The sequence below is a fragment of the Cupriavidus oxalaticus genome (genome assembly GCF_016894385.1).
GTDB classification, from domain to species: Bacteria; Pseudomonadota; Gammaproteobacteria; order Burkholderiales; family Burkholderiaceae; genus Cupriavidus; species Cupriavidus oxalaticus.
Map to the genome: position 1 here is coordinate 843,773 of NZ_CP069812.1, position 55,448 is coordinate 899,220.

Sequence of the window (55,448 nt, forward strand, 5' to 3'; positions counted from 1 at the left end):
GGCATCGCCGCTCCAGCGACCCACCGACTGCCACGGCTGCAACCATGGGGCTGGTGGTGACCTTCGGCACCATCGTATTCGGCCTGACCATCGATGTATTCACGTTGATCATGAATGCAGCGTTCTATGCGCTCACCACGGCAACACTGCTGGGTATCATCGCCAACCGGCGCGCGGCACTGGCCGCGGCCAACGCATGCCAGCTCGGGCGCGGCACATTCCAGCCAGCCCACTTTCCCTTGAAAGGTAACACCCCAACATGACCGACACCCGCGCGACCATCAGCGTGATCATCGTGGCGATGAACGAGGCGCATGATATTGGCGACTGTCTTGCCTCAGTGCGCGACTGGGCAACCGAGATGATCGTGTTCGATTCCGGCAGCACCGACGGCACGCAGGACATCTGCCGCAGCTACGGCGCACGGGTGTTCGAGACCGACTGGCCAGGCGATGGCCCGCAGAAGAACCGCGCGCTCGACCAGGCAACCGGGGAGTGGGTGCTGTGTCTCGATGCCGACGAGCGTGTGGGCGACGAACTGCGCGCGGAGATTTTTGCAGTGCTCGAGGGCCGTGCTCCGGATCCCTCGCACGTGGCCTATTCCATGCCCCGGCGCTCCAGCTTCTGCGGCCGTTTCATGAAGCACTCCGGATGGTGGCCGGACCGCATCACGCGCCTGTTCCGCCGTGGCAAGGGCCGTTTCACCGATGTGCGCACGCATACCCATATCGAGCTGCAGGGCACCACGGGGCGCCTCAGGCACCCCATCATCCATATCAGTATCCCGACGCTGCACGAGGCGCTGGACAAGAACAATGTCTATTCCAGCGAAGGCGCCAAGACCATGTACGAGCAGGGCAAGCGCTCTTCGCTCGCGAAGGCGATCGGCAAGGGCCTGTGGGCCTTCCTGCGCACTTATATCTTCCGCTTGGGCGTGCTCGACGGCCAGGAGGGCTTCATGCTGGCCGTGGCCAACGCCGAAAGCACCTACTATCGCTATCTCAAGCTGATGCTGATGTGCAAGGCCGCGGACAAGGCGGCCCGGCAGGTTTACACCGCCTAGAACAGCCGTCGCAGGCCGTCCAGGTGGGCGGCCAGGCCCGGATCGTAGGCGATGTGGCGGCACGGCTGCGCCACACGGGCGGCACCGCTGGCGGCCCAGCCGGCCGCGGCGGCCAGCGTGGCCCGGATGCTGGCCGGCTCGGTCCGCGAAAAGCGCCGCGAGGCCTGGTCGTCCAGGACTTCCAGGCAGGCGATATTGTCGGCCAGCAGTGCCGGCGTGCCGCACAGTACGGATTCGATCGCGACCAGGCCGAATGGCTCGTAGCTTGACGCCAGCACGGTGAAATCCGCAGCGCGATACAGGTCCGCCATGTTCTTGCAATAGCCCAGTTCGCGCACAGCCGGCAACGATCCATGTACCGCACGCCCCGCCACCGCGATGACGCCGTTGATGCCACTGCCGGCGAGTGCCTCGGCGAGCGGCCGCAAGCCTTTGCGCTCGTGGTCCGACGAAGGGAATAGGAATACCAGTTCGTCGCCGAACCCGAACTGCTGGCGCAATGCCGCCCGCGTGGCGTCGTCTACAGGGCTGAATCGCTCCGGGTCCACGGGAGGATAGAGCAGGGCAATCCTGGATTCCGGCAGCCCGTACAACGACTGCAGTTCCCCGGCCATCAGCTTCGAGTGGGCCACTACATAACGCGCGGCCTCGTAATGCCGGGTTTCCAGGGAAATCTGCGCCCGGTCCCTGGCCGTCGGGTTGCGTCCTGCAGTGCGCAGGAAGCCGCGATGGGTGCCACCGCACACGGCGATGTCGGCGCCGACGATCCGGTTGCAGCCGATCAGCACGTCGCAATGCCGATGGGCATTGCGCATGCCCCAGGAGAATGCCGCGTCCCGGAAGCGGCCCGGCAGCCACCGGACGTGCACCGTATGGCGGTCGACGGCGCCGAATTCCGGCACGTCGGTATCGAAGCGCCGCGCAAAGACCGCGGGGCGGTCGCCGGCAGCCAGCAGGCCGCGCACCAGGTCCAGCGCGTAACGCTCAAAACCGCCGCCGCGGCCAAGGCGGTTGCAGGAAATTCCGATCTTCATTCAGGCTGATTCCGTTGACAGTCGGTCTGTTGCGGCTGCGTGCCCGGGAGGTGTGCCGGGAGGGCAATCCACTATAATCGCGTCTTTGCCATTTCCAGCCGGCAAAAGGTGCCGGGGGATGCCCCGGAGCGGGCATGCGTGCGGCCATGGCGCCGCATCAGGCGCTGCCGCGCACGGCCTCGCGTTGCCGGGCGGCGCGAGTGCGCCATTGTACCTGCAGCCTTTGCATGCCCGCCGGCGTGTGGCGCTGAATCCTTCAAGGAGTCTTCTTGTCCAGTCTTCCGACTCAAGGTACGCCCTCGATGGCCACGCGGCTGTGGTCATACCTGCGCCCTGAGCTCCGTATCTTTGTGGCGGCGATCATCGCGATGGCTGTGGTCGCGGCCAGTGAAGGCGTGATTCCAAAGGTCGTCAATGATCTCCTCGACAAGGGTTTCGGCGGCGGCTACGCCGGCACCTTGTGGCATGTCCCGGCCATCCTCACTGGGGTGGCGCTTATCCGCGGCGTTGCGCAGTTTGCTTCCGGCTACCTGCTGAACCTGATCTCCAACCGCGTGCTGCTGAAGATGCGGATGCAGATGTTCGAGCGCATGCTGCATGCCCCGGCCGCGTTCTACCACCGCAATACCGCGGCATCGCTGATCAACGCCGTGATCTTCGAGGTCAACCAGGTGCTGCAGATCCTGACCAGCGTGTTCATTACCCTGGTGCGCGATTCGCTGACCGTGCTCGCGCTGCTGATCTACCTGTTCTATACGAACTGGCGGCTGACGCTGATCGTGGCGGTGATCCTGCCGGTCATCGGCTACCTGATGTCAAAGATCAACCGGCGCCTGCGCAAGCTGAACCGGGACCACCAGACCTATACCAACAACGCCGCCTACGTGGTGGAGGAAGCGGCTGGCGGCTACAAGGTGGTCAAGCTGCATGGCGGCGAGTCGTACGAGCTGTCGCGCTTCCGCACCGTGGCTGAGCGGCTGAAGAACTACTCGATGCGCATGGCGGTGGCCGGCGGCCTGAACCAGCCGGTCACGGCGTTCCTGGCGGCGCTGGCTTTGTCCGTGATCATCACCATTGCCATGGTGCAGGCACAGGGCAACCAGACAACGGTGGGCGGCTTCACCGGCTTCGTGATGGCAATGCTGCTGCTGATCTCGCCGCTGAAGCACCTGACCGATATCAACCAGCCCCTGACCCGTGGCATCACGGCCGCCGAGATGATCTTCCGGCTGATCGACGAACCGGTCGAACCGCAGGATGGCGGCAAGGCCATCGGCAGGGCCCGCGGCGAGCTTGCCTTCGAGGGCGTCGGCTTCCGGTACGGCGACACACCGCGCGCGGCGCTGGAAGGCGTAGACCTGCGTGTCAGGCCGGGCGAGGTGGTGGCGCTGGTCGGGCCGTCCGGCAGCGGCAAGACTACGCTGGTCAACCTGGTGCCGCGCTTCTTCGACCCGACGCAAGGGCGCATCCTGCTCGACGGCCTGCCGCTGCCGGAGCTGGCGCTGAAGGATTTGCGCGACCAGATCGCGTTCGTCAGCCAGGACGTCGTGTTGTTCAATGACACCGTCGCGAACAATGTGGCTTATGGGGCGCAACCCGGCGAAGCGGTAGATATGGCACGCGTCGAGCAGGCGCTGGCGGCTGCCTACCTGACGGAAACCGTCAAGGGTCTGCCCGAAGGCGTGGACACCAATATCGGCGACAACGGCATGAAGCTGTCCGGCGGGCAGCGTCAACGGCTGGCGATCGCGCGCGCACTGTACAAGAACGCGCCGATCCTGATCCTGGACGAGGCGACTTCCGCGCTGGATTCGGAATCCGAGCGCCAGGTGCAGGCGGCACTCGAGCAGTTGATGAAGGGGCGTACCACCCTGGTCATTGCCCATCGGCTTTCCACGATCGAGAATGCCGACCGGATTGTCGTGCTGGACCACGGCCGCGTGGCGGAGCAGGGCACGCACGAGGAACTGCTGGCAGCCAACGGCCTCTATGCGGGGCTGCACCGGATCCAGTTCGCGACCCAATAACAAGAAAGCCGGCGCATGCCGGCTTTTTGTTGGTTTGCGCTCAGTGGAGCGAAGCAACCGGCGGTTGCACGCCCATCACTTCGTCGATCGCCGCCAGCACTGCGGCGCGCGTCGGAATATCGCCGTGGCCGCCAAGCGAAACGGCACGCCCTGGCGCACTGACCCCGTACAGGTGACGGGAAGTGGTGGTGAACAGGATCACGGTCGGGCGGCGCAGCGCGTCGGCAATATGCACGAAGCCTGTGTCCATGCCAACCACCAGCGAGGCCTTGCCCGTCATCTGGGCCACGCCCGTGATGCTCAGGCGCGGCATGACCTCGGCGCCGGGCACGCCGGCGGCAATGGTTTCCGCTTCCTTGCGCTCGGCCTCGTTACCCCATGGCACCAGCACGCGCAGGCCTCGCGCGGCAATCGCATTGCCCACGCTGATCCAGTCCGCCACGGGCCATTTCTTTTCCTCGCTCGAGGTGGCGTGGAACAGCATGGCATAGGGCCCCTTGTCTGCCAGTGCCGGCGTGTCCGGCGGCATCACCAGCCCGTAGTCCATTTCGTCGCTCAGTTCAAAGCCGAAAGCGCGGCTGACGGCGCGGCGCATCCGCTGGCGGGAGGAATCGGCCTCGATGTATGGGGCGAAGATGTGGTTGTAGGCGAAGCGTGCACCACTTTCCCCCAGTTCCTCCACCGGGTAGCCGTAACGATGGCGTGTACGGGCCAGGAAGGACACGATGGCGCTCTTGTAGACGCCATGGACATCCAGCACCGCATCGTATTTCTCGCGCCGCAGTTCTCGCAGCGCGCGGAAAATCTCGCGCAGGCCGGCCCAGCTGCGCTTCTTCTTGAAGCCGCGCAGCGGGGCGGAGATGACGCGCTCGATGTTGGGATTCCAGCGCGGCACATCGGCGCAGTAGGCGTCCGCGATCCAGTCGATCTTCACGCCGGGAAAGGCCCGCTGCAGGTCGGCGACCAAGGGCTGGGTGAACACCATGTCGCCCAGCGAGGTCAGCTTGACGATGAGAATACGTTTCATCGGGAGGTGATATGGCTTACGCGGATTGCGGGCGCTCGCCGTGTTCGGGAAGGGACGTAGTATGCCTTATCCAGCTGACATCCGGTTCTGCGATGCATGAGCAACATGGTGCCGGACCCGGTGCCGGCGATCCGGTAGACTTGGTCTCAATGCCCGGACAGATGAACAAGGATCGGCGAAGCCGACGAGAACGTATCGCTACCAGGAGACGCCCATGCCCGATACCGCTTTCCCAATCAGCCGCTACCCCGTCCCCGCCCTGAAAGATCTCCCCGACGACATCCATACCCGTATCCTGGAAGTCCAGGACAAGGCCGGCTTTGTCCCCAATGTCTTCCTGGCGCTGGCACACCGCCCCGACGAGTTCCGCGCCTTCTTTGCCTATCACGATGCCCTGATGCTGAAGGACGGCGGGCTGACCAAGGGCGAGCGCGAGATGATCGTGGTGGCGACTTCCGGCGCCAACCAGTGCCTGTATTGCGTGGTGGCGCATGGCGCGATCCTGCGGATCTACGAGAAGAAGCCGCTGCTGGCGGACCAGGTCGCGGTGAACTACCTGAAGGCCGATATACCGCCGCGCCAGCGGGCCATGCTCGACTTCGCGATGAAGGTATGCGAGGCGTCGCACGAAATCGGCGACGCCGATTTTGCCGCGCTGCGCGAGCATGGATTCTCCGACGAAGACGCGTGGGACATCGCCGCGATCACGGCTTTCTTCGGGCTGTCGAACCGGATGGCCAACACCATCAGCATGCGCCCGAACGACGAGTTCTACCTGATGGGCCGCGTGCCCAAGGCGAAGTAGGCGGCGCGCCGGGGAGGCTCAGCGTACCTCGGCGCAGTTCCCGCTCTTGGGGTCGAACAGCACTGGCCAGGCCTGTTCGTAAATGCCCGGCGTACAGTATTTTTCGCAGCGGTTATGCGCCAGTGTCACGCGGCGCGGGTCCTGCCACACGAGCAGCTTGCACTGGCTGCCGTCGATGGCCTGGAGTTCGATGTGCGGCGTCGTGCGTGTCTGTCGGAACTGGACCAGGTTGAACTCGCAGCTGCCGCGCCGCGACACCCACAGTTTCCATTTCAATGCCTCCACCTTGTTGGCGGTGACATCCATCAGCGCGTCCTCGCGGAAGCCGTCTTCCTCGGTGCGCTTGCATGCGCCGGCAATGGTAATGGTCCTGGATGCGATCGGCGCCGCGCGTGCCTTCGGGGGCGGCGCTTCGGCAACCGGCGCGGCGGGGGGCGGCGGGGGCGGCCGGTGTTGCGCGATCGGCAGCGGCACGCAGGCGGTGCCGAGCAGGACGGCCAGCAGACAGGCCCCATGTTTCGTGGCGTTCATGCCGGACTCCTTCTCGCAACCCTCGACCTTCGCTTAGTTATAGCGGATCGAAGGCGAAATAGGAGTAGGACCATCCCGCAGCCCGGCGTCAGGCCAGGACTACATCAGAATAATGTCGTACTGCTCCTGGTGGAAGGTCGACTCCACCTGCAGGGAGATCGGCTTGCCGATGAAATCGCCCAGCATCGCCAGGTGCTGGCTTTCTTCTTCCAGGAACAGGTCGATGACTTCCTGCGACGCCAGGATGCGGAATTCGCGCGGATTGAACTGGCGTGATTCGCGCATGATCTCGCGCAGGATGTCGTAGCACGCCGTGCGCGGCGTCTTGACCTGGCCCTTGCCCTGGCACACCGGGCATTGTTCGCACAGCACGTGCGCCAGTGATTCGCGCGTGCGCTTGCGCGTCATCTCCACCAGCCCGAGCTGCGAAAAGTTGTTGACCGTGATGCGGGTGCGGTCGCGCGACAGCGCGCGCTTGAGTTCGGACAGCACCGCTTCGCGGTGCTCGGCATTCTCCATATCGATGAAATCGATGATGATGATGCCGCCGAGGTTGCGCAGCCGCAGTTGCCGCGCGATGGTGTGGGCCGCCTCCAGGTTGGTCTTGAAGATGGTGTCGTCGAAGTTGCGCGCGCCGACATAACCGCCGGTGTTGACGTCGATCGTCGTCATCGCCTCGGTCTGGTCGATCATCAGGTAGCCGCCTGATTTCAGGTCGACCCGGCGCGACAGCGCCTTCTCGATCTCGGCATCGATATTGAACAGGTCGAAGATCGGCCGCTCGCCGGTGTAGTGCGACAGCCGCGACAGCACCGCTGGCGTGTACTCCTTGGCGAACTCCACCAGCATCTGGTAGTTCTCGCGCGAATCGATCTGGATCACGCCGGTGGCGTCGTTGATGAAGTCGCGCAGCACGCGCTGGGCCAGGTTCAGGTCCTGGTAGAGCAGCGCCGGCGCCGGCAGCGTGGTGGCGTTCTGGCGGATCGCGCTCCAGATCTTGCGCAGGTAGGCGATGTCGTTGCCGAGTTCCTCGTCGGTCGCTTCTTCGGCGATGGTGCGCACGATAAAGCCGCCGCGCTCGTCGGCCGGCACCAGGCCCTGCACCCGGCTGCGCAGCGCTTCGCGGTCCACTTCGCCTTCGATGCGCTGCGAGATGCCGATATGCGGGTCCTGCGGCAGGTACACCAGCGTGCGCCCGGCGATGCTCACCTGCGTGGACAAGCGCGCGCCCTTGGTGCCGATCGGGTCCTTGATTACCTGCACCATCAGCGCCTGGCCTTCGAACAGGGTCTTCTCGATCGCCAGCTGCGGGGTGCCGTTGCGGTCGTTGTCGCGCGGGTGCCAGATATCGGCCACGTGCAGGAATGCGGCGCGCTCCAGGCCGATGTCGATGAAGGCCGACTGCATGCCGGGCAGCACGCGCACCACCTTGCCCAGGTAAATATTACCGACGAGGCCGCGCGTGAGCGTGCGTTCGACGTGCAGTTCCTGGACGGCAGCCTGCTGCACGATGGCAACGCGCGTCTCCTGGGGCGTGATGTTGACGAGGATGTCTTCAGTCATAGCGGTGAAACGCGGTCGCCGGTGGTCCGGCGGTATTGGGGTTGCCCGGCACGGCCGGGTCTTGTGCTGGGCGGCGGCGCGGCCGGGGCTCAGAACTGCAGGCGGGCCTGGCGAAGTAACGCCGCCGTCTCAAACAAGGGCAAGCCCATGATACCTGAATAGCTGCCCGCGATCCGCTCGACAAACTCGGCCGCGCGGCCCTGGATCCCGTACGCGCCGGCCTTGCCGAGCGGCTCGCCGCTGACGACGTAGCGGTCGATCTCGTCCGGCCGCATCGGGCGGAAGGTCACTTCGGAGACCGACAGCGCGTGGTGCATGCCCAGGGTGGAGACCACCGTGACCGCCGTGAGCACGCGGTGCGTGGTGCCGGCCAGCTCGGCCAGCATGGCCTGCGCATCGGCGGCATCGTCGGGTTTGCCGAGGATGCGGCCGCCCAGGCAGACGGTGGTGTCGGAGGTCAGCACCGGCGCGTCGGGCAGGGCCCGGCGCTCGCGGCGGCGCAGCGCGGCTTCGGCCTTCAGCGCGCACACGCGCTGCACGTAGTCGTCGGGCGTTTCGCCGGGCAGGACGGTTTCCAGCGCTTCGGTGTCCTCGTCGTCATCGGCAAGCAGCAGCTCGTAGCGTACGCCCAGCTGGGTCAGCAGTTCGCGGCGGCGCGGGCTTTGGGAGGCGAGGTAGAGGTAGTGGTGCATTGCGGCAGGCGGGAGTCTGGACCTGCCGGCGGCGGGCCGGCAGTGGCGTGAATTGTAACGCCCGCAGCGGCGCGGTTCCGGTTCCGTGTCAGGCGCGGTGGTAGGGGTGGTTCTGCGTGACCGACCAGGCCCGGTACAGCTGCTCGGCCAGCAGCACGCGCACCATGCCGTGCGGCAGCGTCAGGCTGGACAGGCGGATCAGCGTACTGGCGCGTGCCTTCAGTGCCGGGTCGAGCCCGTCGGCGCCGCCGATCAGGAAGGCGACATCGCCGCCCTCGCGCTGCCAGCCGGTCAGCTGCGCAGCCAGTTGCACGGTGGTGAAGTCGCGGCCGCGTTCGTCCAGCGCGACGATGCGGCACTGCTTCGACAGCGAGCCCAGCACGGCGTCGATGCGCGCGGCTTCGCGCTGCATCACGGTGGTGGCGTTGTTGCTGGACGAGCGGGCTTCCGGCTTGACCTCGCGCAGCTCGATGCGCAGCTCAGGCGGCATGCGCTTGGCATACTCGTTGAAGCCGGTTTCGATCCAGGCGGGCATCTTGTGGCCGACGGCCACGATTACCAGTTGCATGGGGGGCGGATTGTCGGCAGTGCGGGGGCAGTGCTGGCGACGCGGCCGTCAGGCGGCCGCGCGCCGCGCCATCAGGCCGGGCGGGTGGTGCGCTTGCGCGCGGCCGGCTTGGCCGCCGCGGTCTTGGTGGCGGTCTTGCCTGCCGTCTTGCCAGCGGTCTTGGTGGCGGTCTTGGTCGCCGTCCGGGGTGCAGTCTTGCGTGCCGTGGTGCCGGCGGCGGTCTTGCGCGGCGCGGCGGCGCGGGTGCCGGCGGTCTTGGTGGCTGCCGTCTTGGTCCCGGTCTTGGCGGCAGTCTTGCGCGCCGGCTTGCGCACGGTGGCGATGGCGTCCGGGTCGGTATCCTCGTGGCCCATCGGCGGCGACGGCTCCTTCATGCCTTCGGGCAGGCGGGCCAGTGCCGGACGCAGGCTGCTGGCGCGGCGCGTACCGCGCGCGGCCGGGACTTCGTCCTCGTCCTCGTCCATCGGCTCGCTGGCCTTGGCCAGGCTGCGGACACCGGCGGCCAGCTTCATGCGCACCGGCTTGTCGCCCCAGATCTCTTCCAGGTTGTAGTACAGGCGCAGTTGCGGCTGCAGGATGTGGACCACGGCGTCGCCGCAGTCGACCAGCACCCATTCGCCCGTCTCCAGGCCCTCGACCGCCACGATATGGCCGCCGGCTTCCTTCACCGTATCCCGCACCGACGCTGCCAGCGCCTTGGTCTGGCGGTTGGACGTCCCGCTGGCAATCACCACCCGGTCGAACAGTTCGGTCAGGTGGCTGGTGTCGTACACCTTGATGTCCTGCGCTTTGACATCCTCGAGGCCGTCGACGATGGCGCGTTGCAGTTTACGAATATCCATGGTGTCTTCTTGTTCAGCTGAGATCGGTTGGGTGGTGGGCGCCGGTTGCGGGCAACCGGGTCAGGCCCTGGCCGGGGCGTCGCGGTACAGCCCGTGGCTGGCGATGTAGTGTGCCACGCCCGGCGGCAGTTGGTCATCTGCGGGTTGGCCGGCCGCCAGGCGCTGGCGCAGGTGGGTGGAAGACAGGTCGACGGCAAGCGTCTGGTCGATCCACATCCGGCCGGAGGGCGTGCATTGTATCAGGGTCGTGTCGGCCTGGCGCTGCGACAGCGCTTCCAGCACCGGGCCTTCCAGCGCGGCCAGTTCAAAGCGCGGGCGGGTGGCGGTGCACAGGTGGACGTGCGCGAACAGTTCCTGCCAGCCGTGCCAGGTGTGCAGGCGCAGCAACTGGTCGGCGCCCATCAGCCAGCACAGCGAGGCCTGCGGGCCGTATTCGTCGCGCAGCTGGCGTACGGTGTCGATGGTGTAGCTGGGACCGGCGCGGTCGACTTCCATGCGGCTGACGCGCACCCTGGCGCCAGTGTCGCCCAGCGCGGCGGCGGCCAGTTCGGTCATGGCCAGGCGGTCCGCGGCAGGCGTCACGTCGGCGCCCTTCTGCCACGACTGGCCGGTGGGGATCCACACCAGCTCGTCCAGCTCCAGATGATCGATGCACAGCCGGGCCAGCGCCAGGTGGCCGATATGGGGCGGGTCAAAGGTGCCGCCGAGGATACCCAGGCGGTAAGGCCGGGCGGGGAGGTCGCCCGCGTCGGCGGCGGGCGTGCGGTCTTGCGCGGGATTGGCCATAGGTCTGCCGTCAGGCCCAGTCGCGTGCCGGCAGGAAGTCGGTGTACAGCGCCGCTTCAGGGCTGCCCGCTTCCGGTTGCCAGTCATAGCGCCAGGTCACCAGCGGCGGCATCGACATCAGAATGGATTCGGCGCGTCCGCCCGACTGCAGGCCGAACAGCGTGCCGCGGTCGAACACCAGGTTGAATTCGACATAACGCCCGCGCCGGTAGGCCTGGAAGCCGCGCTCGCGTTCGCCGTAAGGCGTGTCCTTGCGGGCCTGCAGGATGGGCAGGTAGGCGTCCAGGAAGGCGTCGCCGACCGATTGCATCATGGCGAAGCTGCGCTCGAAGCCCAGCGCCGAGAAGTCGTCGAAGAAGATCCCGCCCACACCGCGCGCCTCGTTGCGGTGCTTCAGGAAGAAATACTCGTCGCACCACTGCTTGAAGCGCGGATACAGCTCGTCGCCATAGGGCGCCAGCGCCTGCTTGCAGGTGCGATGGAAATGGCTGCAGTCGCCGGCATTGCCGTAGTACGGCGTCAGGTCCATGCCGCCGCCGAACCACCAGACCGGCTCGGCGTCGGGCTTGACCGCCACGAAGCAGCGCACGTTCATATGGACCGTGGGCACGTAGGGGTTGCGCGGGTGGAACACCAGCGATACGCCCATTGCCTCGAAGCTGCGCCCGGCCAGCTCGGGCCGGTTGGCGCTGGCCGAGGGCGGCAGGGTGTCGCCGCTGACGTGCGAGAAGCCCACGCCAGCGCGCTCCATCACCGCGCCGCCTTCCAGAATGCGGGTCCGGCCGCTGCCGCGCAGGCGCTCGGTGGGCGGCTTCTCCCAGGCGTCGGTCAGGAACGGCTGGCCGTCGATGGCGCCGATGGCATCGGTGATGCGGTCTTGCAGACCGAGCAAATAGGCACGGACTGCCTGGGAATCGATCATGGTGGGCGGAAAACGAATGGACCGGATGGACCGGGCTGATGGCATTCCGGCAGCCCTGGGGCTGCCGGCTGCGTCACAGCGTTGTCACGATTGTACCGGCTGGGGCGGCCAGGTGGTCGCCAGGACCCGCTGAGGCCCCGCCGGCGGTCAGCCGGCGGTCAATCAGCGCTTGATGGCGCGGTAACCGATATCGGTCCGGTACTGCATGCCGTCGAACCGGATCTGCTCGACCGCGGCATAGGCGGCGCGCTGCGCGGCCTTGACGGTGTCGGCCAGCCCGACCACGCACAGCACGCGCCCGCCCGAGGTCAGCAGGGTGCCGTCCTTGAGCGTGGTGCCGGCGTGGAACGTCACGCTGTCGTCGGTCTCGGCCGGGATGCCGGTGATGGCATCGCCCTTGCGCGGGCTGTCCGGGTAGTTGTGGGCGGCCATCACCACGCCCAGCGCGGTGCGGCGGTCCCAGTCCAGCTCGATCGCGTCGAGCTTGCCGTCGACGGCGTGCTCCATCACGTCGACCAGGTCGGTCTTCAGGCGCGCCAGGATCGGCTGGGTTTCCGGGTCGCCCATGCGGCAGTTGAATTCCAGCGTCTTGAGGTTGCCGTCCTTGTCGATCATCAGGCCGGCGTACAGGAAGCCGGTGTACGGGATGCCGTCCTTCTCCATGCCGCGCACGGTCGGCAGGATGATCTCGCGCAGCGCGCGCGCATGCAGCGCGGGCGTGACCACCGGGGCGGGGGAGTAGGCGCCCATGCCGCCGGTGTTGGGGCCGGCGTCGCCATCCAGCAGGCGCTTGTGGTCCTGGCTGGTGGCCAGCGCCAGCACGTTCTTGCCGTCGACCAGCACGATGAAGCTGGCTTCCTCGCCTTCCAGGAATTCCTCGATCACCACGCGCGCGCCGGCATCGCCCAGCTTGTTGTCGGCCAGCATCATGTCGACCGCGGTGTGGGCCTCTTCCAGCGACATCGCCACCACCACGCCCTTGCCGGCGGCCAGGCCGTCGGCCTTGATCACGATCGGTGCGCCCTGCGCGTCGATATAGGCGTGCGCCTGCGCGGCATCGGAGAAGGTCTGGTAGGCGGCGGTCGGGATGCCGTGGCGCTGCATGAACGCCTTGGCGAAGTCCTTGGACGATTCCAGCTGCGCGGCCGCCTTGCTCGGCCCGAAGATGCGCAGGCCCTTGGCGCGGAAGATATCGACGATGCCGGCCGCCAGCGGCGCCTCCGGCCCGACCACGGTAAAGGCCACGCCTTCGCGCTCGGCAAAGGCGGCGATGACCTCCGGATCCGTCAGCGGAACGTTCTGCAGGCGCTTGTCGAGCGCGGTCCCGCCGTTGCCCGGCGCCACGTACACCACCTGTACCCTGGGGGATTGGGCCAATTTCCAGGCCAGCGCGTGTTCACGTCCACCCGAGCCGACAACCAATACTTTCATGATCCACTGCCAGAAAAGAAACAGATACTAAAAGGCGGCGGCCTGGTCTGAGTCCGGGCCGCCGCCAGCGGGGCTTGTTGCTTCAGCTTAGTCTTCGATCACCGCGTTGGTGAAGACTTCCTGCACGTCGTCCAGGTTCTCCAGGGCGTCGAGCAGCTTCTGCATCTTGGCCGCGTCGTCGCCGGTGAAGCTGACTTCGTTCTGCGGCTTCATCACCACGTCGGCGACTTCGGCCTTGAAGCCGGCGGCTTCCAGCGCGGCCTTGACCGCCGAAAAGTCATTGGGCGGGCAGGTCACTTCGATCGAGTCGTCATCGTTGGTGACGACGTCGTCGGCGCCGGCTTCCAGCGCAGCGTCCATCAGCTTGTCTTCCGGCGTGCCGGGGGCGAACAGGAACTGGCCGCAGTGGGTGAACATAAATGCCACCGAGCCTTCGGTGCCCATGTTGCCGCCGTGCTTGGAGAACGCGTGGCGCACTTCGGCCACGGTGCGGGTGCGGTTGTCGGTCAGGCAGTCGACGATGATGGCCGCGCCGGCCAGGCCGTAGCCTTCGTAGCGGATCTCTTCGTAGTTGGCGCCTTCCAGGCCGCCCACGCCGCGCTGGATCGCGCGCTGGATGTTGTCCTTGGGCATGTTCGCGTCCATGGCCTTGTCGATCGACAGGCGCAGGCGCGGGTTGGTGTCGGCATCGCCGCCGCCGAGCTTGGCGGCAACGGTGATTTCCTTGATCAGGCGGGTCCAGATCTTGCCGCGCTTGGCGTCAGCGGCGGCTTTCTTGTGTTTGATATTGGCCCATTTCGAGTGACCGGCCATGATGCTCTCCGAGGCGGAAAAGGTGTTGTGCGGTGATGGAATGCGGGATGCCAGGCGCGGGCGCCAGGTGACGGATATGCCTGGCGGCTGGCTATAATCAGCCGAGGATTTTATCACGCGGGCCTGCCCGCGCCGCTGCCGTGGCGAGTCCCGCGGCACTTGCTACCAGGAAGATCATGGCCGACCCCATCCTTATCGCCAAGAACGCCGAACACGAGCTGGTGCTGCTGCCGCAGATGGGCAACCGGCACGGCCTGATCACGGGCGCCACCGGAACCGGCAAGACCGTCACGCTCCAGACGCTGGCGCAAGGCTTTTCGCGCCTGGGCGTGCCGGTGTTCATGGCCGACGTCAAAGGTGACCTGACCGGCATTTCGCAGTCCGGCCAGCTGTCGGACAAGCTGAAGCAGCGCCTGGCCGACCTGGGCCTGCCGGAGCCCGCGTGGGGCGGATGCCCGACCACGCTGTGGGACGTGTTCGGCCAGAAGGGCCACCCGGTGCGCGCCACGGTCTCGCACATGGGCCCGCTGCTGCTGTCGCGCATGCTGGAACTCAACGACACCCAGCAGGGCGTGCTCAACCTGGTGTTCCGCATCGCCGATGCCAATGGCCTGCTGCTGCTCGACGCCAAGGACCTGCGCGCGATGCTGCAGCACGTGGGCGACAATGCCTCGCAGTTCACGACCGAGTACGGCAATATCTCCGCCGCCTCGGTCGGCGCGATCCAGCGGGGGCTGCTGGCGCTGGAGTCGCAGGGCGGCGATGTCTTCTTCGGCGAGCCGATGCTGAACCTGGAAGACTTCATCCAGACCGAGAAGGGGCAGGGCGTGGTCAATATCCTGGCCGCGGACAAGCTGATGAACTCGCCGCGGCTGTACGCGACCTTCCTGTTGTGGATGCTGTCCGAGCTGTTCGAGAAGCTGCCCGAGGCCGGCGATCTCGACAAGCCCAAGCTGGTGTTTTTCTTCGACGAGGCGCACCTGCTGTTCAACGACGCGCCCAAGGCGCTGCTCGACAAGATCGAGCAGGTGGTGCGGCTGATCCGCTCCAAGGGCGTGGGCGTGTATTTCGTCACGCAGAACCCGGTCGACATCCCCGACACCGTGCTGGGCCAGCTGGGCAACCGCGTGCAGCACGCACTGCGCGCATTCACGCCGCGCGACCAGAAGGCGGTCAAGGTGGCGGCCACCACCATGCGCGCCAACCCCGGGCTGAACCTGGAAACCGCGATCGGCGAGCTGGGGGTGGGCGAGGCGCTGGTGTCGTTCCTCGACGCCAAGGGCACGCCGTGCGTGACCGAGCGCGCCTGGGTGCTGCCGCCGGGCAGCCGCATCGGCCCGGCGACCGACGAGGAGCGCAAGCAGCTGATCGCGAACTCGCTGGTCGCGGGGACGTATGAGACGGCGGTGGATCGCGAATCGGCTTACGAAAAGCTGCGCGGCAGCGTGCCGACGGTTGCCAATGGCAAAGGCAAGCAGCCGGAAGCTAAACAGGAAGCCGAACAGGACAGCGGCTGGCTCGGCACTGCAGGAGATATCTTCGGCACGCTGACCAAGGGCACCGGCAAGAGCGGGCGCGGCGATTCGATTCTTGAGTCGATGGCCAAGTCGGCCGCGCGCACGGTGGGGTCGCAGGTGGGGCGCGAGTTGATTCGTGGCGTACTGGGGAGTTTGCTGGGGAAGAAGAAGTAAGGTAGTTCACGCTTGCCGGGGGTATGTGGCATGCCCTCGGTTTGCTCCCCTCTCCCGCGCGCGGGAGAGGGAGCAACTCCGTGGTCATTCATGCGCCGCCTTTCGCACTCTTTCCGCTTCCCCATCCTCGCGCATCTTTCGCGCAAACATCCGCGAGAAGAACCAGCCCATGCCGATGATGAAGACGATCACGCCCAGGCTCATCAGGCCGGTGCTGGTGCTGAACAGAATCTTGAAGGCTTCCATGCGTGGCTCCTGCGGGTTGGCCGGCGGACGACCGCCAGCGGGTGTTGCCAGTGTAGGAAGCCCTGCAGCGCCGGCCATTGAGGCTGGTCAAGCCCGCGCACGGCCGGCCCGGTGTCAGTTCTTGGTGCCAAACAGCCGGTCGCCCGCGTCGCCCAGGCCGGGCACGATATACGCATCCGCATCCAGGTGGCTGTCCAGCGAGGCCACGTACAGCCTCACGCCCGGATGCGCCTTCTGGAACACCTCCACGCCTTCCGGCGCCGCCACCAGCGCGACGAAGGTGATGGCCTCGTCCTTGACGCCGCGGCGCTTGAGTACTTCCACCGCATGCACGGCCGAATAGCCGGTCGCTACCATCGGATCGCACAGGATAAAGCTGCGGTCTTCCAGGTCAGGCAGCCGCACCAGGTATTCGACCGGGCGGTGCTGCTCGTCGCGGTACACGCCGATATGGCCGATGCGCGCCGACGGGATCAGCTCGACCAGGCCATCGCTCATGCCCACGCCGGCGCGCAGCACCGGCACGATGGTCAGCTTCTTGCCGGCGATCACCGGGGCATCCAGTTCCACCAGCGGCGTGTCGATGCGGCGCGTGGTCAGCGGCAGGTTGCGCGTGATCTCGTAGCCCATCAGCAGCGTGATCTCGCGCAGCAGCTCGCGGAAGGTGCGCGTGGACGTTTCCTTGTCGCGCATGTGCGAGAGCTTGTGCTGGATCAGCGGGTGGTCGAGGATGAACAGGTTGGGAAAGCGCGGATCTTGTTTCATGGCTGGCGGCGAGGGCTCGGCGGGGATAGGGGCAAGCGGCTGAAGCGGGCGGCCGGGTCGGGTGGAACCGGCCGCCGCGCCGTTGTAGCCGGATTGTAATGGAAGCGGGCCGCAGCGCGGCTGCGGCCCGGTCCCCGGCAAGCCGGGCCTCATCCGGCGGGCGTCAGTCCAGCGCGCGGTCCTTGGACTCGATATCCACCATGAAGATGGCGAAGGCCGCGACGGCAAGGAACGACGAAAGCAGCCCGAGCGCCAGCGTGAACTGGGTAGCCATGATCGGCGCAATGATCGAAGGGGCGAACAGGCCACCGAATCGCGCCATCGCACCGGCGGTACCCATGCCGCTGGCCCGCAGGTCCGTCGGGTACACCTCCGGCGTGAAGGCGTAGAGCGCGCCCCAGGTGCCCAGCAGCGCGAAGCTCATCAGCAGGGTGGAGCCGACGATCAGCGCGGTGGACGTGCCCAGGCTGTACAGCATGCAACCTGCCGCGCTCAGCAGCAGGAAGCCGATCAGGGTCGGCTTGCGCCCCCAGCGCTCGACGCCGTGCGCGGCGAGCGCGAAGCCGGGGAGCTGGACCAGCGCAAGCAGGATCAGGAAGACCTGGCCGCGCATGAAGCCAAAGCCCTGGCCGGCCAGCTTCACCGGCAGATAGACAAAGACACCGTAATAGGCGATCGAGATCAGCATCCACGCCGCAAGCAGGCAGATGCTGCGGCGCCGGCATCCGGCCGCGAACAGCGCAAACACCGATTTGCGCTCCATCTTCTGCGGCTCCAGCGCGCCGATTTCCACCGATACCCGATTGGCTTTGGCAACGCGCTGAAGCACCGCGCGTGCCTCTTCCGAGCGCCCCGATTTATTCAGGTAGAGCGGCGATTCGGGAACAAAGAACCGGACCACCACGCCGACCAGCGCGGGGAGGCCGGTGACGAGGAAGATCAGGCGCCAGGCTTCATCGCCACGTGAAACCGCGGCCAGCGCCAGGATGGCGAGCAGGATCGTGCCGACGGCCCAGAACGACTCCAGCAGCACCAGCCAGCGGCCACGCCGGTCGGAGGGGAGGAATTCGGCCATCATGGTGTAGTCGACGGGCAACGTGCCGCCGACGCCGATGCCGGTCAGGAAGCGCAGCAGCAGGAGCCACTGGAAATCCGGGGCGAAGGCGGAGGCGACGCCGCAGATGGCGTCCAGGATCACCGCCATCATCAGCACTGGCCGGCGACCGATCCTGTCCGCCAGGCGGCCGAAGGCAAAGGCGCCGATCAGCATGCCGACGAAGAACATCGTCCCGGTCTGCAACGCCGTCGGCACGGGAATGCCGAAGGTCGCGGCAATGGAGGGCGCGGTGAACCCGATCGACAGGACCTGCATCGCGTCAGCCAGCCAGACCAGGCCAAAGATGGCGAACAGCCGGTACTGGAACCGGCCGACGCCGGCCGCGCGGATGCCTTGCTCGATCGTGATGGTCTGGGACGACGATGCCCGCGCGCTGGGGTGCGGGGGCGCGCCGATCGTTGCCTGGGGAATTGTCGTTGCTGCCATTGAGGAAATTGATGACGACATGTTGTCTACCTTGTCTTTATAGGCTGGATCTTGAGTTCGGAAGCCCACGCGCCGCGGTGCGGCGAAACATGGTGGCTACCCCAATCTAACGAGGCCAGAACTGACCAGGTAGTCCTCTCGCAACACCCTTCTGATACTGATACGACATAGTCACTCCTTGTTGTCTACCCTTGGTTGTCGGGGCCCGAATCCCCCGGTCGGCACGGCGGTGGACTATGCAAGCCCCGGGCCAGCGCTTCCGGTGTTGTAAAGGGCCAATCTTGTGGTCTTGTGGTCTCGTCTGCCGCTCGTCTGCGCGGCTCTTGCGCGGTTCTTGCGCCGTCCTTGTGCCGGGAGGCACCGGGGCGCGTCGTGTGCTACTCATGTCGGCACTCATGTAGTGCGCACTACATGATCGTTCAGCGTAAGCTACATGAAACTGGCGGGCAAGGCCGAACTGCGGTTTCTCTCCTCGGGGTTTTCCCGCGCCTGGCGCGCAGCGTGCCGATATGCCGGCGCAGGCCTTCCTGCCCGGTGGCAAAGCGCCTGGCCAGGCACGGCACGGAATGCTGTCAGCATGGATGCGGAAGGCGCGGCGAGACTGGTCTCAGTGCGCAGGCGCCGCGCGCAGCCGCGCGACGGTGTTCTCCAGGTCCTGCCAGGCGGGTTGGTCGGGGGCAAAGCGCGCACGCAGGTACTGCACCAGCTGCGCGATCTGCCGGTCGTCGAAGGTGTCGGCATAGGCCGGCATCGCGCCCAGCTCGCTGTTGGGCGGCGCGGGCATGCCTTGCAGCAGCACCTGGATCACGTTGTCGGGCAGCTTGCTGTGCAGGTTGGTGTTGAGCGCGAGCGACGGCTTCACGCCGAACTGTGCGATGCCCTGGTCCGGCTGGTGGCACACCGCGCAGGCGCTCTGGTACAGGCGTTCACCGGGACCGCCGAGCGTGCGCGCAGCCTGCGCGCTGCGTTGTTCGAGACTGGCCGCCTGCGCGTCGAGCACGGAAGGCGCTGGCGGCGGCGGGCCGAATGACGCAACGTAGTGCGCGATCGCGCGCACATCGGCTTCAGGCAGCTGCGCGAGTTCTTCCACCACCGGCGCCATGGGCCCGGCGGCTGCGCCATGATGCGGCGCATAGCCGCCGCGCAGGTAGGTGAACAGCGCCGCCTCGGTCCACGGCACCGGTGCGTGCGAGAGCGATGTCAGCGGCGGTGCCTCCCAGCCTTCGGCACTGCCACCGGTCAGGTATTTGCGCCCGCCTTGTTCCCCGCCGAGCGCGTTGCGTGGCGAATGGCACGCGCTGCAATGGCCCAGCCCCTCGGCGAGATACGCGCCGCGGTTCCATTGCGCCGAGCGCGCGGGGTCGGGCTTGAAGGGTTCGTTGCGATGGAACAGCAGGTTCCAGCCCGCCAGCAGGGGGCGCATGTTGAACGGGAACGCCAGCTGGGTCTGCGGTACCTCCGACTTCACCGGGTCGGCCGACATCAGGTACGCATACAGCGCCTGCATGTCGGCATCGCTGACCTTGGCGAACGCGGTGTAGGGGAAGGCCGGATACAGGCGCCGCCCGTCGCGGTGGATGCCCTCGCGCATCGCGCGCTCGAAGGCGGCGAACGACCAGTTGCCGATGCCGGTCTGCACGTCGGGTGTGATGTTGGTGCTGTAGACCGTGCCGAACGGCGTTTCCAGCGGCAGGCCGCCAGCGTTCTTCACGCCGCCCGGAACGGTATGGCATACCGCGCAGTCACCGGCCGCGGCCACCAGGCGGCCGCGCTCCAGCGTGGCCGCGGAATAGAAGCCGGGCCCGGGCGGTGCGACCGGCGCGATCGGCGCGCGCCATGGCATCAGCGTTGCGCACAGGCCGGCCGCGGTTGCTGCAGCGGCGGCGATCCAGCCGCGCTTGCTGCGCTTGCCGGCGCGCTTATCTTCGTTCTCGGACAGCGCCAGCCGGATGCGCTCGGCGCTGAAGGGCGGCGTGCGCAGGCGCACGCCGGTAGCGTCAAAGATGGCGTTGGCCACGGCCGCCGCCGCGGGCATCGTATCGGCCGGCCCCGCGGCTAGCTGGTCGCGCTCGGTGAGCGTGCCGGCCAGGCGGACCTCCGGTACTGCCGTGCTGCTTGCGACGGCGGGGAGCGATTGGCCAGCAGGCGCTTCCGTCGCAGGCCAGGCATCAAAGGCTGGGCTGGCAGCGGTCAACCGCAGGGTGGCGTCGGCAACAACCTGTTGCAGCGAGTGCGCAGCGGGTGCGGCTTGCGCGGGCGCCAGCGATTCGCTGTCATGTCCCACCGTCACGCGCGTGACCGCCAGTTCGCCGGTGGTGCCGTCGACTTCGACTTCCGCCACCCATGCCGACCAGCTCTGGCCGGCATCGTGGTCGATGGTGTGCGCATAGGCAAAGCCGCGGCCGCGCCGCACGTTGCCGGCCGATGTGGCGGCGTGCGGGGCGGCTGGGGTCCAGCCGGCGCGTTCGCTGACCTGCCGGACCAGTGCCGAGCCGCGCGCGTCGTCGAGGTGCGAGAGCCGCAGCGCGACCGGATCCGTCCCGGACGCGGCGGCGATTTCATCGAGGTGGGATTCGCGCGCAAAGACATGCGCGCGCGCTGCGGCAAGCGGTGCGGCATCAAAGGCGGCCATGGCGCCGGAGGTGCCGACGTCGACATCGGGAATGCGGTAGGGCGGCATGACCGCGCTAGCTGTGTCGCCCGCATCCGTCACGGGCGACGCCGTATGCGTCAGCCAAAGTGCCAGCGGCACCGGCGGCGGGGCCGTGCCGGCCAGTGTTGCGGCGTAGGCGTCGATGGCATTGCCGCTGTGCGCGGTGTCGATATGCACGGCGAGCTGCGCACCGGACAGGCCGATATCGTCGGCGCACAGCCGGCGCATCACGGGTTTGCCGGCGGCCTGGGCCAGCAGTGCGGCGTCGGCGGCAGCATGGTGGGCGAGCAGCGCCGGATCGCCGGTATCGGCTGGCGCCTGCCAGCAGGCCAGCGCGACCTGTTGCGGCGCAATCCCCAGCAGCGCGGCCAGTTCTTCACGCAGTGCGCCCGGACGCAGGCTTTGCAGCCACACGTACAGCATGCCGTCGCGCCAGTCCGCGATCGCGGTGCAGAAGGCTTCGGACCGGGTGCCGGCCAGCGGCCACTGGTAGTGCTGCGCGTGGCGCGTGGCGGCGCTGGCAAGCGCGCGGTTGGCGTCGCCGCGCTGCGCAATGGTGTGGCGCTGCACGGGGGCTTCGTCCGCGCGAGGCGGGGCCGACCAGCGCGCCTGCAGGGCCCTGGCGGCGTTGGCCGCCAGGGCATCGCTTTCCGCGACCACGCCGGCAAACTGGTTGCGCACCACGACCGCGCGCACGCCGGGCAACGCCAGGGCGGCATCGTGGTCCGCGCCAAGCAGGCGCGGTGCCAGCGCCTTGCCGTCGATCCAGCGCAGCCCCGGCGGCGCCAGCACATGGGCGACCAGGCACATGGAAACCGGCGGCGGTGCGTGTTCCGCCAAGGTGCCGGTTTGCACGGCCTGCCGTACGAGTTCCTGCTTCACGATACCGCTCCCTCGCCGGCCTGCCGCATCAGCACCGCGGCGCGCTGCACCGCGCGCACGATTTCCACATGCGTGCCGCAGCGGCACAGGTTGAAGCGCAGCGCCTCGCGGATCTGCGCTTCGTCGGGATCGGGATTCTGCGCGAGCAGCGCCTTGGCGGTCATGATCATGCCGTTCAGGCAATAGCCGCATTGCGCGGCCTGCTCGTCGATAAAGGCCTGCTGCACCGGGTCGGGATGCTCCGCCGTGCCCAGGCCTTCCAGCGTGGTGACCGCGTGGCCCACCGCGGCCCTGACCGGCAGCACGCACGAGCGTGCGGGCAGGCCGTCGACCAGCACCGTGCACGCGCCGCACTGGCCCAGCCCGCAGCCGTACTTGGGGCCATTGCAGGCCAGGTCGTTGCGCAGGATATAGAGCAGCGGCGTGTCGGGCGCCACGCTGAGCGTATGTTCGGCGTGGTTGACTTGTAGCGTCAGGGGGCGAGGCGTGTTCATCGGGGGCGGCAAGTTGCAGATCACGCGGCCGGCTCGCCGCGCCCCTTCGTGCGAGGGGCTGCGGCGCGCAGGTTCAGGTCAAGCCTAAGGTCGGTATTACGCCGCCGCGGACAGCGGTGCGGGCCCGGCCGACACCAGCGGCACGTTGAACACATCGTAGCCGAAACACCAGTCCGGGTTCTCGTTGCTGCGCAGCCACGTGTTGTTGTGCGAGACCAGCTGGACCTTGCCGGCGCGCTCGGCGCGGTTGGCTTCATACAGCGCAAACGCGGCGGCGTAGTCGTCCAGGCCGGTTTCGGTGAAGCAGCGCGTCAGCATGGCGGCGTCCTCGATTGCCATCGCGGCGCCCTGCGCCATGTGCGGCTTCATCGGGTGGCAGGCGTCGCCCAGCAGCACCAGGCGGCCGCGGCTCCACAGCGGCAGCGGGTCGCGCTCCAGCAGCGGCCATTTGGTCACTTCGACGGTGCCTTCGATCAGGGACTGCACGCCTTCGTGCCAGCCATCGAACGCGGTGCGCATTTCCTCGATGCTGCTCGGCACCCAGCTCTTGCTCATGTCCCACTCGGGCTCGGGCACGCCGGTGACGTAGTAGATCTCGTCCAGCTTGCTGGTGTCGAAGTACACCATCATGTGGCGGTCATCGGTCCACCACTTGGTGCAGCGCTCGTGCGTGAAGCCCTTGACGCGCGAGATCGGGAACACCGCGCGGTGCGCCACGTAGCCGGTGTACTTGGGCGGCTCGGCGCCCAGCAGGGTTTCGCGGAGGCGGGAGTTGACGCCGTCGGCGCCGATCACGATATCCGCTTCGTCCACCGTGCCGTCGGTGAAGCGCAGCTCGACCACGTCGCCCTGGTCGGTGACGCTTTCCAGCTTCTTGTTGAAGAACAGCGTGCCCGGCGCCACGGCGTCGGTCAGCAGCTTGTGGAAGTCGCCGCGGTGCACGGTCAGGTAGCTGGCGCCGTAGTGCCGCTCGGCGTAGTCGCCCAGCGGGATCTGCGCGATCACCTCGCCGGTCAGGCCGTCGCGGCTGTACCAGAAGTCGGGGTGGCAGCCCATGTCGTTGAGCGCGTCCTCGATGCCGATGCGCCGCATGATCTTCATCACGTTGGGCCCCACGTGGATGCCCGCGCCCAGGCGCGAGAACGCCGGTGCCTGTTCATACAGCCTGACCTGGAAGCCGGCTCGCTGCAGCAGGGCGGCCGCGGCCGTTCCTCCGAGTCCGGCGCCGACAACTGCGATTCGCGGTTTGCCTTGCACGTTATTTCTCCTGGGGCAATGACACATGGGACACATGGGTCGATGGGGGCTTGGGCGACCGATCTTGGTCGACCGTTGAAAACGAGTGTACACACTCAAAATATCAACGGCAAGGACGAAAATGACGATCCTATGGAAAACCCTTACAACGCCATGAATCACTATGCACATCGCTTAAAAACAGTGAATTTGTGCGCTAAAACATGGATTGATTAATTAAGTATGCACTGAACGAGTGAATCGCGCACGGTGCAGATTCTGTTTGCCTAGATAAAGTGTGTACACTACAATCGATCGCAGCATGCAAGGCCATCCGGGCAGGGCACGCGGGTAGACAGACAAACAGATGACGGAGTCGACAGTGCAGAAAGTTTTCCGAATCGGCCAGATCGTGCCGAGCTCCAACACCACGATGGAAACCGAGATCCCGGCGATGCTGGCCGCGCGCCAGCTGGTGCGTCCGGAGCGCTTTACCTTCCATGGCAGCCGCATGCGGATGAAGAAGGTGGTCAAGGAGGAGCTGGCGGCGATGGATGCCGAGTCCGACCGCTGCGCGGTGGAGCTGAGCGACGCCCGCGTCGATGTGCTTGGCTATGCCTGCCTGGTGGCGATCATGGCGATGGGCCACGGCTACCACCGCGTTTCCGAGCGGCGCCTGCAGGCGCACACCGCCGAGAACGGCGGCGACGCGCCGGTGATCACCAGCGCCGGCGCGCTGGTCGATGCGCTCAAGGTAATGGGTGCGAAGCGTATCGCCGTGGTGGCGCCCTACATGAAGCCGCTGACCGAACTGGTGGTCGACTACATCCGCAACGAAGGCTATGAAGTCGTGGACTACCGTGCGCTGGAGATCCCCGACAACCTCGACGTGGGCCGCCACGACCCGGCGCGCCTGCCGGAGATCGTCGCGCAGATGGATTTCGCCGATGCCGACGTCATCGTGCTGTCCGCCTGCGTGCAGATGCCGTCGCTGCCGGCGGTGGCCAAGGTCGAGGCGATGACCGGCAAGCCGGTGGTCACCGCCGCCATCGCCACCACCTATGCGATGCTCAAGCGCCTGGGCCTGGAGCCGGTGGTGCCGGGCGCGGGCGCTCTGCTGTCCGGCGCCTACTGAAGGAGCTGGCCATGACCACCAGCACCTTCCTCTACGGCGGCAACGTCCACGCCAACGGCATCCGCCAGCACTACCTGCGCTATGGCGGCCAGGACGGCGCGCGCGCGCGGCGCGATGCCGTGATCATCGTGCCCGGCATCACCAGCCCGGCGGTCACGTGGGGCTTCGTCGGCGAGCAGTTCGGGCGGCAGTTCGATACCTATGTGCTCGACGTGCGCGGCCGCGGGCTGTCGCAGGCCGGGCCTGAGCTGGACTACAGCCTCGATGCACAGGCAGCCGACGTGATCGCGCTTGCCGAAGCACTCGGGCTGCAACGCTATGCCATCGTCGGCCATTCGATGGGCGCGCGCATCGGCATTCGCGCCGCACGCAGCAAGCCCGCCGGGCTGACGCGGCTGGTGCTGGTCGATCCGCCCGTGTCGGGGCCGGGCCGCCGTGCCTATCCGGCGCAACTGCCGTGGTACGTCGATTCGATCCGGCTGGCACGGCAGGGCATCGACGCCGAAGGCATGCGCCGCTTCTGCCCCACATGGACCGAAGACCAGCTGCGCCTGCGCGCGCAATGGCTGCATACCTGCGACGAGCGCGCGATCCTGGCCAGCTTCAACGGCTTCCATGAAGACGATATCCACGCCGACCTGCCGCAGGTCGACGTGCCGGCGCTGCTGGTGACCGCGGGCCGCGGCGACGTGATCCGCGCGGAAGACGTGCAGGAAATGCGCAAGCTGCTGCCCGCGCTGCTGGTCGCGCATGTCGCCGATGCCGGCCACATGATCCCGTGGGACGACGAGCCTGGCTTCTACCGAGCCTTTGGCGACTTCCTCGGCGCTACGCTGAGCTGATCAAGGAGCGAACATGCCCGTAAGCGATTACGACCTGACGGCGGCGTGGAAGCAGGTGCTGACGCTGTCGAAGCTGCAGCCGGGCCAGACCGTCACCGTGCTGACCGGCGCGGCCACGCATCCGCAGACGCTGCGCACGGCGATGGTGGCGGCGCAGGCGATGGGCGCCATCGTCAACCGGCTCGACCTGCCGCCGGTCAACGGCGAGAAGGCGCTCAGCCGCGACGCGCTGGCCTATCTCGGCACCACGCCGCTGACCGGCAACCCGGCGGCGATTGCCGCATTGAAGGCAAGCGACCTGGTGCTCGACCTGATGACGCTGCTGTTCTCGCCCGAGCAGCACGAGATCCTGTCCGGCGGCACGAAAATCCTGCTGGCGGTGGAGCCGCCCGAAGTGCTGGCACGGCTGGTGCCGACCGAGGCCGACCGCGCCCGCGTCAAGGCAGCCACCGAGCGCCTCGGCAGGGCGCGCGAGATGCATATCGCGTCCGACGCCGGCATGGACCTGCGCTGCAGTCTGGGCGAGTTCCCCGCGATCAGCGAGTACGGCTTTGTCGACGAGCCCGGCCGCTGGGACCACTGGCCGAGCGGCTTCGTGCTGACCTGGCCGGACGAGGGCGGCACCCACGGCACCATCGTGCTGGACCGCGGCGACATCCTGCTGCCGATGAAGTCCTATCTGCAGGCGCCGATCCGCATCACGGTCGAAGCGGGCTACGTGCGCCGCATCGAAGGCGGTGTCGATGCCGAGCTGCTGGCCGACTACATGGCCTCGTTCAACGACCCGGAAGCGTATGCGATGTCGCATATCGGCTGGGGCCTGCAGCCGCGCGCGAGCTGGTCGGCGCTGGCGATGTACGACCGCGAGGCCACCATCGGCATGGACGCGCGCGCCTACGAGGGCAATTTCCTGTGCTCGTTCGGCCCCAACAACGAAGCAGGCGGCAGCCGCACCACCGCCTGCCATATCGATATCCCGGTGCGCCACTGCACGGTCAGCCTCGACGGCGAGCCGGTGGTGGTGCGCGGCAAGGTGATGGACGGGCACCACGCTCCCGCCGCATCGCTCTACAAGGCAGACAAGGATTCGCGCCATGAATGACGCAGTGCAGACCTACCAGCGCCAGGGCTTCGGCGCGTCGATGGAATTGAAAGCGCCGTACGGCCTGCTGATCATCGACTTCGTCAACGGCTTTGCCGACCCGGCGGTATTTGGCGGCGGCAATATCCCCGAGGCCATCCGCAACACGCAGCCGCTGCTGCGCGCCGCGCGCAAGCAGGGCTGGCCGGTGGCGCACAGCCGCATCGTGTTTGCCGACGACGACAGCGACCACAACATCTTCACGCTGAAGGTGCCCGGCATGCTGACGCTGAAGGAAGACAGCCACAACAGCCAGATCGTGCCCGAGCTGGCGCCCGCGCCGGGCGAGCTGGTGGTGCGCAAGACGGTGCCGTCGGCGTTCTTCGGCACCTCGCTGGCGGCGTGGCTGACGCAGCGCGGCGTGCAGACGCTGCTGGTGGCCGGCTGCGTCACCAGCGGCTGCGTGCGCGCCAGCGTGGTCGATGCGATGTCGCTGGGCTTCCGCCCGCTGGTGCTGTCCGATTGCGTCGGCGACCGCGCCATCGGCCCGCACGATGCGAACCTGTTCGACATGGCGCAGAAGTACGCGACCGTGCTCACGCGCGACGAGGCGCTGGCGCAGATTGCGGGTGAAGGCGTCCGCGCTGCCGCTTGAGGTTGGCGTGAGGTTGGCGACCCGGCGCCGCGTCTCAGGCTGCAGCCGCCCGCCGGTTGCGTGCGGCCTTGCGCGCCGGCGCAGCCGGCGGCACGCTGGCTTCCGGCACGGCCCCGGGCACCGTCACCGTGCGCAGCACTGTCTGCTGGATCACATCGCGCCAGTGCGCCAGCGCGGGCGGGCTCATCATGGCCTCTCCCAGGAAGGCGCCGAGCGTATGATGGTTGGAGTTGTAGAAGTAGCCGAGCGAGGCGATCACCATGTAGACATCGCGCGCGCCGGTCTCGGGGCGGAACAGGCCGGCGGCCTTGCCGCGCGTGAGGATGCCGTCGAGCACCGACAGCGCGTAGCTGGAGATTTCCCTGAGCCGCACCGACTTCTTGGCGTGCTTGCCCTGGCTCATGTTCTCGCTGGACAGGATCGCGACGAACTCCGGGTGGTCGAGGTAGTACTGCCAGATGAAGTCGACCAGCTGCGACAGCGCCCGCACCGGGTCGGCGGCATCGAGTTCATGTTCCAGCTTCTGCTCGGCTTCGTTGAGCTGCAGGTAGATGGTCTCCAGCACTTCGACAAACAGCTTTTCCTTGCTGCCGAAGTAGTAGTAGATCATCCGGTCATAGGTCTTGGCCAGCGACGAAATGCGCTCGATGCGGCCGCCGTCGTAGCCGCGCTGGGCGAAGACCTTGATCGCGGCTTTCAGGATGCGGTCGCGGCTGTCCTGCGCCTGCCTGGCCCGTGTGCCCGGGGGAGCCCGCTTGGCGGCAGGTTTCGCCGCGGTGGTGTTCGTCATGATGGTTGGGTGGCTCTGACTCTGTTGGCTGGCAGTATAACGGCGCCCCGTTGAAGGAGATTGGAAGACGATGACGGCAACGACCCTGCAACCCGTGGCACAGGCCGATCCCGCCACGCCGCGCGCGCTGCGGCTGGCGCTGCTGCAGGCAACCGGCGTGCTGCTGGTCACGCGCGCGCCGCAGGCGGCGGCGCGTCCCGCGCCCGGACAGCCCGGCGCGGCGTCGGACTACGTACCGGCGCTGCCGGATATCTTCATCGCCGTGCGCGACAGCGGCGAGGTGCTGGCCTTCAATGGCCATGTCGACCTGGGCACGGGCATCCGCACGGCGCTGGCGCAGATCGTGGCGGAAGAACTCGACGTGCCGCTGTCGCAAGTGCACATGGTGCTGGGCCATACCGAAGCCACCCCCAACCAGGGTCCGACCATCGCCAGCGCATCGATCCAGATTTCCGCCATTCCGCTGCGCCGTGCCGCGGCGCAGGCGCGCGCGTGGCTGCTGGTGCGTGCCGCACAACAGCTTGGCGTGGCGCCCGACCAGCTTGAAGCGCAGGATGGCGAGTTCCGCGTGCGCGGGTCCGGCGCCGCCGTCGGCTACGGCACGCTGGTGCAAGGCGGGCATGTCGCGCTGCCGCTGGCCGACGACGTGCCGATCAAGCCGGTCGAGTCCTACCGCATCGTCGGCCGGCCGGCCGGCCGCGTCGATATCCCCGACAAGGCGCGCGGCGTGCTGACTTTCGTCCATGACGTGCGCGTGCCCGGCATGCTGCATGGGCGCGTGGTGCGGCCTCCTTACGCCGGACGCGACAGCGGCGACTTCGTCGGCAACAGCCTGCTCGCGGTCGACCGCGAATCGGTGCGCGATGTGCCGGGACTGGTCGAGGTGGTGGTGCAGCGCGACTTCGTCGGCGTGGTGGCCGAGCGCGAAGAGTACGCGGTGCTTGCCGCGCGCAAGCTGCGGGTGCAGTGGAAACCCGTGCCGCCGATGCCGTCGCTCGCCGACCCTGAACCCGCGCTGCGCGCCAACCCGGCGACGCGGCGCGAACTGCTGAATGACGGCGAGATGCCTCCGGCGGGAACCGGCAAGACGCTGGAGCGCCATTACGTCTGGCCATACCAGATGCACGGTTCGATCGGCCCGTCATGCGCGGTCGCGGACTGGCATGACGATGGCCTGACGGTATGGTCGGGCACGCAGAACCCGCACGTATTGCGCATCGACCTGGCACGCCTGTGCGGACTGGGCGAGGACAGCATCGAGATCGTGCGCATGGAAGCCGCCGGCTGTTATGGCCGCAATTGCGCGGACGATGTCTGCGCCGATGCCGCGCTGCTGTCGCGTGCCGTCGGCCATCCGGTGCGCGTGCAGCTGTCGCGCGAGCAGGAGCACCTGTGGGAACCCAAGGGCGCGGCGCAGCTGATGGATGTCAGCGCAACGCTGGGCGCCGGCGGCGAGCTGCTCGGCTATGACTTCACCAGCCGCTATCCGTCCAATGACGCGCCGACGCTGGCGCTGGTGCTCGCCGGCATCGTGCCCAACGCGCCGCGCACGCTGGAGATGGGCGACCGCACCGCGGTGCCGCCGTATGACTACCGCGCGCGCCGCATCGGCTGCGACGACACGCCGGCCATCGTGCGCGCGTCATGGTTGCGGGGCGTGTCGGCGCTGCCGAATTCGTTCGCGCATGAATGCGTGATCGATGAACTGGCCGCCGAAGCCGGTGCCGATCCGATCGATTTCCGGCTGCGTCATTTGCCGGACCCGCGCGCCGCCGAACTGCTGCGCGCGGTGGCCGACGCGGCGGGCTGGCAGCGGGGCGCGCACGGTTCGCGTGGCAAGACTGGCGGCAACGGCATGCTGCGCGGGCGCGGTGTTGCCTATGCGCGCTATATCCACAGCCGCTTCCCGGGTTTCGGCGCGGCATGGGCGGCGTGGGTGGTCGATGTGGCGGTGGAGGCGGCAACGGGCCGCATCACCGTGGAGAAGCTGGTGGTCGGGCAGGACACCGGCATGATGGTCAACCCGGATGGCGTGCGCCACCAGATCCACGGCAACGTGGTGCAGACCTTGAGCCGGGTGTTGAAGGAGCAGGTGCGCTTCGATGCGGATGGTGTCGCCAGCCGCGAGTGGGGCAGCTATCCGTTGCTCACGTTTCCCGAGATTCCGCCGCTCGAGGTGGTGCTGATGCCACGGCAGGATGAGCCGCCGATGGGGGCAGGCGAGTCGGCATCGCTGCCGGGGGCGCCGGCGATTGCCAATGCGCTGTTCGATGCGATCGGGGTGAGGCTGCGGCGGCCGCCGTTCGTGCCGGAGACGGTGTTGGCGGCGCTGCGGGGCTGACAGCCTTAGCCAAATGCAGTCGTGCTCCCTCTCCCGCTTGCGGGAGAGGGCAGCAAACAGTCGGAATTTGGAGGGACAGGCCGCACTTACACGCCCCCATTCCCCTCATCGATCTCGCTCATCTTCCGCAGCAGGTAAGTCACCGCCACCCGCTCCGCCGGGTTCAGGCCGCCAAACGTCTGCTCCGAGATCTGCTTCGCGAACGGCACGGTCTCGTCGATCAACGCCAGCCCACCCGGCGTCACCGTCACCACCACCTTGCGCCGGTCGTTCGGGTCATGGGACACCGCAATCAGCTTGCGCGCCTTCAGCCGCTCGATGATGCCGCGCACCGTCGCCTGGTCGATCGCCGTGGCGCGCACCACTTCATTGAGCGAGCACGGCTGCCGGTCCCTGACCGCGCACAGCACCACGAACTGCGCCGCAGTGAGCTGCGAATCGGGGATGGTCTGCTGGAAGATCGCCACGTGGCGCTGGTAGGCGCGCCGCAGCAGGTGGCCGACCTGCTCGGTGAAATCGTAGTCGGGGGCGGTCTGGCCTGCTGACGGTGCGGAGGATGCGGAGGGGTTGGGCACGTCGATCGGGATGCGTTGGGTGAGCGTGCCCCGAGTATATCCGCTGCTTATTCCACGGTGATCCCCGCCGTCTTCGCCAAAGCGGATCGGCATGACCCGCGGCAAGCCGGGGCCGCTGCCGATGCGGTTGCGTCTTTTCGAATACAATCGTCGGGTTGCTTCGCGGGGCCGCGCGGGGCCGGTGTACACCGGCCCTACGGCCCGCTTTCCACGTATTCCCGTGCCCGCCTCCCAGAAGTCCCTCGCCGCGCCTGCCGCGCTGCCGTCGCCGCAGCGCGCGGGGCTTGCCATCGCCGCCGTCGGCGCGGTGCTGTTCTCCGCCAAGGCGATCGTCGCCAAGCTGCTGTACCGCTACAACGTCGATGCCGTGATGGTGCTGACACTGCGCATGCTGTTCGCCGTGCCGCTGTTCATGGCGATCGGCTGGTGGCAGTCGCGGCGCCTGGCGCCGCTGTCGTGGGCGGATCGCGGGCGCGTGGTGTTCCTCGGCTTCATTGGCTATTACCTGTCGAGCTTCCTGGATTTCATCGGCCTGCAATACATCACCGCCGGGCTGGAGCGGCTGATCCTGTTCCTGACGCCGTCGTTCGTGCTGCTGGCCACCGCGCTGGTGTTCCGGCGCCCGATCAGTTCGCGCCAGTGGCTCTCGCTGCTGCTGGCGTATGCCGGCATCGTGCTGGTCTTCGCCCATGACCTCGACGTCAGCGGCAGCCAGGTGTGGCTGGGCGGCGCGCTGGTCCTGGGCAGTGCCATGACGTACGCTGTCTACCTGATCCTGAGCGGCGAACTGGTGCAGCGCATCGGCTCGCTGCGGCTGGTGGCTTATGCGATGTGCGTGTCCACCGCCTGCTGCGTGATCCAGTATGTGGCGCTGGGGCGGCCCGTGGCCGAGCTGGCGCAGCCCGCGCCGGTGATGTGGCTGTCACTCGTCAATGCGGTGTTCTGCACGGTGCTGCCGGTGTCGATGACCATGGTGGCGGTGGCGCGCATCGGTGCGCCGCTGGCCTCGCAGGCCGGCATGATCGGCCCGGTATCGACGCTGCTGCTTGGCTTCTGGCTGCTGGGCGAGCCGGTGAGCGGCGTGCAGCTGGCAGGCAGCGCACTGGTGCTGGGCGGCATGTACCTGCTTTCGGCAAAGAAAACCTGATGCATCGGCCGGATGCCCGGCCGGGACAATACAACCCACAAAGGAGAAACACATGGACCTGGGATTGCGCGGCAAGCATGCGCTGGTGTGCGGCGCCAGCAAGGGCCTTGGACTTGCCTGCGCCGACGCGCTCGCGGCGGAAGGCGTTGATGTGGTGATCGTGGCGCGCGGCGCCGAGGCGCTGGAGAAGGCCGCCGCCGACCTGCGTGCCCGCCATGGCCGCCGCGTGATCGCGGTCGCGACCGACATCACCACGCCCGAAGGCCGCAAGGCTGCGCTGGACGCTGCCGCCAGGCTGGGCAACCTCGACATCCTGGTCAACAACGCCGGCGGCCCGCCGCCGGGCAACTTCCGCGACTGGGAGCGCAGCGACTGGCTGGCCGCGCTCGACGCCAACATGCTGACCCCGATCGAGCTGATCAAGGCCACCGTCGACGGCATGATCGCGCGCAAGTGGGGCCGCATCATCAATATCACCAGCGGCGCGGTCAAGGCGCCGATCGACGTGCTGGGGCTGTCCAACGGCGCGCGCTCGGGCCTGACCGGCTTTGTCGCGGGGGTGGCGCGCGAAGTGGCGCAGCATGGCGTGACCATCAACAACCTGCTGCCCGGCCCGTTCAATACCGACCGGCTGCGCAAGACCATGGAAGGCGGTGCGAAGCAGGCCGGCCTGAGCGTCGAGGAAGTGGCGCAGCGCCGGGCCGCGCAGAACCCGACGCGCCGCTTCGGCGAGCCGGCCGAGTTCGGCGCCGCCTGCGCCTTCCTGTGCAGCCGCAACGCCGCCTATATCACCGGGCAGAACCTGCTGATCGACGGCGGCGCCTACCCCGGCACGTTCTGATCTCCACCAGCCTGCTGCAGTCTCACCACCCCAACCAGGAATTACTGATGACACGCCCTCGCATTGCGCTGATCGCCCATGACCACAAGAAGGACGACGTCGTCGCCTTCGCCAAGCGCCACCGCGCGTTTCTCTCGCAATGCGAGCTGCTGGCCACCGGTACCACCGGCGGGCGCCTGATCGACGAGGTGGGATTGGATGTGACGCGCATGCTGTCGGGGCCATGGGGCGGCGACCTGCAGATCGGCGCGCAGCTGGCCGAAGGGCGCGTGCGCGCCGTGGTGTTCCTGCGCGACCCGATGACGCCGCAGCCGCATGAACCCGACATCAACGCGCTGGTGCGCGCGTGCGACGTGCACAACGTGCCGTGCGCGACCAACGTGGCCACTGCCGAACTGATGATCGCCGGCCTGGCCGATGAGGCCAATGCGCCCGACAGCGCGCAGGCAGGCTGAATTCCCCCCGATCGATGCAACACAACAAGGAGCGACGCAGATGAGCAAAGCCATCCGGATCGAGCAGACCGGCGGTCCTGAAGTCATGCAGTGGGTCGACGTGGACGTAGGCGAGCCCGGCCCCGGCCAGGTGCGCGTGCGCCACGAGGCGGTGGGCCTGAACTACATCGACGTCTATTTCCGCACCGGCTTGTACAAGCAGCCGCTGCCCGGCGGCCTGGGCATGGAAGGCGCCGGCGTGGTCGAGGCGGTGGGTGAGGGCGTCGGCCACGTGAGCGTGGGCGACCGCGTCGCCTATGCCGGCCGTCCGACCGGCGCGTATGCGCAGGTGCGTGTCATGCCGGCCGATATCGTGGTGCGGCTGCCGGACGCGATCCCGTTCGACACCGCCGCGGCGATGATGCTGCAGGGCCTGACCGCGCAATACCTGATCCGCGACAGCTACAAGGTGCAGCCGGGCGACACGGTGCTGCTGCATGCGGCTGCCGGCGGCGTGGGCCTGATCGTCAGCCAGTGGCTCAAGGCGCTTGGCGTGACCGTGATCGGCACCGTCGGCACGGATGAGAAGGCCGAGCTGGCGCGCGCCAACGGCTGCGCCCATACCATCGTCTACACGCGCGAGTCGTTCGTTGACCGCGTCAAGGAAATCACCAACGGCAAGGGCGTGCCGGCGGTCTACGACTCGATCGGCAAGGACACCTTCCAGGGCTCGCTCGACTGCCTGGCGCCGCGCGGCACCATGGTGAGCTTCGGCAATGCCTCCGGTCCGGTGCCGCCGTTCGATCTCTCGGTGCTGGGCAGCAAGGGTTCGCTGCGGCTGACGCGCCCGACGCTGATGACCTATGTGGTGCACCGCGAGCTGCTCGAGCCGATGGTGGCCGACCTGTTCGATGCGGTCACGACGGGCAAGGTCAAGGTCGATATCCGCCAGCGCTATGCGCTGTCGGAAGTGGCGCAGGCGCACCGCGACCTGGAGTCGCGCAAGACCACCGGCTCGACCATCCTGCTGCCGCGCTGATCCCGGTTCTGCGCAGCATAAAAAAATCCCCGGAGCACTCGGTGCCCGGGGATTTTTCGTTGGCGGCTTCAGTGCGGCCGGACCGTGGTGGCGGTCGCGCGCGCCTGCGCCTGGCGCAGGATATGCGGTGGCAGGCGCTTCAGGATCAGGTGGACGGCCAGCGGGATCAGCACCACGTCATCGATGATGCCGAGGCCCGCGACCACGTCAGGCACGAGGTCGATCGGTGAAATCGCATACAGCAGCAGCCCGATCGCCGCGGGTTTCAGCCATGCCGGCGCATCCGGGTGGCGCAGCGCATACCAGAACAGCCGCCCGTCGCGGCGTACCAGCGTCCACAGGGCCGAAAATCGCTTCAACATGAGAGGCCTCCTTCACATGGTGCGCGCCTGACACTGGCGCATACGCAGAGAGGTTGGGCCGTTGTGGGCGGCTTCAAGTTCCGCGGGAGGCAATGTGATGGGGGAGGCAGGAGGGTCGGTTTGCTCCCCTCTCCCGCGCGCGGGAGAGGGAGAACACCTTGCTTAGGCGAGTCCGGACGCCTTTGGTGCACCAATCAGCCCGGAATCTTCCCTTCCACCCCTTCGACGTAGAACTTCACGCCGTGCAGGAACTTGTCATCCGCGACCTGATCCTGTGCCAGTTGCTCCTTGCCCGTGTTGTCCTTGAGCGGACCCTTCCAGATCGGCGCGCTGCCATCGGCGATGCCCTGCTTGCGCTCTTCGACCAGCTTCTTCACGTCCTCGGGCACGACCGCATTGAACGACTTCAGGTCGATCATGCCTTCTTTCAGCCCCCACCACGTGGTGCTGTTCTTCCACTGGTTGTTCAGCACGTCTTCCACCACCTTGTTGTAGTAGACGCCCCACGAGATCACCGACGCGGCCAGGTGGGCCTTGTCGCCGAACTTGGTCATGTCGCTGTCCCAGCCGAAGGCATACACCCCCTTCTCCTGCGCGGTCTGCACCACGGCGGCTGAGTCGGTGTTCTGCATCAGCATGTCGACGCCCTGGCCGATCAGCGTGGTGGCGGCTTCGCGTTCCTTGCCCGGATCGAACCACTTGTTGACCCACACTACCTTGACGGTGGCGTTCGGGTTGACGCTGCGCGCGCCCAGCGTGAACGAGTCGATATTGCGGATCACCTCGGGGATGGGCACCGAAGCCACCACGCCCATCTTGCCGGTCTTGCTCATCTTGCCGGCGACCACGCCCGCCAGGTACGCGCCTTCATAGGTGCGCACGTCGTACTGGGCCAGGTTGTCGGCGGTCTTGAAGCCGGTGGCGTGCTCGAACTTCACGTCCGGGAATTCCCTGGCGACCTTGAGCATCGACTCCATGTAGCCGAAGGTCGTGCCGAAGATCAGCTTGTTGCCCTGGCTGGCCAGGTCGCGGAACACGCGCTCGGCGTCGGCCGCGGATTCCGGCACGTTCTCGACATAGGTGGTCTTGACCTTGTCGCCGAACTTCTCTTCCACGGCCTTGCGGCCGTTGTCATGCGCGAAGGTCCAGCCGGCGTCGCCGACCGGTCCGATATAGACGAAGGCAACCTTGAGCGGCTCGGCCTTCTGCTCGGCAGCGGGGGCCTGGCCCGCCGTCTCGGCAGGCTTGTCGGCCTCCTTCTTGCCGCAGCCGGCCAGGGCCAGCAGGGCGGTGGCGGCAAGCGCCGCCAGGGTCTTCCTGCGCGTGACGATCATGCTTTCTCCTTGTGATGAATTGTTGGTAGCTCGGGGATTTCCGTCAAAAAAGCGATCCGATACCGGCGCTCAGGCATTGCCGGGCCGGAACGGCTTGCCCAGCGATGCCGGCATGTTCAGGCGTATCCACGCCGGGTTGCGCGAGATCAGCGCCAGCACCACGATGGTGGCCGCGTACGGCAGCATCGACAGGAATTGCGACGGCACCGATACGCCGATGCCTTGCAGGTAGAACTGCAGGATGGTCACGCCGCCGAACAGCCACGCGCCGATCAGCACGCGGCCCGGGCGCCAGGTGGCGAAGGTGGTCAGTGCCAGCGCGATCCAGCCGCGGCCGGCGACCAGGTTCTCGACCCACATCGGGGTGTAGACCAGCGACAGGTAGGCGCCCGCCAGCCCGCAGCACGCGCCGCCGAACAGCAGCGCGCCGAAGCGGATGGTGCGCACCGGGTAGCCGAGCGCGTGCGCGGATTCCGGCGCTTCGCCGATCGCGCGCAGCGTCAGGCCCGCGCGCGTGCGGAACAGGAACCACATGATGGCAAGGCACAGCAGCAGGCTGAAATACACCATCCAGTGATGCTGGAAAAATGCCGGGCCGACGAAGGGCAGGTCGGCCAGTCCGGGCACGGCCTTGGCCTGCGCCGGCATGGCGAAGCCGACGAAGCGCTGGCCCATGAAGGCCGACAGCCCGGTGCCGAAGATCGACAGCGCCAGGCCGGTGGCGACCTGGTTGGTGGCCAGCACCAGCGCCAGCCATGAGAACAGCGTGGCCATCAGCATGCCGGCCAGCGCGCCGGCGGCAAAGCCGAGCAGCGGCGACTGGGTCTGGTAGCCGACCATGAAGCCGGCCACCGCGGCGACCAGCATCATGCCTTCGGCGCCCAGATTGAGCACGCCCGAGCGCTCGTTGATCAGCAGGCCGAGTGCCGCCAGCAGCAGCGGCGTGCCCGCGTTGATGGCGGTGGCGATGAGGGGAGCGAGTTGTTCCATGTTCTTTGTGTGCTCCGCTCAGGCCGTGGTGGCGCGCCAGCGCAGGCGGTTTTCGATCAGCGTGTCGCAGGCCAGCAGGAAGAACAGCAGCATGCCCTGGAACACCCAGCCTATGGCCGACGGCAGGCCCAGGCGCGATTGCGCCATCTCGCCGCCGATATAGAACAGCGACATCATGATGCCGCCGAAGACGGTGCCGACCGGGTGCAGCCGGCCGATGAACGCGACGATGATCGCGGTGAAGCCGTAGCCCGGCGAGATCGACGGCAGCAGCTGGCCGATCGGCCCGACCACTTCAAACGCCCCTGCCAGTCCCGCCGTGGCGCCCGAGATCAGCAGCGCGCTCCACAACGCGCTGCGCGCCGAAAAGCCCGCGTAGCGCGCCGCCGACGGCGCCGTGCCGCCGACCTGCAGGCGATACCCGGCAAAGCTGCGGAACACGAACACCGTCATCAACACCACCAGCACCAGCATCACCGCAAAGCCGGCATGCAGGCGCGAGCCCGACATCAGGTTGGGCAGCAGGAACTCGGACGAGAACACCTTGGACTGCGGGAAGTTCATGCCGTCGGGATCCTTCAGCGGCCCGTTGACCACCCACAGCAGCAGCTGCTGCGCGATATAGGTGAGCATCAGCGAAACCAGGATCTCGTTGGCGTTGAACCTGTCCTTCAGCAGCGCCGTGAGCGAGGCCCACGCCATGCCGCCGGCAATGCCGGCGAGCGAGGCCAGTACCAGCACCACGGTGCCGTTCATGGCCTGCCCCGGCACGTCGAAATACAGCACCGCAGCGCCCGCGCAGATGCCGCCGGCGATCAGCTGGCCGTCGGCGCCGATGTTCCACACATTGGCCCGGTAGCACACCGAAAGTCCCAGCGCACACAGCACCAGCGGCACGGTCTTCAGCAGCACTTCGCCGATGGCGCGCTTGTCGCGCAGCGGATCGGCCAGGAAGACCTTCAGCGCGGCCACCGGGTCCTTGCCAAGCACCAGGAACAGCAGCGCACCGAACAGCAGCGTCAGCGCCAGCGCGACCACCGGCGAGGCATAGGCCATGGTGCGCGACGGCAGCCCGCGCGGTGCCAGCGTGAGCGGGGAGCGGGGGAGGAAGTGTCGTACGTCAGCCATGGCTTGCCACCTCCGCAGTGCGTGCCTGGGCGGGACCGCCTTCCCACAAGCCGCTCATCCACAGGCCGACCTGCTCGCGCGTGGCGGTCTCGGTCGGCACCGACGGCGACAGGTGGCCCTTGGCGATCACGTGCAGCCGGTCGCAGATCGCAAACAGCTCGTCGAGTTCTTCCGACACCACCAGGATGGCGCAGCCGGTGGCCTTCAGCGCCAGGATCTCGTTATGGATCTGCGCCGCGGCGCCCACGTCCACGCCCCAGGTCGGTTGCGCCACGATCAGTACCTTCGGGCCGCTTTCGATCTCGCGGCCGACAATGAATTTCTGCAGGTTGCCGCCGGACAGGCTGCGCGCCAGCGCATCCGGCCCGCTGGCCTTGACGCGGAAGCGGTTGATCACCGCCGCCGCCAGCCCGGTCGCCGCGCGCGGCGAGATCATGCCCTGCCGCACATAGGGAGGCGTCTGGTGCGACAGCAGGATATTGGTGGCCAGGCTCATGCCCGGCACGGCACCACGCCCCAGCCGCTCTTCCGGCACGAAGGCGAGACCGGCGCGGCGGCGCCGGCGGGCGTCGAGCTTGCCGACCGGCTTGCCGCCAAGCTTCACCGAGACGTTCGACGCGCGCGTGTCTTCACCTGACAGCGCGGCGAGCAATTCCTGCTGGCCGTTGCCGGAAACGCCGGCGATGCCGACGATCTCGCCCGCATGCACGTCGAGCGAAATACGGTTCAGTTCCGTGGCAAACGCATGCGATCGCGGCAGCGACAGCTCCTGCACGCTCAGCCGCACCGGCCCGCGCTCGGCCGCAACGCGCGCTTCACGCGGCGGCTCCCCGCCGATCATCAGCCGCGACAGCGATGCCGCGGTTTCCTGGCGCGGATCGCATACGCCGGTGACCTTGCCCATGCGCATCACGGTGGCGTGATGGCACAGCGCGCGGATCTCGTCGAGCTTGTGGCTGATGTAGAGGATGCTGGTGCCTTCGTCGGCCAGCTGGCGCAGCGTGACGAAGAGCGTTTCCACTGCCTGCGGCGTCAGCACCGAAGTGGGCTCGTCCAGGATCAGCAGCTGCGGGTTGGCCAGCAGCGCGCGCACGATCTCGACGCGCTGGCGTTCGCCCACCGACAGCGTGTGCACGTGGCGGTTCGGCTCCAGCGGCAGGCCATAGCGTTCGGCGGTGGCGCGGATACGCTCGGCCAGCTGCTTCATGTTGCCTTGCTGGCTGGCCGGCAGGCCGAGCGCGATGTTCTCGGTCACCGTCAGCGTGTCGAACAGCGAGAAATGCTGGAACACCATGGCGATGCCCAGGTTGCGGGCATCGTGCGGGCTGCTGATCGTGACCGGCGCCCCGTTGAAATGCATCTCGCCGGCATCGGGCCGGACGGCGCCGAAGATGATCTTCATCAGGGTGGACTTGCCGGCGCCGTTCTCGCCCAGTACGGCGTGGATCTCGCCGGGGGCGACGGTAAGGCTGACGTCGTCGTTGGCAACGACGCCCGGATAGCGCTTGCTGATATGGGCAAGCGCCAGCCTGGGAGGGGTCTGTGATGTCACTGAGGCGGCTCGGGTTGTTGTGAGGGCAGCAACGTCGGGATGAGTCAAAGCGCGGCAGTGCGTGGCGCAGGATCGCCGCGACGCATTGCAGCATTCATCATGAACTGGTGATGCTCGATATTGGTGACGAATTATATAAGTGCGCGGGGTCTGGAAGGCCCGAAACGGGCGAGTGTCCAGTCCCCGCAACGGTTGCAGGCAGGTTGCAAGTCGCATGCCGGCTGCGGCACGAAAAAAAGCCGCCGCCTCCTTGCGGAGGCGGCGGCTTGCAGTGCAGGGAGCAGCCCGATGGGCCCGGCGTCAGGCGCCGCTGGCAGCCGCGCTGGTCGCGAACCGCCCGTCCCGGAAATCAGCCAGCGTCTGGTAGATCTGCTCCTGCGTGTTCATCACGAACGGGCCGTACTGCGCGATCGGCTCATTCAGCGGCTTGCCGGCGATCAGCAGGAAGCGCGCGTCGGCGTCGGCCCGCACCACCACGCCGTCGGCCACGCCGGCGTTGTCCAGCACGCCCATGCGCTGGGCCTCGACCACCGCGCGGTCGCCCTCGTCGCCGATCGAGACCTCGCCCTGGTAGACATACACAAAGGCGTTGTGCCCGGCCGGCAGCGCTTGCGTGAACGCCTGTCCAGCCGGCAGGTGCACGTCGAGGTAGAGCGGCTCGGTCACCGGACGCGTCACCGCGCCGGCCACGCCGTGGCTGGCACCGGCCAGCACACGAACCGTGCCGCCGTTCCCGCCGCTCCCCAGCGCTACCGTTGGAATCTCGGCCGAGGGCATGTCGCGGTACCACGGCGCGGTCATCTTGTCCGCGGCCGGCAGGTTCAGCCAGAGCTGGAAGCCTTCCATGCGGCCGTCTTCCTGCTCGGGCATTTCCGAGTGCACCACGCCGGCGCCGGCCACCATCCACTGGGCGCCGCCATTCTGCAGCAGGCCTTCGTTGCCGGCGCTGTCGCGATGGCGCATGCGGCCAGCCAGCATGTAGGTGATGGTCTCGAAGCCGCGGTGCGGGTGATCGGGGAAACCGCCGATGTAGTCGTCCTTGCTGTCGGTGCCGAAGGCATCGAGCATCAGGAACGGGTCCAGCCGGCGCTGCAGGTTCTGCGTCAGCACGCGGGTCAGCTTGACGCCGGCGCCGTCGGACGTGGCGATGCCCCGCACGACGCGGTCCACGGTGCGCGAGCGCTGCACGCTTTCCGCGGCGGTGGCGGGAATGGTGGTGATGGGGGTACGGGGGTCCATGTCTTTCTCCTGTGGGCGGGAGGCGCTGCGATCGTGCCGCGCTATCCCGTCGTTTCAGCTACCTCGTCAATTTAGTGGTTTGGCTGGGAAAGAGTAGAGGGCGGGAAGGCAACAGATTGTTCCATCCATGGGTCGGCGTTGGCAGGGGCTGCTATCGAAATTGGAACAAAGCAAGCGCGGCGCAAACGCCGGCGACCAGTGCCGCGAACGCCTCGTGGAAGCATAAAATTGCCGCAAAACAGGGGCGGGAAAGCGGGAAGATGACAGGATCGAAGAAGATCGCTATAATAGCGCTCTCTTTGTCATCCGTTGATGTGAATTGCAAGGTGGCCGAATCCGCGCCAGCCCTTGCCAGTCAACGGCCAATAGATCGGCGGCGCGTCGAAAAACCTCAATACCTGCGCTGCCACTGGCCAACCGGTCGCCACGCTTGCGCGTCGCCGGTTGCGCCGCTTCAGGGAAGGCCCGGCTGCATATGCCGGCATCCCGTCAATCGGGCTCCCCGCCACGGCGGAAGAGCCCACAGACCGTCCGCCGGCAATCGTGCCGGTCATGGCGGCAATGCAATCTGAACCGGGTCGGTGGCGCCTCCATCTTCGCAATCACCAGCCCATATTGTTTTCCGTTGTTGGAAAGTGGCGTCTTGCGCTCTTTTCTGGCCGGAGGAGGGGAGAGTATGTCAAAGCAATCGGCACGGGCTTTTGCCTGGGCAGGACTGACGCTTGCCGCGCTGGCCGGATTAGTCGCGTGGATCGGCGTCGATGTGATTCAGAAATATCAGGAACGCCTGCTGTACGACGTGGTTGACCATCTGCGCCTGGTGGCGATGTCCATGGCGCTGGCGCTGGCGACCGGCATTCCGGCCGGCATCGCGCTGAGCCGTCCGTGCATGCGCCGCTGGGCCGACCGGCTGATGCAGGTCTTCAACGTCGGCAACACGGTGCCGTCGCTGGCGGTGCTGGCGCTCGCGCTGGCGGTGCTCGGCATCGGCGAGCGCCCGGCGATCCTGGCGCTGTGGCTGGCTTCGCTGCTGCCGATCGTGCGCAACACCTACGAGGGGCTGCGCAACGTCTCGCCCACGCTGCTGGAAGCGGCGCGCGGCATCGGCATGACGCCGGCGCAGCGGCTGGTGCGCGTGGAACTGCCGAACGCGCTGCCGGTGATGCTGGCCGGCATCCGCATCGCGCTGGTGATCAACGTCGGCACCGTGCCGCTGTCGTTCCTGATTGGCGCCAACAGCCTGGGCGAACTGATCTTCCCGGGCATTTACCTGAACAACCAGTCGCTGCTGCTGCTGGGCGCGGCCGCCACCGCGCTGCTGGCGCTGGCGCTGGATGCGCTGTTTGCCGCTGCCGGCCAGATGTACCTGCGCCGCCGCGGGCTGGCGCGCTGATCCGAGGGGGCCGACATGAAAGACCCGATGCAATTCATCCGCCGCCGTGCGCGGCGCGCCGCGATGCTGGTGGCAGCCGTCACCGCGTTCGCGGCAGGACTGGCGCTGGCCACGGCGCCCGATGCGCACGCCGCCGCTGCCGCCGATACTGCCGCGGCACCGATCCGTGTAGGCGGCAAGAACTTTACCGAGCAGCTGCTGCTGTCGTCGATGACGTCGAAGTACCTGCGCGCCAAGGGCTTCAGCACCGAGCTGACCGCCGGCCTGGGCAGCACGCTGATGCGCCAGGCCATGGAAAGCAACCAGCTCGACGTGGTCTGGGACTACACCGGCACCGCACTGATCGTGTTCAACAAGGTCCAGGAAAAGCTGGGCGCGAAGGAAAGCTATGAGCGCGTCAGGCAGATGGACGGCGCGCGCGGGCTGGTGTGGCTGGATGCCTCGGGCATCAACAACACCTACGCGCTGGCGATGCCGAAGGAGCGTGCCGGCAACGGCGTGACCACGCTGTCGGGGTTTGCCGAGCAGATGCGCAAGGCCGGCCCCGACGCCAGCCACCCGTTCGCGGTCGACATGGAGTTCGCCGCGCGCCCGGATGGCCTGGAGCCGCTCAAGGAACTGTACACGCTGCCGTTCTCGCGCCGCGACGTGATCCAGCTCGACCCGGGCCTGGTCTACACCGCGCTGAAGAACAACCAGGTCGAGCTGGGGCTGGTCTACGCCACCGACGGCCGCGTCAAGGGCTTCGACCTCGTGCTGCTGGAAGACGACCTGAATTTCTTCCCGCCGTACAACGCGGTGCCGGTGGTGCGCAAGGCGGTGCTCGACAAGCACCCGGAGCTGGCGGGCCTGCTCAATGCGCTCGCCGCCAGGCTCGACAACGAGAGCATGACCGACATGAACTACAAGGTGGACATCGGCCAGCAGCCGGTGGACAAGGTCGCGGAGGACTTCCTGCGCAGCCACGGACTGATCTGAGGAGGGCCGCATGGACTTGTTCTCGTACCTGCAACACAGCTGGCCCACGCTGCTGAAAATGACCGGCGAGCATCTCGCGCTGGTCGGCTCGGCGGTGGGGCTGGCGATCCTGATCGGCGTGCCGCTCGGCATCGTGATCACGCGCTTCCGCGCGCTGGCCACGCCGCTGCTGGCCTTGGCCACCATCGTGCTGACGCTGCCGTCCATCGCGCTGTTCGGGCTGATGATCCCGGTCTTCGCGCGCTTCGGCCATGCGCTCGGCTATGTGCCGGCGGTGACGGCGGTGTTTCTGTACTCGCTGCTGCCGATCATGCGCAACACCTACACCGCGCTGGCCAATGTCGATCCCGGCATCCAGGAGGCGGGCCGCGGCATCGGCATGACCACCTGGCAGCGCATGCGGCTGGTCGACCTGCCGCTGGCCGTGCCGGTGATCCTCGGCGGCGTGCGTACCGCCGTGGTGATGAATATCGGGGTTGCCACCATTGCCGCCATCATCGGCGCGGGTGGCCTTGGGGTGCTGATCCTGCAGGCGATCAGCCAGAGCAACATGAGCAAGCTGGCCGTGGGCGCGGTCCTGGTCAGCCTGCTCGCCATCGTGGCGGACGCCTTCCTGCAGTGGTTGCAGCGGGCGCTGACGCCGAAGGGGATCCGTCTATGATCGAACTCGACCAACTCACCAAGTCCTTCCAGCAGAAAGACGGCACCGAAGTGCGTGCCGTCGACGCTGTGTCGCTGACGGTGCCGAACGGCGAGATCTGCGTCTTCCTCGGCCCGTCGGGCTGCGGCAAGACCACCACGCTGAAGATGATCAACCGGCTGATCGAGCCGACCTCGGGCACGGTGCGCATCGAGGGCGAGGACACGCGCGGCATCGACGGCGTGACCCTGCGCCGCAAGATCGGCTATGTGATCCAGCAGATCGGCCTGTTCCCCAACATGACCATCGAAGAAAACATCATGGTCGTGCCGCGCCTGCTCGGCTGGGACAAGAAGCAGTGCCGCGAGCGCGCGCGCGAGCTGATGGCGATGGTGCAGCTCGATCCCAACCTGATGCTCGGCCGCTACCCGCGCGAGCTGTCGGGCGGGCAGCAGCAGCGCATCGGCGTGATCCGCGCGCTGGCGGCCGATGCGCCGGTGCTGCTGATGGACGAGCCCTTCGGCGCGGTCGACCCCATCAACCGCGAAAGCATCCAGAACGAGTTCCTGCAGATGCAGCGCCAGCTCGGCAAGACCGTGATCATGGTCTCGCACGATATCGACGAGGCGATCAAGCTGGCCGACAAGGTGGCGGTGTTCCGCCGCGGCAGGCTGGTGCAGTTCGACCACCCCGACGCGCTGCTGGCGCACCCGGCCGATGAGTTCGTGCAGGCCTTCGTCGGCCACGACAACACGCTCAAGCGCCTGCTGCTGGTGCGCGCCGGCGACGCCGCCACCATGCCGCCGAGCTGCCGCCCCGACATGCCGCTGGCCGAGGCGCTGGGCGTGATGGACGATGCCGATGTGCGCCACCTGCCGGTGGTGGACGACGCGCAGCGTGCACTGGGCTACGTCACGCGCCGCGATGCGCGTTCGGGTCAGGGCGTGTGCAGCGAAGTGATGCGCCCGTTTGCAGTCACCGCGGCGTTCGACGAGCACCTGCGCATCGTGCTGTCGCGCATGTACCAGCACAACACCAGCTGGCTGCCGGTGATGGGTGCGGACGGCGATTACCTGGGCGAAGTGACGCAGGAATCGATCGCGGGCTACCTCAGCTCGGGCCGTTCGCGCGGCCAGTCGGCGCTGGCAATGCCCACGGCTGCCGCGCCGGCGCCGCTGCGCGCGGCTGCCTGAGCGCAGGGCAAGGCAGGGCGGGGCAAGGCAGGGGGCGAGCATCCGGGCTATGCTTGACGCATGCTCCGCTATTGCCGCTCCCCGCTCTGCCTCGTCGTCGAAACCCGCTGGCTGATCCCGCGCGGGTTTGACGGCTTCACGCCCGGCCCGCTGATCCTGCTGCGGCCCGGCGCCAGCGACGCGCTGATCGAGCACGAGAAGGTCCACGTGCGCCAGTTCTGGCGCAGCTGGGGGCTGATGGGCGTGCTCTATCTCGCCAGCCGGCGCTGGCGGCTGCGCTATGAAGTGGAGGCGTACCGGGAGCAACTGCGGCATTGTCACCCGGACTCGGCACACGCCTTTGCGCGCGTGCTGGCCCAGAAATACCGGCTGAGGATTTCAGAGGCCGAAGCCTACCGGCTGCTGACGCAGTGTCCGGAAGGCTCGCCCAAATAAAAACGGCCCGCACCGGTTGCCTGGTGCGGGCCGTTCTGCTGTCTGGCGGAAGCGGTGAGATTCGAACTCACGGATGGGTCACCCCATCGGCAGTTTTCAAGACTGCTGCCTTAAACCACTCGGCCACGCTTCCGGAAAGTGCGGGCATTGTAGCGCGAAAGGGTGGGCCCTTTGGCGCATTGTTGCCATCGACCTGATGGTCAGGCCGCGCATTATACAAGGGCCTGCATGCCAGCGGGTGGCCTGCGTTGCGGCGAACGCGCGCGCGTAAGCCTCCTGCCACACCGCCGGCCGTGACTGTCGGCGTCTGTCTGACATTGCGGAACCTTCACATGCGGTCGCCGCTCATATTGGAGTGCCCGGGGGCGCAGTGTGTGCCGCATTCCCGGCTTCGGCTGGCAACAGAGGAGAACTCAATATGCGAATGGAAAGCAAGAAATGGCTGATCCTGCCGGCAGCTACCGCGGTGGCGGTGCTGGCCGGTTGTGCTGCGCCGTACAACGGCGGCTACAGCAATACCGGATACAACACGGCGCCGCCTCCGGGCTACCAGACCCCCAACACCACGCAGGCGCCTGCCGGCTCGGTGTACTACGGCCGCGTCGAGTCGATCGAGCCGATCACCACCACGCAAGACAGCTCGGGCCTGCTGGGCACGGTCATCGGCGGTGCCGCCGGCGGCCTGCTGGGCCACCAGATCGGTGGCGGGCGCGGGCAGACCGCGGCCACCATCGGCGGTGCCGTGGTCGGCGCGGTGGCGGGCAACCAGATCGAGAAGCGCGCGGGCAGCAATACGCAGAACGCGTATCGCGTCAATGTGCGGCTGGACGATGGCCGCGTCGCGACCGTGACGCAGTCGAACCTGGGCAACCTGCAAGTCGGCATGCGTGCACGCGTGGCCAACGACATGGCGACGCCGTATTGACGCAAACTTCCGTCTGGAAGCAGAAAGGCCACGCGATTGCGTGGCCTTTCTGCTTGGGGCACCGCTGCGTCCGCAACTCAGTCCTTCAGGAACATCTCCTGCAAGTCATTGAGGAAGCGCCGCCCCAGTTCCGTCGGCCGGATGACCGTCAGGTCCGCTTCCAGCAGTCCCTTCTTCTCGGCCTCGGCCAGCTGCTTGCTGATGGTGTGCAGCGGCAGCCCGGTGTAGTCCTGGAAGCTCGATGCAGGCACGCCATCGGTGAGCCGCAGCGCATTGAGCATGAACTCGAACGGCAACTCATCCGCGCTCACGTCGCGCGCTTCCTGCACGGCGTTGCCCGCAAGCGCCTGCGCCATGTAGGTGGCCGGATGCTTGTGCCGCATCTGGCGCAGGATGCGGTGCGGGAACGACAGCTTGCCGTGCGCGCCCGCGCCGATGCCAAGGTAGTCGCCGAAACGCCAGTAGTTGAGGTTGTGGCGCGCCTCGCGATGCGGCCTGGCATAGGCCGAGGTCTCGTAGTGGCGATAGCCCGCCCCGGCCGTGCGTGCCTCGATCAGGTCCTGCATCTCGTACGCGCTGTCGTCGTCCGGCAGCGCGGGCGGGAACTTGGCGAACAGCGTGTTCGGCTCCAGCGTCAGGTGGTACAGCGACAGATGCGTGGTGCCGTACGACAGCGCGGCTTCCAGGTCTTGCCGGCACTCTTCCAGCGTCTGCCCGGGCAGGGCGTACATCACGTCGAGGTTGATGTTGTCGAAGCTCGCCTGCGCGATATCGATCGCCTTGCGCGCCTCGGCGCCGCCATGGATGCGGCCGAGCGCCTGCAGGTGCCGGTCGTTGAAGCTCTGGATGCCGATCGACAGCCGGTTGATGCCGCTGGCGCGGTAGCTGGCGAACTTGTCGGCCTCGAAGGTGCCGGGGTTGGCCTCCATCGTGATCTCGGCATCGGCATCGAGCGGCAGCAGGGCGCGGAGATCGGACAGCAGCCGGTCCATGCCGGCGGCCGACAGCAGGCTGGGGGTGCCGCCGCCGATAAACACGGTATGGACAGGGCGGCCCCACACCAGCGGCAGCGATTGCTCCAGGTCCGCGCGCAGGGCGTCCAGGTAGATCTCTTCGGGGATCTCGTGGTTGTCGGCACCCGGCGCCGCGTGCGAATTGAAATCGCAATACGGGCACTTGCGCACGCACCAGGGGATATGCACGTACAGCGACAGCGGCGGCGAGCCGGGCAGGCTGATCTGCCCGGGCTTGAGCCATAGCTGCTTGCTGTCGACGGGAGCAGCGGCGGACGGCGCGCTGCCGGCCGGTACGATCGGGATCATCGTCCGTTGCGCTGCGCGGCGTCGGCCTGCAGCCTGGCCACCAGTGCGCGCAGTGCCTGCGCGCGGTGGCTGACCGTGTTCTTCTCTTCCGCCGACAGCTCGGCGGCAGTCTTGCCCAGCCCCGGCAGCAGGAAGTGCGGATCGTAGCCAAAGCCGCCCGCGCCGCGGGGCGCGTCGACGACCTCGCCATGCCACACGCCTTCGGCGATCAGCGGGCAGGGATCCTCGGCATGGTGCACGAACACCAGCACGCAGTAGTAGTGCGCGTGGCGATCCAGCTTGCCGGCCAGTTGCGACACCAGGTGCGCGTTGTTGGCCGCATCCGACCTGGGCTTGCCGGCCATCTGCGCATAGCGCGCCGAATAGACGCCGGGTGCGCCGCCGAGCGCGCGCGCGCTGATGCCGGAATCGTCGGCCAGCGCGGGCAGGCCGGACAGCCGGCTGGCGTGGCGCGCCTTGGTCAGCGCGTTCTCGACAAAGGTGACGAAGGGCTCTTCGGCCTCGGGAATGCCCAGGTCACCCTGCGGCACCACATCGAAGCCGAGCGGGGCCAGCAGCGTGCCGAACTCGCGCAGCTTGCCGGGATTGTTGGAGGCGAGTACCAGTCGTTGCATCGTCGGATCCTGCTTCAGGCCAAACCGAGCGCGTCGCGCTGATGCTGCACCAGGCGGGCGATGCCGGCTTCGGCAAGGCGCGTCATGGCGTCCAGGTCGGCGCGGCTGAAGGGGGCGCCTTCGGCGGTGCCCTGCACCTCGACAAAGCCGCCGCTGCCGGTCATGACCACGTTCATGTCGGTGTCACAGCTGCTGTCCTCGGCGTAGTCGAGGTCGAGCACCGGCACGCCGTCGACCATGCCGACCGAGACCGCGGCCACGTGGTCCCGGATCGGGCTGGCGGCGATCAGGCCATCGCGCAGCATGGTGGCGACCGCGTCGTGCGCGGCGACAAAGGCGCCGGTGATGGCCGCGGTGCGGGTGCCGCCGTCGGCCTGCAGCACGTCGCAGTCGAGGTGGATGGTGTGCTCGCCCAGCGCCGCCAGGTCGAATACCGAGCGCATGGCGCGGCCGATCAGGCGCTGGATTTCCTGCGTGCGGCCGGTCTGCTTGCCGCGCGCGGCCTCGCGGTCCGAGCGCGTGTGGGTGGCGCGGGGCAGCATGCCGTACTCGGCCGTGACCCAGCCTTCGCCGCTGCCTTTCTTGTGCGGCGGCACCTTGGCGAGCACGCTGGCGGTGCACAGCACCTTGGTGTCGCCAAAGGCACAGAGGACGGAGCCCTCGGCGTGGCGGGTGTAGTGGCGGGTAAGGCTGATGGAACGCAGCGCATCGGCTGCGCGGCCGCTGGGTCGCATGGGATGTTCGGGTCGGAATCGGGGGAGAGACCGCGATTCTAACGCCGCCGGCCCGCGCGCGCTGCATACCCGCGCGCGGCGACAGGCAGAGGCCGTCCCGGCGAACAGGTCAGCGCATCAGGTTGCTGGTCTTGTCGATGGCCGCGCGGATCTCGGCGATCGAGCGCTCGATCTCTTCCTCGGACAGCAGGTCGCTGTCCGTGCCGGTGCGGTCCAGGATCGACGTGGTGAACGCATTCAGCGGCAACGTATCGGTCATCACCGAATCCGGCCCGGTGGCGTTGTTGTCGAGCTCCCACATCATGGCGATGCCGGTGGTGTTGTCGGCACCTTCGCCGGCGTTCTGCAGCGCCAGCTCGATCAGCGCCGGCACCGCCTGCACCACCGACAGCCGCGACAGCCTGTCGACCAGCGCCTGCTCGTCCAGCGGCCCCCACAGGCCGTCGGAGCAGAGCAGGGCGACGTCGCCGGGCTCCAGCCGCACCGGGCCGCCCAGGTCGATCAGCGGCAGGTTGGGCGAGCCCAGGCAGTTGTAGAGCTTGTTGCGCTCGGGGTGGTTGGCCACGTGCATCGGCAGCACGCGTTCCTGCTGCAGCAGGTTCTCGATCTTGGAGTGGTCGCGCGTGCGCGTCAGCAGCCGGCCCTTGCGCAGCAGGTAGTAGCGGGAGTCGCCGGCATGGGCCCAGTAGACCTGGCCGTGCTGGACCAGGCAGCAGACCACCGTGGTGCGCGGCACGTCGGGCATCCGGTTGGCTTCCGCGTAGCGGTGGATTTCGCGGTGCGCCAGCATGATGGCGTCCTGCAGGAACTCCGCGGGGTTGCGCACCACCGGGCGCGCCTGGGTCTGGAACTGGCGCGCCAGCGTCTGCAATGCCTGCTGCGCCGCGACTTCGCCGTGCGCATGGCCGCCCAGCCCGTCGGCCAGCACCATCAGCAGCGCATCGCGCGTGAAGCAATAGCCCATGCGGTCCTGGTTGACACGGCGGCCGCCTTTCCTGCTTTCCTGGTAGACAGAGAATCGCATGTTGGCTTTTGAAATTCAGTAAGGTCACCGCGCCACGGTGGGCGCGATCTGTGATTTATTCTGCGCTCGCGCCGGGGGCCGGCTCGTCGCGGCGGCGCAGCAGCGTGAGGAAGCGCGAAGCGGGGGCAGGGCGCTCGGCAGGGGCTGGCGGCGCGGCCGCCAGCAGCGCCTGTTCGCTCAGCGCGTTGGTCTGCTCGCGCAGTTCCTTCTGCAGCCGGAACACGCTCTGTGGCCGCTCCGACGGCGCCAGCCGCAGGCACCATTCGACCAGGTCGACCAGGCCGTTGGTATAGCTGCTGCGCAGCCGCACCAGCGCCTCGCCCATGCGGTCTTCTTTCTCGCGCTGGTTGGCTTCCTGCGGCGGCATGCCGGCCATGCAGGCATAGAGCGTGGCCCCCAGGCTGTAGATATCGGACCAGGGACCCAGGTCGGAATGCTTGCCGTACAGCTCGGGCGCGGCGAAGCCGGGCGTGTACATCGGCTGGAAGCGCGCCGCTTCCATGGTCAGCGTCTGCCGTGCGGCGCCGAAATCCAGCAGGATCGGCGACTCGTCCTCGCGCAGGTAGATATTGCCGGGCTTGATGTCCAGGTGCAGCAGCTTGTGGATATGCACTTCGCGCAGGCCGCTCATCAGGTCGTGGAAGACCTTGCGCATGAAATGCTCGCGCAGCACCTTGGCGCGGCCCTGCTGCCGGGCCGCCAGCACGTGCTCCTGCAGCGTCTTGCCCAGCTCGTAGTTCATCACCATGTAGACCGTGGCGTTCTCGCGGAAGAAGTTCACCACGCGCACCACGCTGGGATGGGAAATGCGGGCCAGCGAGCGGCCCTCTTCAAAGAAATACTTGAGGCCGAGCCGGAATGCCGCGGCGTTTTCCTCGGGTACCACCGGGATCAGCTCGCCCGGGTTGCGCCGCGCCAGCGACGACGGCAGGTACTCCTTGATCGCGACCGGCGCGCCGGTTTCATCGGTGGCCAGGTAGACGAAACTGAACCCCCCGCTGGCCAACTTCTTTACAATACGATAGTTGGACAACAGCGTGCCGACGGGCAGCGGTGCACTCTTCGGTTGTGTCGTGCCCTTGGACTCTGTCATGGAAATAGGGGCCGGATTTGCCTCCGCGGATGACTCCGCGGATTTGCCAACGGATTGTCCGGGCTAATCGGTCACTTGTAAAGAACACAAATACGGGCATTGTTGCCCTCCTTTCAACGTTTTGAGAGCGCTCCCGGGGTCCGGTTGCGGGAGGCTCGAGGAGGGTGCCCGCGGGCCGCCAGCGCCCCGGGGCCGCCTCCACTCACGAGAACATCCAATGATCCACAGCATGACAGGCTATGGCCTGGCGACGCGCCAGGCGCCACTGACCAACGCACAGGGCGAGCCGAGCGGGCGCACCGCCTCCGTTTCGGTGGAATTCCGCACTGTCAATTCGCGTTTCCTCGACCTGTTGTTCCGGGCCCCGGAAGAATGCCGCGCCTTTGAGCCGGCGCTGCGCGAGATGCTGATGGCCGAGCTGTCGCGCGGCAAGCTGGAATGCCGCATCAACCTGCAACGCACCGATTCTGGCGGCGCCACGCTGGCGCTCAACGATGGCCTGCTGTCGCAGATCCGTGCGCTGGAGACCACCGTGGCCGGCACCTTCCCCAGCGCCGGCACGCTGCGCATGGGCGAGATCCTGCGCTGGCCGGGCGTGCTGGTCGAGCCCGAGCTGTCGCAGGAAGCATTGCGCGAAGCCGTGACCGGCGCCGCACGCGAGGCGCTGGACCAGCTGCTCGAAGCGCGCCGCCGCGAGGGCGAGGCGCTCAAGGCGACGCTGATGGAGCGCGTCGATGCCATGCTGGCGATCGTCGAGCGCCTGACGCCGGCGATCCCGCAACTGATCGCGCACCACCAGCAGAAGCTGACCGAGCGCCTGCAGGAAGCGTTCAACCTGGCCGCGCCCACCGGCATGCCGTCGATGAGCCGCGACGAGATCGCCGAGCGCATCCGCCAGGAAGCCACCGTCTACGGCATCCGCATCGACATCGCCGAAGAGCTGTCGCGGCTGCAGGCGCACCTGAACGAGACCCGCCACATCCTGAAGAAGGGTGGCCAGGTCGGCAAGCGCCTGGACTTCATGATGCAGGAACTGAACCGCGAGGCCAACACGCTCGGTTCCAAGGCCGCCGCCAAGGAGCTGGCCGATGCGTCGATGGAGCTCAAGCTGCTGATCGAGCAGATGCGCGAGCAGGTCCAGAACCTCGAATAACGCAGTAAAAAACCAGAATCACCCCGAAGTCACCGAATCATCATCATGAGCCAAACGTCTCAAACCGCGCCGCATCCTCCCATCGACACCGTCTACCCGGGCAACCTGTTCATGGTGGTGGCGCCGTCGGGAGCCGGCAAGTCGACGCTGGTCAACGCGCTGCTGGCGCAGGATCCGGCCATCCGCCTGTCGATCTCGCATACCACGCGCGCACCGCGCCCGGGCGAGCAGAACGGCCGCGAGTACCATTTCGTCAGCGTCGACGATTTCCGCGCAGCGCGTGACCGCGGCGAATTCCTGGAGTGGGCCGAAGTTCATGGCAACTACTATGCGACCTCGCGCGTGTGGATCGAGCAGCAGATGGCGCAAGGCAACGACGTGCTGCTCGAGATCGACTGGCAGGGCGCGCAGCAGGTGCACCAGCGCTTTTCCAACGCGGTCGAGATCTTTATCCTGCCGCCGTCGCTGACCGCGCTGGAAGAGCGCCTGAAGAAACGCGGCAAGGATGAGCCCAACGTGATCGTGCGCCGCCTGCTGGCGGCGGGCAGCGAGATGTCGCATGCGTCGGAGTCGGACTACGTCATCATCAACGAGGTCTTCGACGATGCGCTGGAAGAGCTGCGCAACGTGGTTCGGGCTACCCGTCTGCGCTTTTCGTCGCAAAAGGCACGTCACACGGAGCTGTTCATCGAGCTCGGCATCCACTGAGCCGAGGCACGCGAGCGCAGGCGCCGCCGGCGTTTTCCGCCGCGTGCTGTAAAATAGCAACCCAACACAAGGTTTTGTCCCAAGGTGGATTTGATATGGCGCGTATTACCGTCGAAGATTGTCTGAAACACATCCCGAATCGTTTCGAGCTCGCCCTGGCGGCCACGTACCGTGCGCGCCAGCTGGTGCAGGGCCACACGCCCAAGGTCGAGGCCAAGGACAAGCCGACCGTGGTGGCACTGCGCGAGATCGCGTCGGGCCAGGTCGGCATCGAGATGCTGAAGAAGGTCCCGACCTGATCGACCCGATCGAGCGGCCGGCCCATGGCTCATCCTCGCAACGTGCCAGCATATTTCCAGGCTTCCCAGCCGGATTCCAGGGGCCGCCGCCATGCCTTCGCCGCATCTGCCCTCCCAGCCTTCCCCTCCGCCAGCGCCCGCGGCAGGCGCGCACGGCGATGCGTCGCCGCCCGCGGCGCGTAAGCCCACCATCCCGGGCCAGTCTTCCGTGAACGCGCGCACCGGCGCTCCCAATCTTCCCGATCCGCTCGGCGACGATGTCGTCGGGGAGCGTGCCGTCGCGCCCGCGCTGGCGCCGGGCAAGTCGAGGGCGCCCGCGGTGCAGGACGAGCTGGCGGCAGTGCAGGAAGCGGCGCCTCCGGTGGCGGACAGCCTCTTTATCGATGCAGTGCTGGCGCAGTCATACCGGCACTTCTTCGGCCCGACCTCGCAGCCGGCGGTGCCGCCGCGCCAGCAGGTCATTTCCATCACCCGGCTGATGGAAAAGCTCGCGTACCTGAAGGCGCCCGACCTGGCGCGCGTACGCGAGGCCTTCCAGTTTTCCGACGAGGCCCACCTGGGCCAGTACCGCCAGAGCGGCGAGCCCTACATCACCCATCCGGTGGCCGTGGCCGAGCTGTGCGCGGACTGGAAGCTGGATGTGCAGTCCATCATGGCGGCGCTGCTGCACGATGTGATGGAAGACCAGGGCATCACCAAGAGCGAGCTGGCCGAGAAATTCGGCCCCAAGGTCGCCGAACTGGTCGATGGCCTGACCAAGCTGGACAAGCTCGAATTCCAGAGCCGCGAGCAGGCGCAGGCGGAAAGCTTCCGCAAGATGCTGCTGGCGATGGCGCGCGACGTGCGCGTGATCCTGGTGAAGCTGGCCGACCGTACGCACAACATGCGCACGCTCGACTTCGTGCCGCCGGAGAAGCGCCGCCGCATCGCGCTGGAGACCATGGAGATCTATGCGCCGATCGCGCACCGTCTCGGTCTCAACACGATCTACCGCGAGCTGCAGGAGCTGTCGTTCAAGGTCGGCTCGCCGTTCCGCTACGCCACGCTTGAAAAAGCGGTCAAGGCAGCGCGCGGCAACCGGCGCGAGGTGGTCAAGCGCATCCTCGAGGCCGCGCAGAAGGGACTGGCCGATGCCGGCATCGTGGCCGAACTGTCCGGCCGCGAGAAAACGCTGTACAGCATCTACCGCAAGATGCACGACAAGCAGCTGTCGTTCTCGCAGGTGCTGGACGTGTACGGTTTCCGCGTGGTGGTGGAAACGCAGATGCACTGCTACATGGCGATGGGCGCGCTGCACGGCCTGTACAAGCCGATGCCCGGCAAGTTCAAGGACTACATCGCGATCCCCAAGATCAACGGCTACCAGTCGCTGCACACCACGCTGGTGGGTCCGTTCGGCACGCCGGTCGAGTTCCAGATCCGCACGCGCGACATGCACCAGATCGCCGAGGCCGGCGTGGCCGCGCACTGGATGTACAAGCACCAGGCCGACCACGCCAACGATATCCAGCAGCAGGCGCACCAGTGGCTGCAGTCGCTGCTCGATATCCAGAGCCAGACCGGCGATTCGCAGGAATTCCTCGAGCACGTCAAGATCGACCTGTTCCCGGATGCGGTCTACGTGTTCACGCCCAAGGGCCATATCCGCGCGCTGCCGCGCGGCGCCACCGCGCTGGACTTTGCCTACGCGGTGCACAGCGACCTGGGCAACCAGTGCGTCGCGGTCAAGATCAACAACGAGCTGCTGCCGCTGCGCACCGAACTCAAGAGCGGCGATATCGTCGAGGTGGTGACGGCGCCGTACTCCAAGCCGAATCCGGCGTGGCTGTCGTTCGTGC

54 protein-coding genes and 1 tRNA gene (2 of these 55 running past the window's edge) are annotated in these 55,448 nt (G+C 67.3%); 24 read left to right on the plus strand and 31 right to left on the minus strand.

Annotated elements, in window-relative coordinates; all coding sequences use genetic code 11:
• Both JTE92_RS16205 and JTE92_RS16210 read left to right on the plus strand, forming a co-directional pair.
• Positions 1-263, plus strand: the 3' portion of a protein-coding gene (locus JTE92_RS16205; RefSeq protein WP_063237102.1) for an O-antigen ligase family protein. 1,063 nt of this gene lie to the left of the window's left edge; 263 of the gene's 1,326 nt are visible here — the last part of the coding sequence; its start codon lies off the left edge, out of view; it ends in the stop codon at positions 261-263.
• The gene (locus JTE92_RS16210; RefSeq protein WP_063237103.1) at positions 260-1,063 is read left to right on the plus strand and encodes a glycosyltransferase family 2 protein; all 804 of its coding nucleotides are present in this window, start codon (positions 260-262) and stop codon (positions 1,061-1,063) included. Before JTE92_RS16205 ends, JTE92_RS16210 begins: the two co-directional genes overlap by 4 nt.
• Here the strand turns inward: JTE92_RS16210 and JTE92_RS16215 are convergent.
• The gene (locus tag JTE92_RS16215) at positions 1,060-2,097 is read right to left on the minus strand and encodes a glycosyltransferase family 4 protein (protein WP_063237104.1); all 1,038 of its coding nucleotides are present in this window, start codon (positions 2,095-2,097) and stop codon (positions 1,060-1,062) included. The genes JTE92_RS16210 and JTE92_RS16215 overlap by 4 nt on opposite strands.
• A 302-nt stretch (positions 2,098-2,399) precedes the next feature.
• Here JTE92_RS16215 and msbA point away from each other — a divergent pair, with 302 nt between their 5' ends.
• On the plus strand, positions 2,400-4,124 hold the full coding sequence (gene msbA / locus JTE92_RS16220) for a lipid A export permease/ATP-binding protein MsbA (RefSeq protein WP_063237105.1): 1,725 nt from the start codon (positions 2,400-2,402) through the stop codon (positions 4,122-4,124).
• Positions 4,125-4,164: 40 nt separating this feature from the next.
• Here msbA and waaC read toward each other — a convergent pair whose 3' ends face one another.
• The gene (gene waaC / locus JTE92_RS16225; protein ID WP_063237106.1) at positions 4,165-5,151 is read right to left on the minus strand and encodes a lipopolysaccharide heptosyltransferase I; all 987 of its coding nucleotides are present in this window, start codon (positions 5,149-5,151) and stop codon (positions 4,165-4,167) included.
• A gap of 214 nt (positions 5,152-5,365) precedes the next feature.
• Here waaC and JTE92_RS16230 point away from each other — a divergent pair, with 214 nt between their 5' ends.
• Complete coding sequence (locus JTE92_RS16230; protein WP_063237107.1) at positions 5,366-5,956, plus strand: peroxidase-related enzyme; 591 nt, start codon at positions 5,366-5,368, stop codon at positions 5,954-5,956.
• 18 nt (positions 5,957-5,974) lie between these two features.
• On the opposite strand, the gene JTE92_RS16235 is transcribed toward JTE92_RS16230, so the two are convergent.
• The 9 genes from JTE92_RS16235 to JTE92_RS16275 all read right to left on the minus strand — a co-directional run bounded on the left by JTE92_RS16235 (position 5,975) and on the right by JTE92_RS16275 (position 14,104).
• On the minus strand, positions 5,975-6,487 hold the full coding sequence (locus tag JTE92_RS16235; RefSeq protein ID WP_063237108.1) for a hypothetical protein: 513 nt from the start codon (positions 6,485-6,487) through the stop codon (positions 5,975-5,977).
• A gap of 99 nt (positions 6,488-6,586) precedes the next feature.
• On the minus strand, positions 6,587-8,050 hold the full coding sequence (gene rng, locus JTE92_RS16240) for a ribonuclease G (protein ID WP_063237109.1): 1,464 nt from the start codon (positions 8,048-8,050) through the stop codon (positions 6,587-6,589).
• Positions 8,051-8,139: 89 nt separating this feature from the next.
• Complete coding sequence (locus JTE92_RS16245; RefSeq protein WP_063237110.1) at positions 8,140-8,742, minus strand: Maf family protein; 603 nt, start codon at positions 8,740-8,742, stop codon at positions 8,140-8,142.
• A gap of 88 nt (positions 8,743-8,830) precedes the next feature.
• A complete protein-coding gene (gene rlmH, locus JTE92_RS16250; RefSeq protein WP_063237111.1) occupies positions 8,831-9,310 on the minus strand; it encodes a 23S rRNA (pseudouridine(1915)-N(3))-methyltransferase RlmH in 480 nt (159 codons plus the stop codon).
• A 71-nt stretch (positions 9,311-9,381) separates the two neighbouring features.
• Complete coding sequence (gene rsfS, locus JTE92_RS16255; RefSeq protein ID WP_063237112.1) at positions 9,382-10,152, minus strand: ribosome silencing factor; 771 nt, start codon at positions 10,150-10,152, stop codon at positions 9,382-9,384.
• Between the two features lie 60 nt (positions 10,153-10,212).
• Complete coding sequence (locus JTE92_RS16260; RefSeq protein WP_063237113.1) at positions 10,213-10,938, minus strand: nicotinate-nucleotide adenylyltransferase; 726 nt, start codon at positions 10,936-10,938, stop codon at positions 10,213-10,215.
• A gap of 10 nt (positions 10,939-10,948) precedes the next feature.
• Positions 10,949-11,860, minus strand: a complete 912-nt coding sequence (gene hemF / locus JTE92_RS16265) for an oxygen-dependent coproporphyrinogen oxidase (RefSeq protein ID WP_063237114.1) — start codon at positions 11,858-11,860, stop codon at positions 10,949-10,951.
• 162 nt (positions 11,861-12,022) lie between these two features.
• Positions 12,023-13,291 carry a phosphoribosylamine--glycine ligase gene (gene purD, locus JTE92_RS16270; protein ID WP_063237115.1) on the minus strand — a complete coding sequence of 423 codons (1,269 nt, stop codon included), beginning with the start codon at positions 13,289-13,291 and terminating at the stop codon, positions 12,023-12,025.
• Positions 13,292-13,378: 87 nt separating this feature from the next.
• Positions 13,379-14,104 carry a YebC/PmpR family DNA-binding transcriptional regulator gene (locus JTE92_RS16275; protein WP_063237116.1) on the minus strand — a complete coding sequence of 242 codons (726 nt, stop codon included), beginning with the start codon at positions 14,102-14,104 and terminating at the stop codon, positions 13,379-13,381.
• A 176-nt stretch (positions 14,105-14,280) separates the two neighbouring features.
• Between JTE92_RS16275 and JTE92_RS16280 the strand changes: the two genes are divergently transcribed.
• Entirely contained in the window at positions 14,281-15,795 is a 1,515-nt protein-coding gene (locus JTE92_RS16280; RefSeq protein WP_063237117.1) for a helicase HerA-like C-terminal domain-containing protein, read from the plus strand.
• 84 nt (positions 15,796-15,879) lie between these two features.
• Here the strand turns inward: JTE92_RS16280 and JTE92_RS16285 are convergent, their stop codons facing one another.
• From JTE92_RS16285 to JTE92_RS16310, 6 genes are all read right to left on the minus strand, one after another.
• Positions 15,880-16,041 carry a DUF3149 domain-containing protein gene (locus JTE92_RS16285; RefSeq protein WP_084254436.1) on the minus strand — a complete coding sequence of 54 codons (162 nt, stop codon included), beginning with the start codon at positions 16,039-16,041 and terminating at the stop codon, positions 15,880-15,882.
• 114 nt (positions 16,042-16,155) lie between these two features.
• Positions 16,156-16,806: a uracil phosphoribosyltransferase gene (gene upp / locus JTE92_RS16290; RefSeq protein WP_063237118.1), complete on the minus strand. Its 651-nt coding sequence runs from the start codon at positions 16,804-16,806 to the stop codon at positions 16,156-16,158.
• 163 nt (positions 16,807-16,969) lie between these two features.
• Positions 16,970-18,370, minus strand: coding sequence for an MFS transporter (locus JTE92_RS16295; RefSeq protein ID WP_232353229.1), 1,401 nt, complete (start codon positions 18,368-18,370; stop codon positions 16,970-16,972).
• A 586-nt stretch (positions 18,371-18,956) separates the two neighbouring features.
• Complete coding sequence (locus tag JTE92_RS16300) at positions 18,957-21,812, minus strand: c-type cytochrome (RefSeq protein ID WP_084254437.1); 2,856 nt, start codon at positions 21,810-21,812, stop codon at positions 18,957-18,959.
• A 68-nt stretch (positions 21,813-21,880) separates the two neighbouring features.
• The gene (locus tag JTE92_RS16305; RefSeq protein WP_063237120.1) at positions 21,881-22,378 is read right to left on the minus strand and encodes a (2Fe-2S)-binding protein; all 498 of its coding nucleotides are present in this window, start codon (positions 22,376-22,378) and stop codon (positions 21,881-21,883) included.
• Positions 22,379-22,474: 96 nt separating this feature from the next.
• Positions 22,475-23,635: an FAD-dependent monooxygenase gene (locus JTE92_RS16310; RefSeq protein ID WP_063237121.1), complete on the minus strand. Its 1,161-nt coding sequence runs from the start codon at positions 23,633-23,635 to the stop codon at positions 22,475-22,477.
• 361 nt (positions 23,636-23,996) lie between these two features.
• Here JTE92_RS16310 and JTE92_RS16315 point away from each other — a divergent pair, with 361 nt between their 5' ends.
• From JTE92_RS16315 to JTE92_RS16330, 4 genes are read left to right on the plus strand one after another with little or no spacing between them, the layout of a single operon-like run.
• Positions 23,997-24,749, plus strand: coding sequence for a maleate cis-trans isomerase family protein (locus JTE92_RS16315; RefSeq protein ID WP_063237122.1), 753 nt, complete (start codon positions 23,997-23,999; stop codon positions 24,747-24,749).
• An 11-nt stretch (positions 24,750-24,760) separates the two neighbouring features.
• Entirely contained in the window at positions 24,761-25,591 is an 831-nt protein-coding gene (locus JTE92_RS16320; protein WP_063237123.1) for an alpha/beta fold hydrolase, read from the plus strand.
• 13 nt (positions 25,592-25,604) lie between these two features.
• Positions 25,605-26,693, plus strand: a complete 1,089-nt coding sequence (locus JTE92_RS16325) for a 2,5-dihydroxypyridine 5,6-dioxygenase NicX family protein (RefSeq protein WP_063237124.1) — start codon at positions 25,605-25,607, stop codon at positions 26,691-26,693.
• Positions 26,686-27,327, plus strand: a complete 642-nt coding sequence (locus JTE92_RS16330) for an N-carbamoylsarcosine amidohydrolase (protein WP_063237125.1) — start codon at positions 26,686-26,688, stop codon at positions 27,325-27,327. The genes JTE92_RS16325 and JTE92_RS16330 overlap by 8 nt, the downstream gene beginning before the upstream one ends.
• A 34-nt stretch (positions 27,328-27,361) precedes the next feature.
• Here the strand turns inward: JTE92_RS16330 and JTE92_RS16335 are convergent, their stop codons facing one another.
• On the minus strand, positions 27,362-28,117 hold the full coding sequence (locus JTE92_RS16335) for a TetR/AcrR family transcriptional regulator (protein WP_063237126.1): 756 nt from the start codon (positions 28,115-28,117) through the stop codon (positions 27,362-27,364).
• 70 nt (positions 28,118-28,187) lie between these two features.
• Here JTE92_RS16335 and JTE92_RS16340 point away from each other — a divergent pair, with 70 nt between their 5' ends.
• Positions 28,188-30,458 carry a xanthine dehydrogenase family protein molybdopterin-binding subunit gene (locus JTE92_RS16340; RefSeq protein ID WP_063237127.1) on the plus strand — a complete coding sequence of 757 codons (2,271 nt, stop codon included), beginning with the start codon at positions 28,188-28,190 and terminating at the stop codon, positions 30,456-30,458.
• Positions 30,459-30,544: 86 nt separating this feature from the next.
• Here the strand turns inward: JTE92_RS16340 and JTE92_RS16345 are convergent, their stop codons facing one another.
• On the minus strand, positions 30,545-31,033 hold the full coding sequence (locus JTE92_RS16345; RefSeq protein ID WP_063237195.1) for a MarR family winged helix-turn-helix transcriptional regulator: 489 nt from the start codon (positions 31,031-31,033) through the stop codon (positions 30,545-30,547).
• Positions 31,034-31,292: 259 nt separating this feature from the next.
• On the opposite strand from JTE92_RS16345, the gene JTE92_RS16350 reads away from it, so the two are divergent.
• From JTE92_RS16350 to JTE92_RS16365, 4 genes are read left to right on the plus strand one after another with little or no spacing between them, the layout of a single operon-like run.
• Entirely contained in the window at positions 31,293-32,180 is an 888-nt protein-coding gene (locus JTE92_RS16350) for a DMT family transporter (protein ID WP_063237196.1), read from the plus strand.
• A gap of 52 nt (positions 32,181-32,232) precedes the next feature.
• Positions 32,233-33,021, plus strand: coding sequence for an SDR family oxidoreductase (locus JTE92_RS16355; protein WP_063237128.1), 789 nt, complete (start codon positions 32,233-32,235; stop codon positions 33,019-33,021).
• A 44-nt stretch (positions 33,022-33,065) separates the two neighbouring features.
• Positions 33,066-33,476, plus strand: coding sequence for a methylglyoxal synthase (locus JTE92_RS16360; RefSeq protein WP_174544834.1), 411 nt, complete (start codon positions 33,066-33,068; stop codon positions 33,474-33,476).
• A 40-nt stretch (positions 33,477-33,516) separates the two neighbouring features.
• Positions 33,517-34,494, plus strand: a complete 978-nt coding sequence (locus tag JTE92_RS16365; protein ID WP_063237130.1) for a quinone oxidoreductase family protein — start codon at positions 33,517-33,519, stop codon at positions 34,492-34,494.
• Positions 34,495-34,562: 68 nt separating this feature from the next.
• Here the strand turns inward: JTE92_RS16365 and JTE92_RS16370 are convergent, their stop codons facing one another.
• The 6 genes from JTE92_RS16370 to JTE92_RS16395 all read right to left on the minus strand — a co-directional run bounded on the left by JTE92_RS16370 (position 34,563) and on the right by JTE92_RS16395 (position 41,099).
• Positions 34,563-34,856, minus strand: a complete 294-nt coding sequence (locus tag JTE92_RS16370; RefSeq protein WP_062797448.1) for a YkvA family protein — start codon at positions 34,854-34,856, stop codon at positions 34,563-34,565.
• A gap of 194 nt (positions 34,857-35,050) precedes the next feature.
• Entirely contained in the window at positions 35,051-36,190 is a 1,140-nt protein-coding gene (locus JTE92_RS16375; RefSeq protein ID WP_063237131.1) for a BMP family ABC transporter substrate-binding protein, read from the minus strand.
• A 69-nt stretch (positions 36,191-36,259) separates the two neighbouring features.
• Positions 36,260-37,180: an ABC transporter permease gene (locus JTE92_RS16380; protein WP_063237132.1), complete on the minus strand. Its 921-nt coding sequence runs from the start codon at positions 37,178-37,180 to the stop codon at positions 36,260-36,262.
• Between the two features lie 18 nt (positions 37,181-37,198).
• Positions 37,199-38,308 carry an ABC transporter permease gene (locus tag JTE92_RS16385; RefSeq protein ID WP_063237133.1) on the minus strand — a complete coding sequence of 370 codons (1,110 nt, stop codon included), beginning with the start codon at positions 38,306-38,308 and terminating at the stop codon, positions 37,199-37,201.
• A complete protein-coding gene (locus tag JTE92_RS16390; protein WP_063237134.1) occupies positions 38,301-39,860 on the minus strand; it encodes an ABC transporter ATP-binding protein in 1,560 nt (519 codons plus the stop codon). Before JTE92_RS16390 ends, JTE92_RS16385 begins: the two co-directional genes overlap by 8 nt.
• Before the next feature lie 300 nt (positions 39,861-40,160).
• A complete protein-coding gene (locus JTE92_RS16395) occupies positions 40,161-41,099 on the minus strand; it encodes a pirin family protein (protein WP_063237135.1) in 939 nt (312 codons plus the stop codon).
• A 676-nt stretch (positions 41,100-41,775) separates the two neighbouring features.
• On the opposite strand from JTE92_RS16395, the gene JTE92_RS16400 reads away from it, so the two are divergent.
• From JTE92_RS16400 to JTE92_RS16420, 5 genes are read left to right on the plus strand one after another with little or no spacing between them, the layout of a single operon-like run.
• A complete protein-coding gene (locus tag JTE92_RS16400) occupies positions 41,776-42,492 on the plus strand; it encodes an ABC transporter permease (protein WP_063237136.1) in 717 nt (238 codons plus the stop codon).
• A gap of 27 nt (positions 42,493-42,519) precedes the next feature.
• Positions 42,520-43,470: a glycine betaine ABC transporter substrate-binding protein gene (locus JTE92_RS16405; RefSeq protein ID WP_063237137.1), complete on the plus strand. Its 951-nt coding sequence runs from the start codon at positions 42,520-42,522 to the stop codon at positions 43,468-43,470.
• A gap of 10 nt (positions 43,471-43,480) precedes the next feature.
• On the plus strand, positions 43,481-44,131 hold the full coding sequence (locus JTE92_RS16410; RefSeq protein ID WP_018312364.1) for an ABC transporter permease: 651 nt from the start codon (positions 43,481-43,483) through the stop codon (positions 44,129-44,131).
• Entirely contained in the window at positions 44,128-45,303 is a 1,176-nt protein-coding gene (locus tag JTE92_RS16415) for an osmoprotectant ABC transporter ATP-binding protein OsmV (RefSeq protein WP_063237138.1), read from the plus strand. The genes JTE92_RS16410 and JTE92_RS16415 overlap by 4 nt, the downstream gene beginning before the upstream one ends.
• A gap of 60 nt (positions 45,304-45,363) precedes the next feature.
• Complete coding sequence (locus JTE92_RS16420) at positions 45,364-45,738, plus strand: hypothetical protein (protein ID WP_063237139.1); 375 nt, start codon at positions 45,364-45,366, stop codon at positions 45,736-45,738.
• Between the two features lie 43 nt (positions 45,739-45,781).
• On the opposite strand, the gene JTE92_RS16425 is transcribed toward JTE92_RS16420, so the two are convergent.
• Positions 45,782-45,871, minus strand: a tRNA-Ser gene (locus JTE92_RS16425).
• Positions 45,872-46,156: 285 nt separating this feature from the next.
• On the opposite strand from JTE92_RS16425, the gene JTE92_RS16430 reads away from it, so the two are divergent.
• On the plus strand, positions 46,157-46,663 hold the full coding sequence (locus tag JTE92_RS16430; protein ID WP_063237140.1) for an outer membrane lipoprotein: 507 nt from the start codon (positions 46,157-46,159) through the stop codon (positions 46,661-46,663).
• 77 nt (positions 46,664-46,740) lie between these two features.
• On the opposite strand, the gene hemW is transcribed toward JTE92_RS16430, so the two are convergent.
• The 5 genes from hemW to JTE92_RS16455 form a co-directional block, all read right to left on the minus strand.
• Entirely contained in the window at positions 46,741-47,985 is a 1,245-nt protein-coding gene (gene hemW / locus JTE92_RS16435; RefSeq protein ID WP_063237141.1) for a radical SAM family heme chaperone HemW, read from the minus strand.
• Positions 47,982-48,599: an RdgB/HAM1 family non-canonical purine NTP pyrophosphatase gene (gene rdgB / locus JTE92_RS16440; protein ID WP_063237142.1), complete on the minus strand. Its 618-nt coding sequence runs from the start codon at positions 48,597-48,599 to the stop codon at positions 47,982-47,984. Before rdgB ends, hemW begins: the two co-directional genes overlap by 4 nt.
• Positions 48,600-48,613: 14 nt before the next feature.
• Complete coding sequence (gene rph / locus JTE92_RS16445) at positions 48,614-49,333, minus strand: ribonuclease PH (protein ID WP_063237143.1); 720 nt, start codon at positions 49,331-49,333, stop codon at positions 48,614-48,616.
• 109 nt (positions 49,334-49,442) lie between these two features.
• Complete coding sequence (locus JTE92_RS16450) at positions 49,443-50,357, minus strand: PP2C family protein-serine/threonine phosphatase (RefSeq protein WP_063237144.1); 915 nt, start codon at positions 50,355-50,357, stop codon at positions 49,443-49,445.
• 55 nt (positions 50,358-50,412) lie between these two features.
• Complete coding sequence (locus tag JTE92_RS16455; RefSeq protein WP_063237145.1) at positions 50,413-51,450, minus strand: serine/threonine protein kinase; 1,038 nt, start codon at positions 51,448-51,450, stop codon at positions 50,413-50,415.
• A 217-nt stretch (positions 51,451-51,667) separates the two neighbouring features.
• On the opposite strand from JTE92_RS16455, the gene JTE92_RS16460 reads away from it, so the two are divergent.
• The 4 genes from JTE92_RS16460 to JTE92_RS16475 form a co-directional block, all read left to right on the plus strand.
• Positions 51,668-52,603: a YicC/YloC family endoribonuclease gene (locus tag JTE92_RS16460; RefSeq protein WP_063237146.1), complete on the plus strand. Its 936-nt coding sequence runs from the start codon at positions 51,668-51,670 to the stop codon at positions 52,601-52,603.
• 45 nt (positions 52,604-52,648) lie between these two features.
• The gene (gene gmk / locus JTE92_RS16465) at positions 52,649-53,311 is read left to right on the plus strand and encodes a guanylate kinase (RefSeq protein ID WP_063237147.1); all 663 of its coding nucleotides are present in this window, start codon (positions 52,649-52,651) and stop codon (positions 53,309-53,311) included.
• 95 nt (positions 53,312-53,406) lie between these two features.
• Positions 53,407-53,610 carry a DNA-directed RNA polymerase subunit omega gene (gene rpoZ, locus JTE92_RS16470; RefSeq protein WP_006578656.1) on the plus strand — a complete coding sequence of 68 codons (204 nt, stop codon included), beginning with the start codon at positions 53,407-53,409 and terminating at the stop codon, positions 53,608-53,610.
• Positions 53,611-53,818: 208 nt separating this feature from the next.
• Positions 53,819-55,448: the 5' portion of a RelA/SpoT family protein gene (locus JTE92_RS16475; protein WP_063237148.1), read on the plus strand. It continues 785 nt past the right edge of the window; only the first 1,630 of its 2,415 coding nucleotides appear in the window; the start codon lies at positions 53,819-53,821; its stop codon lies off the right edge, out of view.

What these genes read in the sequence shown, in the direction of transcription:
- JTE92_RS16210 (WP_063237103.1), top strand. Translation starts at nt 260, where the DNA reads ATGACCGACACCCGCGCGACCATCAGCGTGATCATCGTGGCGATGAAC.
- JTE92_RS16215 (WP_063237104.1), bottom strand. Translation starts at nt 2,097, where the DNA reads ATGAAGATCGGAATTTCCTGCAACCGCCTTGGCCGCGGCGGCGGTTTT.
- msbA (WP_063237105.1), top strand. Translation starts at nt 2,400, where the DNA reads ATGGCCACGCGGCTGTGGTCATACCTGCGCCCTGAGCTCCGTATCTTT.
- waaC (WP_063237106.1), bottom strand. Translation starts at nt 5,151, where the DNA reads ATGAAACGTATTCTCATCGTCAAGCTGACCTCGCTGGGCGACATGGTG.
- JTE92_RS16230 (WP_063237107.1), top strand. Translation starts at nt 5,366, where the DNA reads ATGCCCGATACCGCTTTCCCAATCAGCCGCTACCCCGTCCCCGCCCTG.
- JTE92_RS16235 (WP_063237108.1), bottom strand. Translation starts at nt 6,487, where the DNA reads ATGAACGCCACGAAACATGGGGCCTGTCTGCTGGCCGTCCTGCTCGGC.
- rng (WP_063237109.1), bottom strand. Translation starts at nt 8,050, where the DNA reads ATGACTGAAGACATCCTCGTCAACATCACGCCCCAGGAGACGCGCGTT.
- JTE92_RS16245 (WP_063237110.1), bottom strand. Translation starts at nt 8,742, where the DNA reads ATGCACCACTACCTCTACCTCGCCTCCCAAAGCCCGCGCCGCCGCGAA.
- rlmH (WP_063237111.1), bottom strand. Translation starts at nt 9,310, where the DNA reads ATGCAACTGGTAATCGTGGCCGTCGGCCACAAGATGCCCGCCTGGATC.
- rsfS (WP_063237112.1), bottom strand. Translation starts at nt 10,152, where the DNA reads ATGGATATTCGTAAACTGCAACGCGCCATCGTCGACGGCCTCGAGGAT.
- JTE92_RS16260 (WP_063237113.1), bottom strand. Translation starts at nt 10,938, where the DNA reads ATGGCCAATCCCGCGCAAGACCGCACGCCCGCCGCCGACGCGGGCGAC.
- hemF (WP_063237114.1), bottom strand. Translation starts at nt 11,860, where the DNA reads ATGATCGATTCCCAGGCAGTCCGTGCCTATTTGCTCGGTCTGCAAGAC.
- purD (WP_063237115.1), bottom strand. Translation starts at nt 13,291, where the DNA reads ATGAAAGTATTGGTTGTCGGCTCGGGTGGACGTGAACACGCGCTGGCC.
- JTE92_RS16275 (WP_063237116.1), bottom strand. Translation starts at nt 14,104, where the DNA reads ATGGCCGGTCACTCGAAATGGGCCAATATCAAACACAAGAAAGCCGCC.
- JTE92_RS16280 (WP_063237117.1), top strand. Translation starts at nt 14,281, where the DNA reads ATGGCCGACCCCATCCTTATCGCCAAGAACGCCGAACACGAGCTGGTG.
- JTE92_RS16285 (WP_084254436.1), bottom strand. Translation starts at nt 16,041, where the DNA reads ATGGAAGCCTTCAAGATTCTGTTCAGCACCAGCACCGGCCTGATGAGC.
- upp (WP_063237118.1), bottom strand. Translation starts at nt 16,806, where the DNA reads ATGAAACAAGATCCGCGCTTTCCCAACCTGTTCATCCTCGACCACCCG.
- JTE92_RS16295 (WP_232353229.1), bottom strand. Translation starts at nt 18,370, where the DNA reads ATGTCGTCATCAATTTCCTCAATGGCAGCAACGACAATTCCCCAGGCA.
- JTE92_RS16300 (WP_084254437.1), bottom strand. Translation starts at nt 21,812, where the DNA reads ATGTGCCTGGTCGCCCATGTGCTGGCGCCGCCGGGGCTGCGCTGGATC.
- JTE92_RS16305 (WP_063237120.1), bottom strand. Translation starts at nt 22,378, where the DNA reads ATGAACACGCCTCGCCCCCTGACGCTACAAGTCAACCACGCCGAACAT.
- JTE92_RS16320 (WP_063237123.1), top strand. Translation starts at nt 24,761, where the DNA reads ATGACCACCAGCACCTTCCTCTACGGCGGCAACGTCCACGCCAACGGC.
- JTE92_RS16325 (WP_063237124.1), top strand. Translation starts at nt 25,605, where the DNA reads ATGCCCGTAAGCGATTACGACCTGACGGCGGCGTGGAAGCAGGTGCTG.
- JTE92_RS16330 (WP_063237125.1), top strand. Translation starts at nt 26,686, where the DNA reads ATGAATGACGCAGTGCAGACCTACCAGCGCCAGGGCTTCGGCGCGTCG.
- JTE92_RS16335 (WP_063237126.1), bottom strand. Translation starts at nt 28,117, where the DNA reads ATGACGAACACCACCGCGGCGAAACCTGCCGCCAAGCGGGCTCCCCCG.
- JTE92_RS16340 (WP_063237127.1), top strand. Translation starts at nt 28,188, where the DNA reads ATGACGGCAACGACCCTGCAACCCGTGGCACAGGCCGATCCCGCCACG.
- JTE92_RS16355 (WP_063237128.1), top strand. Translation starts at nt 32,233, where the DNA reads ATGGACCTGGGATTGCGCGGCAAGCATGCGCTGGTGTGCGGCGCCAGC.
- JTE92_RS16365 (WP_063237130.1), top strand. Translation starts at nt 33,517, where the DNA reads ATGAGCAAAGCCATCCGGATCGAGCAGACCGGCGGTCCTGAAGTCATG.
- JTE92_RS16370 (WP_062797448.1), bottom strand. Translation starts at nt 34,856, where the DNA reads ATGTTGAAGCGATTTTCGGCCCTGTGGACGCTGGTACGCCGCGACGGG.
- JTE92_RS16375 (WP_063237131.1), bottom strand. Translation starts at nt 36,190, where the DNA reads ATGATCGTCACGCGCAGGAAGACCCTGGCGGCGCTTGCCGCCACCGCC.
- JTE92_RS16380 (WP_063237132.1), bottom strand. Translation starts at nt 37,180, where the DNA reads ATGGAACAACTCGCTCCCCTCATCGCCACCGCCATCAACGCGGGCACG.
- JTE92_RS16385 (WP_063237133.1), bottom strand. Translation starts at nt 38,308, where the DNA reads ATGGCTGACGTACGACACTTCCTCCCCCGCTCCCCGCTCACGCTGGCA.
- JTE92_RS16395 (WP_063237135.1), bottom strand. Translation starts at nt 41,099, where the DNA reads ATGGACCCCCGTACCCCCATCACCACCATTCCCGCCACCGCCGCGGAA.
- JTE92_RS16400 (WP_063237136.1), top strand. Translation starts at nt 41,776, where the DNA reads ATGTCAAAGCAATCGGCACGGGCTTTTGCCTGGGCAGGACTGACGCTT.
- JTE92_RS16405 (WP_063237137.1), top strand. Translation starts at nt 42,520, where the DNA reads ATGCAATTCATCCGCCGCCGTGCGCGGCGCGCCGCGATGCTGGTGGCA.
- JTE92_RS16410 (WP_018312364.1), top strand. Translation starts at nt 43,481, where the DNA reads ATGGACTTGTTCTCGTACCTGCAACACAGCTGGCCCACGCTGCTGAAA.
- JTE92_RS16415 (WP_063237138.1), top strand. Translation starts at nt 44,128, where the DNA reads ATGATCGAACTCGACCAACTCACCAAGTCCTTCCAGCAGAAAGACGGC.
- JTE92_RS16420 (WP_063237139.1), top strand. Translation starts at nt 45,364, where the DNA reads ATGCTCCGCTATTGCCGCTCCCCGCTCTGCCTCGTCGTCGAAACCCGC.
- JTE92_RS16430 (WP_063237140.1), top strand. Translation starts at nt 46,157, where the DNA reads ATGCGAATGGAAAGCAAGAAATGGCTGATCCTGCCGGCAGCTACCGCG.
- hemW (WP_063237141.1), bottom strand. Translation starts at nt 47,985, where the DNA reads ATGATCCCGATCGTACCGGCCGGCAGCGCGCCGTCCGCCGCTGCTCCC.
- rdgB (WP_063237142.1), bottom strand. Translation starts at nt 48,599, where the DNA reads ATGCAACGACTGGTACTCGCCTCCAACAATCCCGGCAAGCTGCGCGAG.
- rph (WP_063237143.1), bottom strand. Translation starts at nt 49,333, where the DNA reads ATGCGACCCAGCGGCCGCGCAGCCGATGCGCTGCGTTCCATCAGCCTT.
- JTE92_RS16450 (WP_063237144.1), bottom strand. Translation starts at nt 50,357, where the DNA reads ATGCGATTCTCTGTCTACCAGGAAAGCAGGAAAGGCGGCCGCCGTGTC.
- JTE92_RS16455 (WP_063237145.1), bottom strand. Translation starts at nt 51,450, where the DNA reads ATGACAGAGTCCAAGGGCACGACACAACCGAAGAGTGCACCGCTGCCC.
- JTE92_RS16460 (WP_063237146.1), top strand. Translation starts at nt 51,668, where the DNA reads ATGATCCACAGCATGACAGGCTATGGCCTGGCGACGCGCCAGGCGCCA.
- gmk (WP_063237147.1), top strand. Translation starts at nt 52,649, where the DNA reads ATGAGCCAAACGTCTCAAACCGCGCCGCATCCTCCCATCGACACCGTC.
- rpoZ (WP_006578656.1), top strand. Translation starts at nt 53,407, where the DNA reads ATGGCGCGTATTACCGTCGAAGATTGTCTGAAACACATCCCGAATCGT.